Origin of the sequence: Eubacterium maltosivorans, assembly GCF_002441855.2 — a bacterium.
GTDB classification, from domain to species: domain Bacteria; phylum Bacillota; class Clostridia; order Eubacteriales; family Eubacteriaceae; genus Eubacterium; species Eubacterium maltosivorans.
On the sequence record NZ_CP029487.1, the window covers coordinates 3,624,401 to 3,682,071 of the forward strand.

General features: G+C 49.5%; 54 protein-coding genes (2 of these 54 running past the window's edge). 35 read left to right on the top strand and 19 right to left on the bottom strand.

Annotation, left to right across the window (positions count from 1 at the left end; all coding sequences use genetic code 11):
* Positions 1–700: the 5' portion of a C4-dicarboxylate transporter DcuC gene (gene dcuC / locus CPZ25_RS16745; RefSeq protein WP_074617987.1), read on the bottom strand. 674 nt of this gene lie to the left of the window's left edge; 700 of the gene's 1,374 nt are visible here — the first part of the coding sequence; it begins with the start codon at positions 698–700; the stop codon falls past the left edge of the window.
* A gap of 205 nt (positions 701–905) precedes the next feature.
* Between dcuC and CPZ25_RS16750 the strand changes: the two genes are divergently transcribed.
* Positions 906–1,403, top strand: a complete 498-nt coding sequence (locus tag CPZ25_RS16750) for a winged helix-turn-helix transcriptional regulator (protein ID WP_158577875.1) — start codon at positions 906–908, stop codon at positions 1,401–1,403.
* A 49-nt stretch (positions 1,404–1,452) separates the two neighbouring features.
* Here CPZ25_RS16750 and CPZ25_RS16755 read toward each other — a convergent pair whose 3' ends face one another.
* The 3 genes from CPZ25_RS16755 to CPZ25_RS16765 all read right to left on the bottom strand — a co-directional run bounded on the left by CPZ25_RS16755 (position 1,453) and on the right by CPZ25_RS16765 (position 5,243).
* The gene (locus CPZ25_RS16755) at positions 1,453–2,298 is read right to left on the bottom strand and encodes a 2-oxoacid:ferredoxin oxidoreductase subunit beta (RefSeq protein WP_096920129.1); all 846 of its coding nucleotides are present in this window, start codon (positions 2,296–2,298) and stop codon (positions 1,453–1,455) included.
* Positions 2,295–3,968: a 2-oxoacid:acceptor oxidoreductase subunit alpha gene (locus CPZ25_RS16760; protein WP_096920128.1), complete on the bottom strand. Its 1,674-nt coding sequence runs from the start codon at positions 3,966–3,968 to the stop codon at positions 2,295–2,297. The genes CPZ25_RS16755 and CPZ25_RS16760 overlap by 4 nt, the downstream gene beginning before the upstream one ends.
* Positions 3,969–4,328: 360 nt before the next feature.
* On the bottom strand, positions 4,329–5,243 hold the full coding sequence (locus CPZ25_RS16765; protein ID WP_083337163.1) for a DMT family transporter: 915 nt from the start codon (positions 5,241–5,243) through the stop codon (positions 4,329–4,331).
* A gap of 137 nt (positions 5,244–5,380) precedes the next feature.
* Between CPZ25_RS16765 and dnaX the strand changes: the two genes are divergently transcribed.
* The 7 genes from dnaX to CPZ25_RS16800 all read left to right on the top strand — a co-directional run bounded on the left by dnaX (position 5,381) and on the right by CPZ25_RS16800 (position 11,234).
* Entirely contained in the window at positions 5,381–7,078 is a 1,698-nt protein-coding gene (dnaX, locus tag CPZ25_RS16770) for a DNA polymerase III subunit gamma/tau (RefSeq protein WP_058695740.1), read from the top strand.
* Between the two features lie 144 nt (positions 7,079–7,222).
* A complete protein-coding gene (locus tag CPZ25_RS16775) occupies positions 7,223–7,555 on the top strand; it encodes a YbaB/EbfC family nucleoid-associated protein (protein WP_425284044.1) in 333 nt (110 codons plus the stop codon).
* Positions 7,556–7,583: 28 nt separating this feature from the next.
* On the top strand, positions 7,584–8,183 hold the full coding sequence (gene recR, locus CPZ25_RS16780) for a recombination mediator RecR (RefSeq protein ID WP_096920127.1): 600 nt from the start codon (positions 7,584–7,586) through the stop codon (positions 8,181–8,183).
* Between the two features lie 31 nt (positions 8,184–8,214).
* Positions 8,215–9,948 (top strand): phosphoenolpyruvate--protein phosphotransferase, encoded by a 1,734-nt coding sequence (ptsP, locus tag CPZ25_RS16785; protein WP_096920126.1) that lies wholly within the window; start codon positions 8,215–8,217, stop codon positions 9,946–9,948.
* Positions 9,949–9,967: 19 nt separating this feature from the next.
* Positions 9,968–10,234 (top strand): HPr family phosphocarrier protein, encoded by a 267-nt coding sequence (locus tag CPZ25_RS16790; protein WP_096920125.1) that lies wholly within the window; start codon positions 9,968–9,970, stop codon positions 10,232–10,234.
* 114 nt (positions 10,235–10,348) lie between these two features.
* Complete coding sequence (locus CPZ25_RS16795; protein ID WP_058695736.1) at positions 10,349–10,834, top strand: YtxH domain-containing protein; 486 nt, start codon at positions 10,349–10,351, stop codon at positions 10,832–10,834.
* Positions 10,835–10,850: 16 nt separating this feature from the next.
* Positions 10,851–11,234, top strand: coding sequence for a DUF948 domain-containing protein (locus CPZ25_RS16800; protein WP_058695735.1), 384 nt, complete (start codon positions 10,851–10,853; stop codon positions 11,232–11,234).
* Between the two features lie 54 nt (positions 11,235–11,288).
* Here the strand turns inward: CPZ25_RS16800 and CPZ25_RS16805 are convergent, their stop codons facing one another.
* The 3 genes from CPZ25_RS16805 to CPZ25_RS16815 are packed head-to-tail and all read right to left on the bottom strand — an operon-like array spanning position 11,289 to position 14,196.
* Entirely contained in the window at positions 11,289–12,020 is a 732-nt protein-coding gene (locus CPZ25_RS16805) for a LytR/AlgR family response regulator transcription factor (RefSeq protein WP_096920124.1), read from the bottom strand.
* 40 nt (positions 12,021–12,060) lie between these two features.
* A complete protein-coding gene (locus tag CPZ25_RS16810; RefSeq protein ID WP_096920123.1) occupies positions 12,061–13,422 on the bottom strand; it encodes an ATP-binding protein in 1,362 nt (453 codons plus the stop codon).
* A gap of 9 nt (positions 13,423–13,431) precedes the next feature.
* Positions 13,432–14,196, bottom strand: a complete 765-nt coding sequence (locus CPZ25_RS16815) for a hypothetical protein (RefSeq protein WP_096920122.1) — start codon at positions 14,194–14,196, stop codon at positions 13,432–13,434.
* A 269-nt stretch (positions 14,197–14,465) separates the two neighbouring features.
* On the opposite strand from CPZ25_RS16815, the gene CPZ25_RS16820 reads away from it, so the two are divergent.
* The 8 genes from CPZ25_RS16820 to trpS all read left to right on the top strand — a co-directional run bounded on the left by CPZ25_RS16820 (position 14,466) and on the right by trpS (position 22,022).
* Positions 14,466–14,882, top strand: coding sequence for a hypothetical protein (locus CPZ25_RS16820; RefSeq protein WP_096920121.1), 417 nt, complete (start codon positions 14,466–14,468; stop codon positions 14,880–14,882).
* Positions 14,883–15,215: 333 nt separating this feature from the next.
* Positions 15,216–15,527: an STAS domain-containing protein gene (locus tag CPZ25_RS16825; protein ID WP_058695730.1), complete on the top strand. Its 312-nt coding sequence runs from the start codon at positions 15,216–15,218 to the stop codon at positions 15,525–15,527.
* 2 nt (positions 15,528–15,529) lie between these two features.
* Positions 15,530–15,970: an ATP-binding protein gene (locus CPZ25_RS16830; RefSeq protein ID WP_074618002.1), complete on the top strand. Its 441-nt coding sequence runs from the start codon at positions 15,530–15,532 to the stop codon at positions 15,968–15,970.
* Between the two features lies 1 nt (position 15,971).
* Positions 15,972–16,724, top strand: coding sequence for a SigB/SigF/SigG family RNA polymerase sigma factor (locus CPZ25_RS16835; protein ID WP_058695728.1), 753 nt, complete (start codon positions 15,972–15,974; stop codon positions 16,722–16,724).
* 206 nt (positions 16,725–16,930) lie between these two features.
* Complete coding sequence (fusA, locus tag CPZ25_RS16840) at positions 16,931–19,015, top strand: elongation factor G (protein ID WP_058695727.1); 2,085 nt, start codon at positions 16,931–16,933, stop codon at positions 19,013–19,015.
* 561 nt (positions 19,016–19,576) lie between these two features.
* Positions 19,577–20,155 carry a xanthine phosphoribosyltransferase gene (locus CPZ25_RS16845; RefSeq protein ID WP_096920120.1) on the top strand — a complete coding sequence of 193 codons (579 nt, stop codon included), beginning with the start codon at positions 19,577–19,579 and terminating at the stop codon, positions 20,153–20,155.
* Between the two features lie 24 nt (positions 20,156–20,179).
* Entirely contained in the window at positions 20,180–20,989 is an 810-nt protein-coding gene (gene murI / locus CPZ25_RS16850; protein WP_096920119.1) for a glutamate racemase, read from the top strand.
* A gap of 28 nt (positions 20,990–21,017) precedes the next feature.
* Complete coding sequence (gene trpS / locus CPZ25_RS16855) at positions 21,018–22,022, top strand: tryptophan--tRNA ligase (RefSeq protein WP_096920118.1); 1,005 nt, start codon at positions 21,018–21,020, stop codon at positions 22,020–22,022.
* A gap of 164 nt (positions 22,023–22,186) precedes the next feature.
* Here the strand turns inward: trpS and CPZ25_RS16860 are convergent, their stop codons facing one another.
* From CPZ25_RS16860 to CPZ25_RS16880, 5 genes are all read right to left on the bottom strand, one after another.
* On the bottom strand, positions 22,187–22,756 hold the full coding sequence (locus CPZ25_RS16860) for a YcbK family protein (protein ID WP_096920117.1): 570 nt from the start codon (positions 22,754–22,756) through the stop codon (positions 22,187–22,189).
* 299 nt (positions 22,757–23,055) lie between these two features.
* On the bottom strand, positions 23,056–23,298 hold the full coding sequence (locus CPZ25_RS16865; protein WP_058695722.1) for a DUF2922 domain-containing protein: 243 nt from the start codon (positions 23,296–23,298) through the stop codon (positions 23,056–23,058).
* Positions 23,299–23,341: 43 nt separating this feature from the next.
* The gene (locus CPZ25_RS16870; RefSeq protein WP_058695721.1) at positions 23,342–23,566 is read right to left on the bottom strand and encodes a DUF1659 domain-containing protein; all 225 of its coding nucleotides are present in this window, start codon (positions 23,564–23,566) and stop codon (positions 23,342–23,344) included.
* 282 nt (positions 23,567–23,848) lie between these two features.
* The gene (locus tag CPZ25_RS16875) at positions 23,849–24,355 is read right to left on the bottom strand and encodes a sigma-70 family RNA polymerase sigma factor (protein ID WP_341473501.1); all 507 of its coding nucleotides are present in this window, start codon (positions 24,353–24,355) and stop codon (positions 23,849–23,851) included.
* A 73-nt stretch (positions 24,356–24,428) separates the two neighbouring features.
* Positions 24,429–24,647: a hypothetical protein gene (locus CPZ25_RS16880; RefSeq protein ID WP_074618440.1), complete on the bottom strand. Its 219-nt coding sequence runs from the start codon at positions 24,645–24,647 to the stop codon at positions 24,429–24,431.
* A 74-nt stretch (positions 24,648–24,721) separates the two neighbouring features.
* Here CPZ25_RS16880 and CPZ25_RS16885 point away from each other — a divergent pair, with 74 nt between their 5' ends.
* Positions 24,722–25,216 (top strand): hypothetical protein, encoded by a 495-nt coding sequence (locus tag CPZ25_RS16885; RefSeq protein WP_096920114.1) that lies wholly within the window; start codon positions 24,722–24,724, stop codon positions 25,214–25,216.
* On the opposite strand, the gene CPZ25_RS16890 is transcribed toward CPZ25_RS16885, so the two are convergent.
* On the bottom strand, positions 25,179–26,003 hold the full coding sequence (locus CPZ25_RS16890; protein ID WP_167495261.1) for a BRO family protein: 825 nt from the start codon (positions 26,001–26,003) through the stop codon (positions 25,179–25,181). The genes CPZ25_RS16885 and CPZ25_RS16890 overlap by 38 nt on opposite strands.
* A gap of 1 nt (position 26,004) precedes the next feature.
* Positions 26,005–26,457, bottom strand: coding sequence for a hypothetical protein (locus CPZ25_RS16895; protein WP_096920112.1), 453 nt, complete (start codon positions 26,455–26,457; stop codon positions 26,005–26,007).
* Between the two features lie 92 nt (positions 26,458–26,549).
* Between CPZ25_RS16895 and CPZ25_RS16900 the strand changes: the two genes are divergently transcribed.
* The 8 genes from CPZ25_RS16900 to CPZ25_RS16935 all read left to right on the top strand — a co-directional run bounded on the left by CPZ25_RS16900 (position 26,550) and on the right by CPZ25_RS16935 (position 38,353).
* Positions 26,550–26,777 (top strand): hypothetical protein, encoded by a 228-nt coding sequence (locus tag CPZ25_RS16900; RefSeq protein WP_096920111.1) that lies wholly within the window; start codon positions 26,550–26,552, stop codon positions 26,775–26,777.
* Positions 26,765–27,064, top strand: a complete 300-nt coding sequence (locus CPZ25_RS16905; protein ID WP_096920110.1) for a hypothetical protein — start codon at positions 26,765–26,767, stop codon at positions 27,062–27,064. The genes CPZ25_RS16900 and CPZ25_RS16905 overlap by 13 nt, the downstream gene beginning before the upstream one ends.
* Positions 27,065–27,361: 297 nt before the next feature.
* Positions 27,362–28,828: a helix-turn-helix domain-containing protein gene (locus CPZ25_RS16910; RefSeq protein ID WP_096920109.1), complete on the top strand. Its 1,467-nt coding sequence runs from the start codon at positions 27,362–27,364 to the stop codon at positions 28,826–28,828.
* Positions 28,815–30,251 (top strand): hypothetical protein, encoded by a 1,437-nt coding sequence (locus CPZ25_RS16915; RefSeq protein ID WP_096920108.1) that lies wholly within the window; start codon positions 28,815–28,817, stop codon positions 30,249–30,251. Before CPZ25_RS16910 ends, CPZ25_RS16915 begins: the two co-directional genes overlap by 14 nt.
* Before the next feature lie 500 nt (positions 30,252–30,751).
* Positions 30,752–31,843 carry a hypothetical protein gene (locus tag CPZ25_RS16920; RefSeq protein WP_096920107.1) on the top strand — a complete coding sequence of 364 codons (1,092 nt, stop codon included), beginning with the start codon at positions 30,752–30,754 and terminating at the stop codon, positions 31,841–31,843.
* Between the two features lie 97 nt (positions 31,844–31,940).
* Positions 31,941–37,127, top strand: coding sequence for an Ig-like domain-containing protein (locus CPZ25_RS16925; protein ID WP_096920106.1), 5,187 nt, complete (start codon positions 31,941–31,943; stop codon positions 37,125–37,127).
* Between the two features lie 102 nt (positions 37,128–37,229).
* Positions 37,230–37,646: a hypothetical protein gene (locus CPZ25_RS16930; RefSeq protein ID WP_096920105.1), complete on the top strand. Its 417-nt coding sequence runs from the start codon at positions 37,230–37,232 to the stop codon at positions 37,644–37,646.
* Positions 37,647–37,858: 212 nt separating this feature from the next.
* The gene (locus CPZ25_RS16935) at positions 37,859–38,353 is read left to right on the top strand and encodes a hypothetical protein (protein ID WP_096920104.1); all 495 of its coding nucleotides are present in this window, start codon (positions 37,859–37,861) and stop codon (positions 38,351–38,353) included.
* Between the two features lie 31 nt (positions 38,354–38,384).
* Here the strand turns inward: CPZ25_RS16935 and glpK are convergent, their stop codons facing one another.
* From glpK to CPZ25_RS16950, 3 genes are read right to left on the bottom strand one after another with little or no spacing between them, the layout of a single operon-like run.
* Positions 38,385–39,878, bottom strand: coding sequence for a glycerol kinase GlpK (gene glpK / locus CPZ25_RS16940; RefSeq protein WP_096920103.1), 1,494 nt, complete (start codon positions 39,876–39,878; stop codon positions 38,385–38,387).
* A gap of 11 nt (positions 39,879–39,889) precedes the next feature.
* Positions 39,890–41,425, bottom strand: coding sequence for an amidohydrolase (locus CPZ25_RS16945; RefSeq protein ID WP_096920102.1), 1,536 nt, complete (start codon positions 41,423–41,425; stop codon positions 39,890–39,892).
* Between the two features lie 4 nt (positions 41,426–41,429).
* Positions 41,430–42,005, bottom strand: coding sequence for a glycerol-3-phosphate responsive antiterminator (locus CPZ25_RS16950; protein ID WP_167495262.1), 576 nt, complete (start codon positions 42,003–42,005; stop codon positions 41,430–41,432).
* A gap of 257 nt (positions 42,006–42,262) precedes the next feature.
* Here CPZ25_RS16950 and relB point away from each other — a divergent pair, with 257 nt between their 5' ends.
* The 4 genes from relB (at position 42,263) to addA (ending at position 49,804) form a co-directional block, all read left to right on the top strand.
* A complete protein-coding gene (relB, locus tag CPZ25_RS16955; RefSeq protein WP_096920100.1) occupies positions 42,263–42,484 on the top strand; it encodes a type II toxin-antitoxin system RelB family antitoxin in 222 nt (73 codons plus the stop codon).
* Positions 42,477–42,752 (top strand): type II toxin-antitoxin system RelE family toxin, encoded by a 276-nt coding sequence (locus CPZ25_RS16960; RefSeq protein ID WP_058695706.1) that lies wholly within the window; start codon positions 42,477–42,479, stop codon positions 42,750–42,752. Before relB ends, CPZ25_RS16960 begins: the two co-directional genes overlap by 8 nt.
* Before the next feature lie 121 nt (positions 42,753–42,873).
* A complete protein-coding gene (locus CPZ25_RS16965; protein WP_096920099.1) occupies positions 42,874–46,245 on the top strand; it encodes a PD-(D/E)XK nuclease family protein in 3,372 nt (1,123 codons plus the stop codon).
* Positions 46,232–49,804 (top strand): helicase-exonuclease AddAB subunit AddA, encoded by a 3,573-nt coding sequence (gene addA, locus CPZ25_RS16970; protein ID WP_096920098.1) that lies wholly within the window; start codon positions 46,232–46,234, stop codon positions 49,802–49,804. Before CPZ25_RS16965 ends, addA begins: the two co-directional genes overlap by 14 nt.
* 349 nt (positions 49,805–50,153) lie before the next feature.
* On the opposite strand, the gene CPZ25_RS16975 is transcribed toward addA, so the two are convergent.
* Positions 50,154–50,672, bottom strand: coding sequence for a methyltransferase family protein (locus tag CPZ25_RS16975; protein ID WP_058695703.1), 519 nt, complete (start codon positions 50,670–50,672; stop codon positions 50,154–50,156).
* An 8-nt stretch (positions 50,673–50,680) separates the two neighbouring features.
* Positions 50,681–51,820, bottom strand: a complete 1,140-nt coding sequence (locus CPZ25_RS16980; protein WP_096920096.1) for an aldo/keto reductase — start codon at positions 51,818–51,820, stop codon at positions 50,681–50,683.
* A 138-nt stretch (positions 51,821–51,958) separates the two neighbouring features.
* On the opposite strand from CPZ25_RS16980, the gene CPZ25_RS16985 reads away from it, so the two are divergent.
* The 6 genes from CPZ25_RS16985 to CPZ25_RS17010 all read left to right on the top strand — a co-directional run.
* On the top strand, positions 51,959–52,873 hold the full coding sequence (locus CPZ25_RS16985) for a bifunctional enoyl-CoA hydratase/phosphate acetyltransferase (RefSeq protein ID WP_058695701.1): 915 nt from the start codon (positions 51,959–51,961) through the stop codon (positions 52,871–52,873).
* Between the two features lie 236 nt (positions 52,874–53,109).
* The gene (locus CPZ25_RS16990; protein ID WP_058695700.1) at positions 53,110–54,201 is read left to right on the top strand and encodes a metallophosphoesterase family protein; all 1,092 of its coding nucleotides are present in this window, start codon (positions 53,110–53,112) and stop codon (positions 54,199–54,201) included.
* Positions 54,198–56,597 carry an ATP-binding protein gene (locus CPZ25_RS16995; protein WP_096920095.1) on the top strand — a complete coding sequence of 800 codons (2,400 nt, stop codon included), beginning with the start codon at positions 54,198–54,200 and terminating at the stop codon, positions 56,595–56,597. The genes CPZ25_RS16990 and CPZ25_RS16995 overlap by 4 nt, the downstream gene beginning before the upstream one ends.
* Positions 56,598–56,709: 112 nt before the next feature.
* Positions 56,710–57,069 carry a hypothetical protein gene (locus CPZ25_RS17000; protein WP_058695698.1) on the top strand — a complete coding sequence of 120 codons (360 nt, stop codon included), beginning with the start codon at positions 56,710–56,712 and terminating at the stop codon, positions 57,067–57,069.
* Positions 57,059–57,475 (top strand): ATP-binding protein, encoded by a 417-nt coding sequence (locus CPZ25_RS17005; RefSeq protein ID WP_058695697.1) that lies wholly within the window; start codon positions 57,059–57,061, stop codon positions 57,473–57,475. Before CPZ25_RS17000 ends, CPZ25_RS17005 begins: the two co-directional genes overlap by 11 nt.
* A gap of 24 nt (positions 57,476–57,499) precedes the next feature.
* Positions 57,500–57,671 carry the beginning of a [Fe-Fe] hydrogenase large subunit C-terminal domain-containing protein gene (locus CPZ25_RS17010; RefSeq protein ID WP_058695696.1) on the top strand. Its footprint extends 1,187 nt past the window's final position, so only the first 172 of its 1,359 coding nucleotides appear in the window; it begins with the start codon at positions 57,500–57,502; its stop codon lies beyond the right edge, outside the window.

Genomic DNA, 57,671 nt, shown 5'->3' on the forward strand with positions numbered 1-57,671 from the left:
GCCGCTCAGCCAGATAGCCTGCTTTTTGATCCCATTTCCAGTTGACAACAGCACACAGTACAGCGGATAAGAGTATTGGAAGGGTTGAAACAGGTATCTGAATGCGAATAAAATATTCGGCAGCCGTCATGCCTGAATGGATTTCGGATAAACCGTAAATCGGCATGGGAGCGGCAGGACCAAGGTCCATGGCCCCGCCAAGTAAAATCGCCGCCGCTGCGGTAAGTTTACTGATACCGCAGGAGCGGAGGACCGGGAACAGGGTAATAATCAGTAAAACACTTAACCCTGTGTGAGATGGGATTGCAATTTCTAATAATGCGCCTAAAATAACAGTGCAGCCCACAATAACATAAGGATTTTTGATTTTTTGAAGAGGCTTGGAGCAGAGGCTGGTGAGCATTTCGGTTGCATGGATATGGTTCATATATCTTGTAAAGCCCATTAAAGGCAGTAATATCATACCTAAGCCGATATACTGAGAGCAGAAATATGATTTCATGAATTCGAAGATATCTAAAAACCAGTTACCGACAGATTCCTCCCCCATAATGCTTTGACCTGTGAGCAGTGACCAGAAAAAAAGAATGATAAACCCGAGAGCCAGTAAGCTCATGGGCGCATAAGCCTTTTTCATAATCATAAAAATCAGCAGGCCAATTGCCACAAAAGTGAGTAATACTTGAATAAAGCCGATCATTGTTTTCCTCGTTAAGAAATTATTTCAGCGCTGATCTATTTCTAATTTAACATGATGTAAAGGGTGCGTCAATCATGCAGTTTTTTATGAGTAAATAGAAAAAAACAAATAGACTAAGAAAAATAGGAGCATCGATTCAAAGTATTTGCTAAAGGGTAGAAAATCGGATATACTCTTTATTGTAAGCAGAAAAGGCGGAATGAAAATGAGTGAAAAAGTTTTAGAAATTGAAAAGATTAATGAAAAACTAACAGAGCGAAACGGCTTTATGGCGAATTGCCAGCGCTTGATTGATACTGAGGATGACGAAACGTTTTTATCGGTTTTTAGTACGATTCCGGATTTTCCAGTGGGCTACGCTTCGGCTGAAAAAGCCATGGCGTTGATCAGCGGTAAATGGAAATACACCATTCTTCGCCGTATTTTTATACGCCGCCGCATGCGTTACTCCGAGTTGAAAAAATCACTGGAGGCCGACGGCATTACGGATAATATGCTTTCATCATCTTTAAAAGAGATGGTTCAGGCAGGGTTGCTCACCAAGACAATCTATGCCGAGGTGCCGCCCAGAGTGGAGTATTCGATCACAGCAAAGGCGATTGAACTGTACAGGATTATTCTCAGGCTGGCAATGTGGTATATTACTTATGAGAAAAAAGAGCTTCAGGAATTACTGGAGGCAGCTGAGACAAAAGACCTGTGATAAAAACCCCCGGGACGTCGCTTTTCGTTACGTCCCGGGGGTTTTATGATCACACAAACGCGTTCATCAGCGCGGTGATACCTTCTAAATTTGTCTCTCTGTCTGCCAGCACGGGGCCGGTGGACAGTACAGGATGGGTTTCGGCAAAGGTGGGGCGGTTATTTTCATAGAAAACGCCGATGGGAATCCGGTCGCTTTGGCGCATTGCCAGCTCCAGGGCAGCCATGCGGTCGTCTGTGGGGTGGCTTACGTCCAAAATATCCACATGCTCTTTATAGTATTTAAAGGTATTGACCTTATTGAAGCTGACGCAGGGCTGGAGAATATCCAAAAGTGCGTAGCCCTTGTGACGGATGGCACGCTTCATCATTTCGGCCAGATGCTCTTTATTGCCGCTGAAGCTGCGTGCCACAAAGGTAGCGCCCGCGGTCAAGGCAATGGCCAGCGGATTAAAAGGAGTGTTCAGGTTGCATACTTTGTTGACACTGTGCTCGGTACAGGCGTCTGTGGTGGGGGAAATCTGCCCCTTGGTCAGACCGTAGATGCGGTTATCATGGACAAAGTGGGTGATATCCACATTGCGGCGGACAGCGTGGAGAAAGTGGTTGCCGCCCTCGCCGTAGGAGTCGCCGTCGCCAGTGTCGATGATGATGGTCAGATCGTCATTGGCCATTTTTGCCGCCTGCGCTGCGGGGAGGGAGCGGCCGTGCAGCCCGCAGAAGGCATTGGCGTTCAGGTACTGTGGCGTCTTGGCGGCCTGTCCGATGCCGGCGGCCAGAAGCACCTGGTCATTGGGCAGCTCCAGGTCTTCCAGGACGCTTTTTAAGGTGTCAAGAATCATAAAGTTGCCGCAGCCGGGGCACCAGGCGGTTTCGTGCTTGATATAGGTACTCATTTGTTTTCTCCCTTCATGACAGCGTCGGCAATCTCCTCGCCGGAGAGCTGGCGTCCGTCGTATTTTAATACAGAAGCGTCACAGTGCAGAAGAGCCTTTTCACGGAGAAGGGCAGCCAACTGGCCAGTGGCGTTCTGTTCCACGTTGATGATTGTTTCTGCCTGCTTTGCAAAGCCGCGCAGCACCTGAAGCGGCAGCGGGAAAACATCGCCGAAAACCAAGGCGCCATAGCTGCCGGGGCTCTTGACGTTGAGGATTTCCACGGCTTCCTTTAGCGGCCCCCACATGGAGCCAAAACCGATGAGCAGGGTCTTAAACTCCTTATCGCCCAGAAAATCAGGCTCTTTAAGCTCATAGCGCAGGGCGGCCATTTTACGTGCACGTTTTTCCACCATGGCGTCGCGCATTTCGGCGGATTCGGTGATGTAGCCCATTTCATCATGCTCGTCACTGTCGGTGGTGACAATGGCCTTTGTTTTGCCAGGGATAAGCCGCGGCGAGATACCGCTTTCGGTGATCTGGTAGCGGCGGTAATCCTCGGGTGCGCCAGTCAGGGGAGAGCCTGCAGGCTCTATCTCCAGTGTGTTTATATCAAAGGGGAGGATGGTGGCTGTAGCATCGGCCAGGTACTGGTCGCTCAACAAAATCACAGGCATCTGGTATTTTTCGGCCAGGTTAAAAGCACGTACGGTCTGGTAAAAGGCGTCCTCCTGGTTTTTGACGGCGATAACCATATGCGGAAAATCACCGGCGCCGGCGGCAATGGCGAAGCGCAGGTCGGCCTGCTCAGTGCGGGTTGGCAGCCCTGTGGCGGGGCCGGGACGCTGAATATCGCCGATGACCAGCGGGATTTCGGCAATGCCGCAGAAGCCGACCGCTTCGGTCATTAGCGCGAAGCCGCCGCCTACGGAGGCAGTCATGGCGCGCGCGCCGGCGTAAGAAGCGCCGATGGCCATGTTTACAGCTGCGATCTCATCCTCTGCCTGTTCCACCACCACGCCGGTGGTCGGACTGGTGTCGGCGAGATAGTTAAGAATGGAAGTAGAGGGAGACATGGGATAAGCCGAATAGAACCGGAGGCCTGCGGCCAGAGCGCCCAGTGAGATGGCGTCATTGCCGCTTAGCAGCAGGTAATCGCTGTAGCTTGAGGGAAGGTGCTGGTAGCGCGCTTCCATACTGTCGTAGCCGAACAGGAGCCCTTGTCGGTTCATTTCCAGAAAAGCGGGCTTGATGGAGGCCGCGAGTACGGCCTCGGCGGATTCCAGCGTTTCGCCAAAAAGCTTGAGCACTGCGCCCATGGCGATAACGCCGGCAACCTTTGGATTGCCCAGCTCGCCGGATTTTTTGCGCATATCAATTTTTAATGCGTGGGGATGATCGGTTTTCAGGCCGATATCACAGAGAATAAAACCGCCGTCTGCCAGCTCGTCCTGGTGTCTGCGGATGGTCTCTTCATCCATGGCAATAATGCCATTTACTTTAAGGGAATGTGAGGTGATGGGCTCTGGGCCGAAGCGGACCAGAGTGAAATTGTGGCCGCCTCTTATACGGGACATGAAATCACGGGCCGAAAAGACGAAATAGCCGGACTTTTTCAGAACTTTTTCGAGCACAGCCACCATGGTGTCAATGCCGTCACCGGCTGCGCCGCCAACCAATAAATTATACATGAAAATTTTCCTTTCTGGATACTCATAGAATACGATACTTATACCCAAAAAAGAGAAAAGAAAAAGCCTGCAAAATTAATCGCAGGCTTTCAGATTGTCGACAAAGTCGTTCATGAGCTGAAAAGTAAAAGTCTGAAGCAATACAAATGGAGAATTGAGAATGGAAAATGCCGGTGCGCTTTCACCGGGGGCTCAAGCGATTCAGATGGCGGCCTTTGGCCATGTCAAATCAAAATGCGTCAGCATTTTGCTCCTGTAATTCTCCATTCTCCATTCTGCATTTTCCATTAAAAGCTTGCTTTTTAACGCTTTGTCTCTTGATATTAAAGTTTATCTACAGTCTGAAAAACCTGTTGAGTATTAATCACAGGCTTTTTCGGTGATCTCCTCCTCAGGCGCCTTTTTGCGCAGGAAGGAGAGCTTGGTTTCTGAGACAATGATGGCAATGAAAATCAGGACAAAGCCAATGATCAGCTTGGGTGTCAGGGCTTCGCCGTAAAAGATGACGGAGAACAGGACGCCGAAAACGGATTCCAGGCTCAGAATAATGGCCGCGGCAGAGGGGTGGGTGTATTTCTGCCCAACGTTCTGGAGCAGCAGCGCCACAGCGGTGGCAAAGACAGCCAAAAACAGCAGGCCAAGGACGCTGTCAAGGGTCCATACCGCAGGCAGAGATTCGGTGGTAAAGCCGACGATCCAGGCAAAGATGGCCGCGTAGCCAAACTGAAGAATGGTGATGAGGATGGGGTCACGGTCACGGCCCAGCTTGGCGACAGCCACCATATGCGCCGCAAAGCAAAGCCCGCCCAGCAGGGTAAAGGCGTCGCCAAAGCCAATGGTAAGGCCTTCGGTCAGTGAGACCAGGCCAATGCCCACAATGCAGATGACAGCGGCCAGGTAGTTGTAAATATCCGGCTTGGATTTATCCACTGCCCAGAATAAAAAGGGCACGATAATACAGTAAATGGCGGTTAAAAAGGCGTTTTTCCCCGGAGTGGTATCGGTGATACCGATGGTCTGGAGGCTGTAGGCGGCAAAGAGGCAGAAGCCGATCACCGCGCCGCTTATAAAATAGCCTTTGTCCAGAAGCTTAAGCTTTTTGCGGAAAATAACCGCCAGCAGAATACAGCCGATGGTAAACCGGAAGCCCAGCAGCATGTGAGGTGTAAAAATATCCACAGTATTTTTAACCACAAAGAAGGAGCTCCCCCAGATGATGGCAGCGCCGAACAGTGCGCATTTTGCCAGAAGTTTCATTTTTTTTGAGTGTTCCATAGCATTTCCCTTCGCGTATATTTATACAGATAATCTTTAATATTATACATGATAATTTCGGACAAGTAAAGGGAGGGCCTATACAAAAAACACGCGTTATATTATAATAAGGTTAAGAAAAAACAGAGGAGAAGATCATGGCATATTTAGCGTTATACAGACGGTACCGCCCGCAGGATTTCGACAGTGTTGTGGGACAGGAATACGTTACGCGCATTTTAAAAAATCAAATATTATCGGGCCGTGTGGGGCATGCCTATTTGTTCTCTGGAATCCGGGGAACGGGTAAGACATCCATCGCCAAGATATTTGCCCGGGCCATCAACTGTGAGCACAACGAGGACGGCAATCCCTGCAATGCCTGCGACACCTGCCTGAATATTGAGAAACCGGGCGTAATGGACATTATCGAAATTGACGGTGCGTCCAACCGCGGGGTTGATGAAATACGGGAAATTCGTGAAAAAGTGAAATATCCACCCACAATGGGTAAGTATAAGGTATACATCATCGATGAAGTGCACATGCTCACAAAGGAAGCCTTTAACGCGCTGTTAAAAACCCTTGAGGAGCCGCCGGAGCACATTGTCTTTATTTTGGCCACCACGGAGCCGGGAAAGCTCCCGATGACGATTTTGTCCAGGTGCCAGCGCTTTGACATCAAGCCGATTTCAAAGGAGCTGATCGCCGGGCAGATTGCGCACATTCTGGAGGATATCGGCGTGTCCATGGACCGGGAGGCCATTGATTTTATCGCCTACCGGGGGGACAGCTCCATGCGCGACGCGCTGAGCCTACTGGATCAGGTCATTGATATTCGTGAGGCGGATAAAACCATCACCTATGAGGATGTTCTGGCCTTTATGGGCATGGTGGATGAAGATCAGATCGCCGGGCTGGTGCAGGCGATGCTGGCCGGCGACAAGGGCGGCGTACTGCTGAAATTTAAGGCGATGCGCGACGCCGGGCGCGACAGTGGGCTGGTGTTTGGACAGCTGATCGACTATCTGCGCAAGGTACTCATCGTTAAAACCACCGGCGCTGCCAGCCAGGAAATACTGGGCGTTACCGAGAGCGCCTGCCAGTCTCTGGCGGCCATGGGGCAGGATGTGCCCGATGCGCGCTTTTACAGCATGATTGATTTCCTGATTGAAGAAAAGAACAAGCTGCGCTACAGCGGGCTGGCCGCTGTCATTGTGGAGATGGCGCTTCTGAAGCTCTGCGACCCGGACAGCCTGGTCAAAACAGTGGTGCAGGAGCAGCCGGAAAGACCGGCCGGGCGGCCAGCGGGCCAGGGAATGCCGGCCAGACAGGCGCAGGCAGCGCCAAAACGTCCGGATAACGCGGTGAAAAACCGTGCGCAGGAAATACAGGCAGCGGCCCGGAAACCGGCAGATGCCTCCGCCGCGCAGGTGTCGGCGGCGCCGTCAGGCTCAGCTGCGGACATGGCGGCAGCACCGGCGCCTCCAGCTGAGGTGGGAGCCGCTGAGGGGGGCGTCAACACCGATAACCTGTACACAGGACTGGTACGGAGCTGTCAGAAGCAGAAGCAAATGCTGGTCAGGCCGCTGATGAGCTGCAAGCTGGCCCACAAAGGGGACAAAAAGCTGGCGCTCCGGTTTACAGCGGACAAGGAAGGCCAGGCGGCAATGGGCATGCTAAAGCTGCCGGCCATGTTTGAGTTTGTGAAGAAAACCTTGTGCGAGCTGGGAGGAGACCAGTACGTGCTGGATCTTGAGCTTGTGGAGAAAAACTATGATGAAATGTCGATCCTTGAAAAGACAAAAACCATTATCAACGACGACCGTGTGGAGGTCGTGGAGGTAAAAGGATAGGCGCGATTCAGAAATTATGTAAAATATCTTTCTGCTTTTATTAAATGTAAAAATTTATATGGAAATATTAAAATTTAATGATATAATATTTTGGTCTAAAACGATAAAAATTTTTAGGAGGTAAAAATGGGTCGTGGTAGAAGAATGCCCGGGGGAATGCCAGGAGGCATGCCGGGAAACAAGAATAATATGATGAAACAAATCCAGAAAATGCAGGACGAAATGTTAAAAGCCCAGGCAGAGCTGGAGGAGAAAGAAGTGGAAGCCACCGCTGGCGGCGGCGCGGTTAAAGTGACTGTCTCAGGAAAGAAGATGATTACATCTGTAAAAATAGATCCTGATGTTATAGATGAAGACGATGTTGAAATGCTGGAAGACCTGATCATGGCAGCCTGCAACGAAGCGCTGTCAAAGGTAGAAGAGATGACCGAAAGCCAGATGGGCAAACTTACCGGCGGCATTCCAGGGTTGTTTTAAGCTTAAGCAGCAGAATATGAGGTGAACTATGGGTTTTTATCCAAAGGCCATTGAGAGATTAGTTACTGAGCTTGGAAAGCTTCCGGGTATTGGAGAAAAAACCGCTCAAAGGCTGGCCTTTCATCTGATCGATGCTCCGGCAGAAGAGATTGAAGGTCTGTCAAACGCCTTGTTAAACGTAAAAGATAAAATTAAGCTGTGTCCGGAGTGCTTCAGCATCACCGACGGCGACCGCTGCGACGTGTGCGCAGACCCCAACCGGAACCGCAAGGTGATCTGCGTGGTGCAGAGCACAAAGGATATTTTCGCCATTGAAAAGACCAGAGAGTACAACGGCCTTTACCATGTGCTGCACGGCGTTATTTCGCCCCTTGAGGGCATTGGGCCACAGGACATCAAGGCAAAGGAGCTGCTTCTGCGCATTGGCGAAAATGATATTGAGGAAGTCATCATGGCCACAAACCCCACCCCTGAGGGCGAGGCGACAGCCATGTATCTGGGCAACCTCATCAGTCCTCTGGGCGTTAAGGTTACCCGCCTGGCCAAGGGCATTCCCATCGGTGCCGATGTGGAATATATTGACGAAATCACACTGATAAAAGCATTTGAAGGTAGAAATACGATTTAGAGAATCTTTATAGAAAGTGGAGGATATTTTCATGTTAAAAGAAGGAATTATTGCGTCCCCTGGTATTGCCATTGCAAAGGCATTTGTATATGACAAGGTTGAAGTGGAAGTCACCGAGAAAAAGGTTGACGATCCAGCGGCCGAGGTTGCCCGCCTTCAGGCTGCCCTTGAAAAAAGTAAGGAGCAGATTTTAAAGATTAAAGAAAAAGCGGCCCGGGACCTGGGCGAGGAAGAAGCAGAAATCTTTGAAGCCCACGCCATGGTTCTGGATGACCCTGAATTTGTGGACAGCATCACAGCTGAGATCAACACAAATGGCGTCAATGCTGAGTTTGCGGTTAAAACCGTTACCGACCGCTTTTTTGAAATGTTTGACATGATGGACGATCCTTATTTCAGCGCCCGCGCCGCGGATATCCGTGATGTGGGAACCCGCGTGCTTAACAATGTCATGGGGGTTGAAAATGTGGATATCTCCTGTCTGGATGAAGACACCATTATCGTAGCCGACGACCTGGCCCCCTCCGATACCGCTCAGATGGATAAGGCGCGGGTCAAGGGCTTTGCCACCAATATCGGCAGCCGTACCTCCCACACGGCCATCATGGCGAGAAGCCTGGAAATTCCGGCTGTTCTGGGCCTTGGCGATATTACCGCCGCAGTTAAAAACGGCGACATGGTTGTGGTTGACGGCTTAAAGGGACAGGCTGTGATTAACCCGACCGATGACGAGCTGGCCGCTTATAAAAAACAGCAGGAAGACTACCAGGCGTACATCAGGGAGCTGGCAGAGCTCAGGGAGCTGGAAGCTGTCACCACCGACGGACACAAGGTAGAGTTGGTCGGCAATATCGGCTCTCCGAACGATACCGACGGCGTGCACAAAAACGGCGGCCGCGGTGTTGGCCTGTACCGTACCGAGTTCTTATACATGAACAGCGACACCATGCCGGATGAAGAAAAACAGTACGAGGCTTACAAGGCTGTGATCGAATCCTTTAACGGCGACCCGGTCATCATCCGTACACTGGATATCGGCGGAGACAAAAAGCTGCCGTACCTGCCTCTGGAAGAAGAAATGAATCCGTTTTTGGGCTTCCGCGCCATCCGTCTGTGCTTCCGCGAAGTGGACATGTTTAAGACGCAGCTGAGAGCAATCCTGAGAGCCTCTGCTTTCGGGAACGCGCTGATCATGTTCCCGATGATCTCCGGCGTATCGGAAGTGCGTCAGGCTAAGGGAATTCTGGCGGAATGTATGAAAGAGCTGGACGAAAAGGGACAGGCCTATGACAAAAATATTCGTGTGGGTGTGATGATCGAAATCCCATCGGCTGCAGTGACCTCCGACATTATTGCAAAGGAAGTGGATTTTTTCAGCATCGGTACCAATGACCTTTGCCAGTATACCCTGGCGGTAGACCGCATGAACCAGGAGGTTTCTTACCTGTACAATCCGCTGCATCCGGCGATTCTGCGTCTGGTCAAGACAGTAATCGACGCTTCCCATGCGCGTGAAGGCCTGTTTACCGGTATGTGCGGCGAAATGGCCGGCGACCCGATGGCAACCCTGATCCTTCTGGGACTGGGAATGGATGAGTTCTCCATGAGCGCTTCCTCCATTCCGCAGGTTAAAAAGATTATCCGCAGTGTCAGCTATGAAGACGCAAGGGCCATTGCAGAAAAAGCCCTGAACCTGGAAACTGGCGAAGAAGTCAAAGAAATGGTTCAGGCAAAGATCGCAGAATTAGGAATTAAAATCGTTTAGTAAGGTGGTGAATTTAAAAATGGTCAATAAGGTCGTAACCATTACCAACGCCACCGGCCTGCATGCAAGACCGGCATCCATGTTTGTACAGACCGCTGGAAAGTACAGATCAAAAATTGAAGTGGTCAAGGGCGATGCGCGCTTAAATGCCAAGAGCATTATGGGGATTATGTCCGGCGGCATCGCACAGGGGACCACGGTCACCATCGAAGCCGACGGCGAGGACGAACAGGAAGCTCTGGAAGCGCTGGTTGCGCTGGTGCAAAGTAATTTTGGTGAAAAGTAACTAAAAAAAGTAAAGAAATTTTCAATAATACCTCAAAGGGCTGTTCAATTTAAGCTTTTTGGGGTATTATTATATTACTATCAAAAACGATTTAAAACCAGGAGGACAAAGAATATGAGTTGTAACAAAGGTTATTTTGTAGGCGGATTGTTCGTTGGAACAATCATTGGTGGTGCTTTAGGTATTCTGCTTGCCCCAAGCTCCGGCGAAGAAACACGCCGTAAGATTAAAGACGGCGCGCAGGACACTTTCGGTGACGCGTATGATCAGGCTGTGGAATACGGTGAAAATCTCAAGGAACAGCTGCAGGACATGACCGATTCTGTAACCGATAAGGTAAACCAATACAAAAACCAGATTGAAAATAAAATTCAGGAAATCCAGGATGAAGTGAACCAGGACATCGAAGAATTAAACGAAGAACTGGAAGCACTTCAGAAGGAAGACGGCGAAGCCGTTGCCGACGCGGCCAAAGACACCGTCGATGCCGCCAAGGATGCAGCGGACGACGCTAAGGACGTAGCGGCCGACGCGGCTGACAAGGCTTCTGACACCATCGACAGTGTTAAAAACGCCGCCAAAGACGTTGTAAAGAACTAGGACTGGTATCCGTTAAATGATGACTGTAAGTTTTAGTATCTGGGAGTTGGCGGTCCTGATTATTGCCATTGCCTTTGTATTTGGGACGGTTTATCTGATTAAGGTTTTTAAAAACCTGGGTTCGACCCTGGAAACCACAGCCAAGCTGATGGATGAAAACCGCGCGCAGATCCACAACATCATGGACAATGTGGACAGCATTACGCAGAATGCCGACGATATGACAAACAAGGCAAACGATATGCTGGGCGGCGTAGAGGATTCCGTCAACCATCTTAAATCCGATGTGGTAGACCCGTTGGTCGGCGCTTTTGCCAAAATCGCCAAGGTGATGCAGGTCATCAGCAAGGGTGAGGCACGCGTGGCGAATAAGAAGGAAAAAAAGATTAAAAAAGTTTGATGTAATAAAAAGAGAACCCCGGGATGTACCAAAATGTTACATCCCGGGGTTTTTTTAGCCTTTGAGCCGGTTGAGCTTTTTAAATTGATAACTTCGGTAATAATCCTGAATTTCATTGTAAATGGAGCGGGCGATGGACACGCGTTCGCCATTACTCATGATAAACTCCTTATTTTCCATAAAGTTGACCTCATCCAGGTTGACCATGCAGTTGCGGTAACAGCAGATAAAATTGGAGTAGGGCAGGAGCAGCTTGGAAAAATCTTTAAAGGCCATATAAGTCTTGACAGTTCCCGCTTTGGTATAAATATAAATATAATGGTTGGAGTAGTCGGTATAAATGATGTTGCGGATTAAGATTTTAATGTTGGTGCGGCTCTGCCTGACTTCGATATAATGAGCTTTTTCAACCGCCAGAGAATTGCAGCGCTGCATGGTTTCTTCAAAGGTGCCGTAGTCGTAAGGCTTGACAAGATAGTCAGACGCGTGCACTTTATAACCCGCCAGCGCATGGGTGTGCTCAGTGCTTATGGTTGAAAAAATCAGAATGCAGTTCTTATCGGTTTCCCGTATTTTTTGTGCCAGCTCAATGCCGTTCATATCGTCTATATAAATATCCACAAAAATAAGATCGTAAACTTGTGGGATAAAGCACGCCAGAAAGTCACTGGCTTTTTCAAAACTTTTAATATTTGCGAATGTTTCGTTTTTGTCGCAATACTGCTTCAGATAATCGCAGAGAAGCAGGCTGTCCTCTTTTAAATCGTCGATAATTGCAATGTTCAAATTGTTGTCTCCTCCTGTTGTGTTAAGATGCTATGCCATATCACAGGCTGTCTCCTGAGGTCTGCTGGCTGTTTTCCAGTTCCAGCAGGATCAGAACCTTATAGGTGTTCTTTTCAATTTCTCTGCTGAGCGTGCCGTTATATTTTTTTACGATGCTGTCAATGGATAAAAGCCCGATTCCGCCCTCCTGGGCAGCATTTGTGCTACGCTTGGATGAAAGGAAGTTTCCATTTTTATCGTATTGGATTTCGTGGTCAAAGCTGTTTTCAACCATTATGCAAAAATCTCTTTTGCTTGTAAAGCTGGCGGTGACATGGATAAAACGCGCGCCGTCCTGCTGGCGCTCACAGGCTTCGACCGCGTTTTCAATCAGGTTGCCGAGCACAACACATAGATCATTTTCGGAATCGGAGAGAGTATCTGGAATCAGCAGGGTACTGGAAACCTCGGCGCCGCACAGTCTTGCGCGTTCAAAAAAATGGCAGGCGATGGCGTTGATGGCGCAGTTGTCACAGAGAATAACATTTTCATCAGGCGCAGCCTCACGCGTAATCTTTCTCAGGTATCCCAGTGCGCCGTCGGTATCGTTTTTTTCCAGATAGCCCTCCAGCCCCATCAGATGGTGGCGCATATCGTGGCGGAGCTTGGAGGTGGCTTCGATATCCCTCTTAATGCGCTGGTACTGGTCCTTTTCCTTTTCCACAAGGAGGGATGCCAGCTCAAGCTGTGCGTGATCTCTGGTCAGCTGAATGATCTCAAGGGCCATCCGGATCACCAGGATATTGACCGCGAAGATACCGATGACCCAGGCGACGGAAACCAGAATGCTAAGCTGTGTGAGCTCTTCCGGAAAGGCCTGTCTTTGGAAAACCTTCATGGTGGTGACGAGATAGAAAGCAAAGGGGACGCCCCAGAGGTAGTTCCAGAATACAGCAGGCATACCGGAGGCGGCATCCATGAGCCGCTTGACAAAGCGATGCACAAAGAAAACCATGAGCGGCAGAGTCACTGCCAGCACAAACGCGTAGCATAAAAGAAAACGGCTGCTGGCCTCAATGTATGTGAAAGGCGCGGGCAAGGCGCCTGCGAGAATATTGCTGAAAAAAGAAACAATATGTACATAGCTCTCAAGTACGAAAAAGGCAAAAGCCGTTTCATAAACAGAGGAATGAAAAATCAGATGGTAGTAGATGAAGATCAGCGCGATCAGCAGCGGTTCTGAAAACAGTACTGTGGCGTGGAGGATGGTAACGATCTTGTCCAGAATAATGCTGATGGCCACTGCCGCCACCGTCAGCAGAATTTCTCTTTTGTCGGACAGCCGCAGCTTTTTGTTAAACACGTTAAAGCCCAGGCCTGCCATGACGGCAAAGGGAAGGGCGATATTATAAAATAAGTACATAAATACCTCTTAGGATTTTGTTTTGTTCGAGTCTGTCAGGCGGTCTATTTTCTGAGCCAGAGCCTGGTAATCATAAATCCCTGTTGACTGCGCCACCTTGAACAGAGCGCGTTTGTCAAGAACGCGCTCTGCGCTGTGAAGGCGGTATCGCTCACTCTCGGCCAGGCTGTGTACAGGCCGCGCCAGCTTTTGGTAGAGCCTCATAATGTAATGATCCCGCGGCGCCTCATAGTCAAAGCAATCCGGCAGTACTGTCCATAGCGGCTCAGAGCTGCATCCGGCAATGATGCGGGTAACCGCTTCGCGGTTGTCGATAACCGGCACCATGCGAAGCTCACCCGGCATTTCCAGACGGATGAAGTACTGGTGGTTAAAACGCACCAGGCAGTTCTTTTTCAGATGGGGCAGCTCATGACCGACCAGTCCGGTCGACATGCAGAAGATGCGCAGCATGCTAGGGCTGGGGCTTTGGATATAGGGCGAATCCAGCAAAAAACAGCGGCGGTCCTCATCATAGAGCTTTGCCAGTGCGCTGGCGTCCACCATGCGGGTGTTTTTACTCAGCTTTGTGCGGCTTTGGAGCCACGGCGCGACGTGTGACCTCGCCGCCGTAAGGGTGTCACACCCGTAATTTTCAGCGACCCACCTGATAAAGCTGACACAGTGGAGCCGGTAGGTGCGGTAGGTATTGCTTGTGCCCTGAGGGGCTAGCCGCTTTTTTAAAACATGTTCAGTTTCACTTATGAGTGCTTCAAAGTTTTCAGATTGATTCATTTGATTTTGATTTACTCCATTCTCTATAAAAAGTATACGTTAGCCTTGAATTGAGTTCAATCCAGATAACGGTAAAATAAATAATATTTCGGTAAAAACAGGTGATATCCGTAAAAAATAGACGATTTTAGCAGGAAGAAGTCCTTTTTTCGAGCTGGTAAAGAGATATTTTATCTTTACCATTGTGGGAAAAACATTACTGTTATATGCGTTGAGGAAAAGGAATTGAATTGTTATAATAAAATTATAATTACAAAGGAGGAATCGTTTTGGAAGGGAAAAAGTATTTGAAATTTGCGGGCATTATTTTAGTGATTATTGGCGTCGCACAGCTTCTGTTGGCCTGTCTTGCCTTTGCAGGCGGCGGGATCGCAGCTTTAGACATTGAAGCAGGAGCAGGCAATGATCTAATGGTTTCTGGGGCAGTCGCTGTCATTGGTGGTATTATGCTGGTAATTAACGCTGTTTTTAATCTTATTTTTGGCATTATGGCCGTTAGAAACTGCGAAAACGCTGGTAAGGCCAAGGCTTTGCGCATCATGGGCGTGATACTGATCGTTTTATCGGTCGTCTCTCTAATCACTCATTTTAGCAGTGGTCTGGCAGCAGTAATCAGCTGCATTATTGATCTTATTATCAGTATTATTTATTTTGCAGGGGCTCAGAAGAATTTAAAAACCTTATAAAAAACGATAACCCAATATCGCACTTGGGATAATAAAGTTATCCCACCCAGAAACTGAAGGCGGCGCGCTTTCAGTTTCTTTTATATTGTCAATGCTTCAGCAAAAGGTTCCCCCTCACACAGCCTTTCTCACAAATTTAAGGCTTTTCTGTTAAAATAAACCAATGTACTGCAGCCTGTGCTTTGAAATTGAGCTTCTCCTTTTAAAAAAAGAATTATTTTTGATTTTTGAGTTTAAAAGGTGAGAAATTTGGGTATAATAGTCTCAGTGATGTTGAATGAATGCATTTTGGGGCTGCCAGGCAGCCGAACCATGTTCGTTGAGGAGGATATAATGTTTGAAATAAGTGAATTGAAAAATGGCCGGGAAGGTGTACGTGTAACAGGAGAAGTTGATATCTATACTGCCACGCAGTTTAAGGAACCCATCGAAAAATTGATCGAAGCCAATACAAAAGAGATTTTTCTGGATTTAACGGACCTGTCTTACATTGACAGCACAGGGATTGGTATCCTGATTGAGCTGCGCAAGGGCAGCATGAGCAGAGACCTGAACATGACGCTGATCAACCCGCAGAAAAATGTTGTTAAGCTGTTACAGCTGACCGGTGTCGATCAAATTTTTAGTATTGTGGAGGAAAATTAGCAATGAGTGATATGAGTTGCAGTACATGCAGAAGTTTGCAGGGAGAAACAGTTCACATTAGCCTGCCGAGTCTTCCGCAGTTTGTCAGCCTTGCGCGCTTGACGGTTGCATCGGTCGGAAATATCGTTGGTTTTTCGATTGATGTGGTAGAAGACCTGAAGGTAGCGGTTTCTGAGGCCTGCACAAATGCCCTGCGTCATGGCTGCTCAAGCGAACAGTCTTATGACCTGTATTATCAGCTTGATCAGGACAAGCTCACCATCCGTGTCGAAGACAATGGTGAGGGCTATGAGCCTGAAAGCGTGAGTGAACCGGAACTGCCCGGCAATCAGGCCGGCGGCTTTGGCCTGTTTATTATCAAATCGTTGATGGATGAGGTAGAAATCGTCAGTAATAAAGGAATGGGTACCAGTATCACGATGGTGAAATACCTGAGGACATAAGATGGAATATCCAAATCAAATGACAAAACAGGAATCAAAAGAACTGTTTATCGAATATAAGAAAACAGGCGATAAGGAAATTCGTGATCGCCTTATCGAGAATTTCCTGTATATTCCTAAATTACTGGTCAAAAAATATGCTTACCGCAGCAACGATGTGGAAGATATTTATCAAGTTGCCTGTTTGGGACTTATGTACGCGGTCGAACGCTACGATCCCGACAGAGGCTTTGAGTTTGACACCTTTGCATCACCCACCATCATCGGCGAAATTAAAAAATATTATCGTGACAAACAGTGGATTATCCGGGTTCCAAGGAGAATTCAGGAGCTTAACCGCGAAATCAACCGGGCGAAGACGACCTTAGAGCACAAGCTCATGAAAACGCCCACGATTTCTGAGATTGCGGACTATCTGGAGGTGACCGAGGAAGCTGTGATTGAAGCAATGGAAGGCAATAATGTCTTCTATCCAAAATCCTTATCAACAGAATTTGAAAGCAATGCAGACGGACAGGAAGCAACGCTCTTAGATTTGATCGGCGAAGAAGATGAGCGGATCGAAAACATCGGAAATGTTGAGGATCTCCGCCAGCGCCTGGAAAGCCTGAACCCAGTCGAGCGGATGATCATCGAGGAGCGTTATTATAACGGAAAGACCCAGAAGGAGGTGGCCGCCATTATCGGTAAATCACAAATGACGGTATCCCGTCTGGAAAAGAAGGTTATGGAGAAGCTGAGAGTCGGACTGTAATCTTAAGAAAAACAAGGCAGAAAGGGGATTTCGATCCCCTTTAAAAATTTTTTGTAATTCTTTACAAGTTTTAGTGGATAATTTCTGCAAAATATTATAAAATAGTAACATGCAACAAACCAAACGCATTTTCGGGGAAATAACCTTTTAAAATAATGATTTCGAGAAAATGCAATCATTTAAGAATCTAGCAAGGGGGAAGAAGCATGAAAACGTATCCAACCAAAAACATCCGAAATATCCTTTTATTAGGGCATGGGGGAAGCGGCAAGACAACATTGACAGAGGCGCTGGCTTTTAACGGCGGTGCCATTGACCGAATGGGCAGAGTTGATGAAGGGAACACCTTATCCGATTTTGATCCGGAAGAAAAGAGAAGAATGTTCTCAATTTCTTCATCCATTATTCCAGTAGAATATGGCGGACACAAGATTAATATCATCGATGTACCCGGTTATTTTGATTTTATCGGGGACGCCTACGCAGCACTGAGAGTCGCAGATGCGGTTGTTATCGTAGTCGATGCTTTAGCCGGCGTACAGGTAGGTACAGAAAAAGCCATTGAGCTTTTGTCAAAGGTTGACGTACCCGCTTTCATTGTGGTCAACAAAATGGACCGCGAAAACGCGACCTTTGCCAAGGTAATGGATAACCTGAAGGAAGCCTTTGGCAATAAGGTCATTCCTTTTGAATTACCCATGGGCGAAGGCGAGGACATGCGCGGCGTCGTCAACATTGTTGATATGACCGGAAGCGAAAGAAAGGACAACCGCTGCTTTGACGTGGAAGTACCTGAAGATATGAAGGAAGAGCTGGAACCTTTCCGTGAAATGATCATGGAATCCGTTGCCCAGACCAGTGAAGACCTGATGGAAAAATACTTTGACGGCGAAGAGCTGACCGAAGACGAAATCCACCATGGCATCCGCACCGGCGTGCTGGACGGCGACCTGATCCCGGTTCTGTGTACCTCCGCAGTACAGAATATCGGCGTAGAAACCCTGGAAAATATGATCATTGCCTATCTGCCGTCACCAAAGGACGCCAAACCTGTTATGGGCAAGGATCCAAGAGACGGAAAAGAAGTCGAACGTGCCTGCGGCGCCAGCGAGAGCTTCTCCGCACTGGTCTTTAAGACCATCGTCGACCCGTTTGTCGGCAAGCTGTCCATCTTTAAGGTAATGTCTGGCGTACTTGAAGCCACAACGGAGGTCTATAACGCCACCAAGGAAGCAAAAGAAAAGACCAACCACATCTATGTGCTGCGCGGCAACAAGCAGATCGAAATCGAAGCCTTACTGGCAGGCGATATCGGCGCTTTCTCCAAGCTAGGCGTTACCGTCACCGGAGACACCCTGTGCGATCCGAAAGACCCCATCGTCTATGACAAGATCGAATTCCCGAAACCGGTGATCTCAATGGCCATTGAACCAAAAACCAAAGCGGACATCGACAAGCTGTCCACGGGCCTCCACCGTCTGATCGAGGAAGACCCGACCATGAGCTTTAACCGCAATAATGAAACCAAACAGACACTGCTTTCAGGCCTTGGCGAAATGCACCTGGAAGTGATCTCCAATAAATTACAGCAGAAATTCGGCGTCGGCGTAAACCTTGAGCCCATGAAGGTGCCATACCGTGAAACCATCCGTAAATCTGCCAGCGCCCAGGGCCGTCATAAGAAACAGTCCGGCGGCAGCGGCCAGTTCGGTGACGTATGGGTAACCTTTGAACCAGGCGATACCCCGAATGATGATTTTGTCTTTATCGACAAGGTTGTGGGCGGCGCTGTGCCGAGAAACTTTATTCCGGCGGTCGAAAAAGGCCTTCAGGACTGTATGGTGGAAGGCGTGCTGGCCGGCTATCCGGTTACCGGCGTAAAGGCCACCCTGTACGATGGCTCCTACCATGCTGTCGACTCAGATGAAATGTCCTTTAAGATGGCGGCCACTCTGGCATACCGCAAAGGGATGAAAGAAGCCTCACCGGTTCTGCTCGAACCCATCTATAAGCTGACCATCACCGTGCCCGAAGAATACATGGGCGATATCATGGGCGACCTCAATAAGAAACGCGGCCGCATCATGGGGATGGAACCCATCGAAGGCGGAAAACAGGTCATCACCGCAGAAGCGCCGCTGGCAGAATTGTTTAAATATGCCACCGAGCTCCGCTCCATGACCCAGGCCAGAGGCGAATTCGAAATGGAATATGTCCGCTACGAAGAAGCCCCAGCCATGATCTCCGACAAAGTCGTAGCCGAAGCCCAAGCAGCGAAAGAGAAGAAGTGACGCTGAGTCCAATTTCTGAAAGAAATTGGTAAGGAGCGGAGCGTTAGCGTGCGACTGGCAACGAAGCAAATGCAAATTTTGAAGAAAATATCCAAAGCAAAACAGAGGTTTCTGAAAAATTTGCAAGCTGAGTCCAATTTCTGAAAGAAATTGGTAAGGAGCAAAGCGTGAGCGTGCGACTGGCAACGAAGCTAACGCAGATGATGAGGAAATCATCCGGTGAGGATGATAAGATTTCCGAAGAATCTGTGATCATTTGAAAATATAGAGGCGGTACTGGTAGGCAGTGCCGCTTTTTTTAGTTGAAAGTTGATAGTGGATAGTTGGTAGTTATAGAGCGCTTTTGCTGAGGCAAAAGCGATTAAAAAAACGGCCGCAGGCCGTTTTCCAATCAAATCTGCCCCTGGCAGATTTGTACCACAACTATCCACTATCAATTGTCAACTCTCAACTCTCAACTTTTGCCTGCCTTATTGTCAAGTGTGGCAAAGATTGATATAATATATAAATATGCAAAAAGTTTGTAAAAAGATTTGTTAATCGAGAAAGAGAAAAGGGTAAATGGAATTATTAAAGAATAAAATTTTGAACGATGGGCACGCGCTTGGAAAAGATATATTAAAAGTGGATTCATTTCTCAACCATCAGCTGGATATCCGGCTTTTCGAAGCCATGGGCGAGGAATTTGCGCGACGCTTTAAAGATGTCGAAGTCACTAAAATTCTGACCATCGAAACCTCCGGTATCGCCATTGCCGCTGTGGCAGCCAAATATTTTGACTACTGCCCTGTGGTATTCGGCAAAAAAAATGCGTCCTTAAATCTGGATAAGGACATTTATACCAGTGAGGTTTACTCTTTTACCAAGCAGCAGACCTACCAGATCATGGTTTCAAAAAAATATCTGAATCCCGAAGATAAGGTTCTGATCATTGATGATTTTCTGGCCAACGGCAAAGCCGTTGAAGCCCTGGAGGAAATTGTGAAGCAGTCCGGCGCCCAGCTGATGGGTGTGGGCATCGCCATTGAAAAAGGCTTCCAGAACGGTGGAAAAGAAATCCGCGCGTCCGGTATCCGGCTGGAATCACTGGCCATTGTCGATGAAATGTATGAGGATGGCACCATTATCTTTCGTGATTAATACGTATATTGAAGGGATAAGCTTATGGGAAACAGCAGTCCGATTGGTTTAATCGACTCAGGAATCGGCGGTTTTACCGTCCTGCGGGAGCTGCAGCGGCAGCTGCCCAGAGAAAACATCGTCTATCTGGGCGATGCCAAACGCATGCCCTACGGAGAACGGAAAAATGAGGAAATTATCGCCTTTGGTAACAGCGATATCCGTTTTCTGGAGAATAGGGGCGTCAAGGCCATTCTTCTGGCCTGCAATACCCTTTCCTCACTCATTGGCAGCCTCACCGCAAAGGTGCCCTTATTCAGCATTGTGGAGGCCGGGTGCCTGGCCACCATCGACCGTCAGAAGGAAGGATCGGTAGGGCTCATCGCCACCACCGCCACCGTCAAAAACGGTACCTATGAGCATATTCTGTCCAGACACACGCAGGCGATCAGCTACATTACCCAGGGGACCCGTACCCTTGCCAATGTGATCAATAACCACCCGGGCGAGCTGGTGCTGCTGCGCCGGAATATTAAAGAGGCCATCGACCCCATCTTTGAAAGAGAGCGGGTCAGTGCGCTGCTTCTGGGCTGTACCCATTTTCCCATTGTCCGTAAAACCATTGAGGAAATGTACCCCTGCCTGAGCATCATCGACCCGGCCGACAAGCAGATCACCCTGCTGAAGGCGTATCTGGAGAAGAACAACGCCTTTAACGAAAGCCAGTACGACGGCGTGACGCATATCTGCGCTACCGGCGGGGACCGGGACTATACCATCTTTGAGAATATGATCGAGCAGCTGGCCCTTGGCTGCAACGAGCTGACCCTGGAACAGCTGGACATTGACGAATAAAACATTTAATCCATTAGGAGGAGCATCTATGGAAACACCCGAAAAAAAAATTGTGTACAGCGGTATACAGCCATCAGGAACCTTTACCATCGGTAATTATTTTGGCGCCATGAAAAACTGGGTGCCCATGCAGGAGGCCTATGACTGCCTGTACTGCGTGGTCGACCTGCACGCCATCACCGTGCCGCAGGTTCCGGCGGATTTAAGACGCCGCACCTATGAATCCCTGGCCATTTTGATGGCTGTGGGCATCGACCCGGATAAATCGATTCTTTATGTGCAGTCCCATGTGCCGGCTCATACCGAGCTGACCTGGATACTCAACTGCTTCAGCTACATGGGCGAGCTGAGCCGTATGACCCAGTATAAGGATAAATCCAAAAAACAGGGCAACAACATCCGCGTCGGCCTTTTCGACTATCCGGTTCTGATGGCTGCTGACATTTTATTATACCAGTCCGATCTGGTACCTGTCGGCAATGACCAGAAACAGCATGTCGAGCTGGCAAGAGACATCGCCGCCCGTTTTAACCAGCAGTTCAGCCCCACCTTTAAGCTGCCGGAGCCCTATTTTGGCGAAACTGGCGCGCGCATCATGAGCCTGCAGGAACCCAGCAAGAAAATGTCCAAATCCGATGAGAACATCAACGGCTTTGTCTCGCTGTTAGACGATCCCGATACGGTTATCCGCAAGTTTAAGCGCGCGGTCACCGATTCCGATACCGAAGTCCGCCACGACCGGGAAAACAAGCCTGGCGTCTCCAATCTCATGGAAATCTACAACTGCACCACTGGCCGCAGCCTTGAAGAAATCCAGAAGGAGTTTGAGGGCAAAGGCTATGGCGATTTCAAGCTGGCAGTTGGCGAGAGCGTAGCGGAGGCTTTGCGCCCCATCCAGACGGAATACAAGCGTCTGCTGGCCGACAAGGGCTATCTGGAAAGCGTCATGAAGCAAAACGCCGAGAGAGCCTCAAAAATCGCGTACAAAACCCTCATGAAGGTCCGTAAAAAGACTGGGTTTATCAATCTGTAAAATAAAAAAACAAAAAATAAAAACAACACTACCCCCGAGTTTTGACCGACGAAAGGGTAGTGAAGTCCATCATACGAGGCAACCGCCTTGCTGCGATTACGCTTCTACCCATATTATACCCCGCTGTGCCTGAAAATTCAAGCACAGCGGTTTTCTTTTTAAGCTTACTCCCAAAGCTCCACATGGGCGTATCCCTCATCGTAGTGGGGCAGCACGCCCAGCCCCAGGCTTTCTGCCGTCTCGGCAAGGGTGGGCACCGAAACGCCCGGGCAGTAGAGGTCTGCGGCGTGTCCGCTCAGATGCCAGGAACAGGGGATACCGCCGACCTCGGCGTTTCGCCTGGGGCAGCGCACCCCAGAGGTGATAATGACCGGACGGTCCAGCACGCAGCGCAGGGCCTCGATGCGCTCGAGCAGGGCGGGGGACATCTGCGCCGGCCACCCGTCGCAATAGCCCGCACAATCACAAGCGTATTCCGACATCAGGAAGTGCCCGGAGACCTGGGGCTCCCGGTTTTCCGGCGCGTGGGGGATGATGGTTTCCGGGGGACCACCGGGGGTTTGCGCCTGCGTGTCTGGCTCAGGCGGCGCTTCTGCTGTGGGCGGAGAGGCCGTCTGCTCTGGCGATGTTTCCAGCAGGCCCTTTGCTTTGGGAAGGGGCAGGGAAGCGGCAAAAATCAGGCTGACGCCAAAGACGAAAAGGATCAGCACCCCGCCTGTTTTTTTATAACGCATATCAAGACTCCTTTCAGACTGTCTAAAAGTTATAAGACAGCGGCAAAATTAAAGTGAGAGGCGATTTAGTTGAAAGTTGAAAGTGGATAGTTGATAGTTGTCGTACGCTTTCGCCTGTGGCTCAAGCCATTAATATGCGGCCAAGGCCGCATCCAATCAAATTCGCATGGCGAATTTGTACCTGAACTTTCCACTTTCCACTATCAACTTTCAACTGGACAGGCTTCTCTTTAAGGCTTTGCCTGTTCATGATTTCCTTTGCCGACAGTCTTAAAGCGGCCCAAAGGGCCGCTTGAAAACTACGCTTGCGCATCTGCGACGGGGACTTCGGTTTTGGTGGTTTCCACCTTCACCGCCCCGGCGAGTTTGACGAGCCCTACGCCGTCGGGAAGAAAAATAGCTTGAGCCAGAATGGCCTCGGCGCCGGTTTTGATCTCGGCGTCGGTAATATCGTTTCTGTAATCGGGAATGGTCATGTTGTGGGTTTTGCCGTCTGCCCGTTCATAGCTGAGAACGAGATCCTTACTGTTTGTTGCTGCCATTTACAGCACCTCCTTATTTTTAATTGAGTTTGCCAAGTGCGGGTTACACTTCCATGAGTTCTTCAGAAGTGACCTTTTGTTTGCGCTCCATAATGGGCTCCTGCATGGCCGCGATGGCCTTGGCAGTAGCGAAAAACGCCTCGTCGGTGACGTCCTCGCGCACATCGCCGTAGGTCTTTGTCTTTTTCACAATTTTTCCCTCGCCGTTATCACCATAATTCAGCGTGGTTTTCATATCGACGCCAGTAATCTGTTTTTCAATTGCCATTTTTGGACTCCTTTCATTTGTGGGATACCTACATAATGCGAAAAAAAGCAAAAACCGTTCACCAGAGGATCAAAAAAGTCGAAATGTAGTTGAAAAGTTAAAGAAAAAGGGGGTGGGTAATGGAGAATTGAGAATGGAAAATGGAGAATTAAAAGAACACTTTTGCGCCTGCAAAAGCGATTAAAACGGCGGCCTTTGGCCGCAAATTCAATCAAAATGCGCAGCATTTTTTTCCTCTAATTCTCAATTCTGCATTCTCAATTCTCAATTGAAAGAAAGGCGTTAAAGCCTTTCTTTCAGCGCCGCCAGTCCCCGCCGGTGCCAGGTGCTCACCGTATTGGGGCTGATGCCCTGTTGTCTGGCGATTTCGGCCAGGGACAGGCCTTTAAAATAGTGGGCCTCGATGATGCTCCGGTACTTTTGGGGCAAAGCTTTCACCAGTGGGGCCAGGCGGCTGAGTTCCTCCTGCCGGATGAGGGTATCAGCGGTCGGGGGCGCGGTATCGGCGATGCAGTCGGCCAGAGTACCGGCATCCTGAGCGCTGGATACAGGCATGTCCAGGCTGAGGGGCGGCTCTGGCGCGGCGCCTTTGTAAAAACGGCCCCTTTCCAGAAAGCAGTAGTTGACCTTCATCTGGACATATTTGCTGAAATAGACGCCGCTTTCCGCATCAAAGCTGCGGATGGCCGAAAGCACGGCCAGGCAGCCGTCCTGATAGGCGTCCTCATAATACGAAGGCGGGATCAGGCGTTTCATGGACGAGAGCACCAGCGCCCGAAAGCGCAGCAGAACAGCCTCCTCGGCTCAGCGCTCACCCTCCTGAGCGCGCTTTAACAGGTGGTTGAGCTCGGTGTATTTTTCTTTATTCATGGTCACACTCACTTTCATCAATGCACGCGTCCTCCAGATAAATGCCGTCGAAATGGCCGGTGATAGCCTCCCGAAACGCGTTGTAGGCATCCTCGGCCTCCTCGGGCGTGCGCGCCCAGACGTCTTTGTCCACCAGGGCGGCTGCCTGAATGTTAAACAGACGGCGGCCCGGTATCAGTCCGGGTCCTTTACCGTATCGATTTTGGGTCATAAAGCACCTCCAGGATTACTTTAAAAAGAAATGTATATTATTTAAGTTATTAATAAAGGGAGACAAATCTGGGGTTGATTCGGCCTCCCTTTTGGGATTTTATCAAAAATACTGGCCAGAAATGTCCGCCCGGCTGTTTATTTATCCACAGCTTGTGGATAATCCACATAGTCGTAGACCAGCAGGCGCTGGCCGCCAAGGCTCTGCCTTGTGACCGGGGCCAGGTTTTCGGCAAAGGGGATCAGGGTGTAGATGCCCCGGCTGTTTTTGACAGCAGGCTGGTAGCGCAGGCGGCCGGCAGCCTCCAGCTGTGCCCGGGCGCGGCTGAGGGAGCGGTAGCTGACGCCGAGATCCCGCTCGAGCTGGTGGGGGCTGATGACAAATTCTGCCCTCCATCTTCACTCGCCCCCAAGGGTGGGCACCGCGCAGGCATTGTTGCGGTACATCAGGTAGTGCCAGAGCATATGGGCCGCTGCCGGCACTGGGTGATCCCGATGCCAGCCGTAAAATTCCTTTACCTCCTGAATGTAATTAATGGGCGGCCTCCTTTCCTGAAAACAGGCTCATGAAATGCACCTGCCCGGCGCCGGTGACGCGGGGCACATGCAGCACCAGGGGGCGGCGGTTCGGGATGCGTCTGCCCTGGGCGTCCTTTGGCCAGATGACCCGGACGCACAGCTCGATGAGGCCGTTGGCCCGGGCCATGGGATGGTTCAGACTGCCGGGCTGCACGCTGAGATACCCCAGCTGACGCAGCTTTTCCATGAGAATTTCACGGCTCATGCCCTGGTATCCCGCGGTTTTTAAAAGGTCGGCCATGCCATACATGCTGATGGTGCGGCTGTCGCCGATGACCGCGTCGGCAAAGAGGGCTTTGGGCTCGGCCAGGGCCAGCTGCTTTTCCAGGGCCTGCTTTTCGGAAAGGACAGCCCGCAGGGAGCAGAGAAGCCTTTCGCAGGCGTCCGGGTCCTTTTCGACCTGAGACAGCACCGACGGGTCCATGTAAGCGCCGTATTTGCGCACACTGGGCAGAATCTGGCTGGTCACGTAGTGCTTGAAGCGCCCAGCGGCAGGCAGGCGGCTGCCAAAGACCAGGGCGTAGAGCCCTGACTCGTTGACCACGGTGGTGCGCTGGTAACGCCCGTTGGGGTCCAGGACGTAACGTTTGGTGACATCCTGGGGCGCCACATGGCGTTTGGCGGCCATGCGGGCATTGGAGTGCCCCAGCAGGGCGCAGAGATCATTGAGGACAAAGTAAACGGTGCCGTCCTGAGCGTCGTACAGCGCGCGGAAGCGCTGGCCGCCAAAAATCTGGGGCAGGCAGACAGGGGTGTAGCGGTTCTGTGATCGGGTCATTTTAATCCACCTCCCTGGCGTTGTTGATGAGCATGGGGGCGATGCGGAGCAGCCAGCCGCCATAGGCGCTCTGCTGATCCTCCGATAGATGGACGGCCGCGTCGATGAGTTTTTTCACGCCCTCCTGATCGATAAAAGCCCGCAGCTGATGGCATTTGAGATTGTCGGGCTGCAGTACCGCCCTCAGGCTTACCGCGTTTCGGCCCAGCAGCCTGCGCACACGGTGCCTTGGCATGGTAAGCCCCAGCAGCCGCTCCACGTCCCGCACGCTGTATAAGACGCCCTCCGGCGTGGCGAGCAGCAGTACGGGCGGAATGCCAGTGCCGATGATCTGGTAGCTCCGGTCCTCCATCGCCGCGCGCCCCGCGGCGCTGTTGAGCACGGTCTCCAGCTCGGCGATGCGTTTTTCAATGGTCAGTTGGGTGGTCATGATTTTTTTCGTGTGGTTTAACATTTTAAATTTCCTTTCGGAACACCGGTGTTCTGTTCGTTTTTTTAAGCTTGATGCCATTGTAAACCGCCTTTTGGAAAAAGGCAAAAGGGCTTATGGTCCTAAAAAAGGGGTGGAAAGATAAAAAATGGACGGGTTTTTGGGTGAAAAAGTATCAGGATGGGTGGAAAAAGAGAGGGCGTGGGGGGATGAGGGAAAAAATCAAGGGAAATGAAAAAATTAATTCTCATTTGCCAGAAAGCCAGAATCATATTACAAAAAAGTTGAAAGTTGATAGTGGAAAGTGGAAAGTTCAGGAGCAAATCAGCCCTTGGCCGATTTGATTAGACGCGGCCTTTGGCCGCATATTAACCGCTTGAGCCAGGGCGAAAGTGTTCCGACATTCTCCATTTTCCATTTTCAATTCTCCATTGATATCGCTTCACATTTTGGCTTTGCAGCTTGTGAGCGATTTTTTCGACACGCTGAAGGAGGGAACGAAAAGTTACCCCCTGCAGGCAGTCGAAAAAGGATATTGACAAGAGATAAAGCGTTAAAAGAGGCCTTTCAGTTGAAAGTTGATAGTGGAAAGTCGAAAGTTCAGGAGCAAATCAGCCCTTGGCCGATTTGATTAGACGCGGCCTTTGGCCGCAACCAACCGCTTGAGCCACGGGCGAAAGCGTACCGCAATTATCAACTATCCACTATCAACCATCCGCTATCCACTCAAAAAGCTTTAAGCTTTAGCGGTGCGTCTCATGAACAGCTTTGCCGACACGCTGAAAGAGGTAACGAAAAGTTACCGCCTGGTATCTTTGTTTTTTGGCAAGGAAAGCATTGATATAAATCATATGTCATCGCTAAAATGATTGAATTGATATCTACAATAAAGTATAATAAAGTTATTACACGAAGGGGAGAAGTGAAAATGTCACTGTTTAGCGAAAAATTAAAACTGTATATCGAAGTCAGCCACCAGACCATCTACCAGTTATCAAAGAAGGCAGAAGTCAACCGGACGGTGATCCATAAAACCATCTCCGGCGAGCGGGTGCCCGGGGACGATTTTCTGGAAAAGCTCTACGGGGCGCTCATGCTCTCGCCCGAGGAAAAAAGAGAGATGCGCCGCCTGGCCGAGCGGGCGCGGGTGGGGGAGAAAGTTTACAGACGGCGTGAGGGCGTAGGCAAGCTGATCCTGAGCTTAAGCTACCGTCCGATCTTAAACGATGTCTTTACATTTAACGCAGATAAAGCAGTGATGAAAACACAGGGCGATAATAAAGCCATGCAGATTCTACACAGCCGGGAAGCCGTCATTGAGCAGGTGATCAGTCTTTTAAGCGAAGCCTTTATCCGCAGCGAAAAGTCAGAGATTCAGCTGTATCTGCCCTTTTCGGAAAAAGAAATATACGAAGCCGCCTATGGCTTTTATATGAGCATCGAGAAAGCAATTCTCTTTAAAAATTTAGTCGCCATCGAGAAGGATTATAAGGATGACGCCGCCTGTCTGAGAAATCTGGACAGCCTGTCCTATGTGTTAAATTTCGCCTTAAATGATCGAAAGGGTTATGAGCCATACTATTTTTATACGGGTGAAGCGCAAAATAAAACAGACAGCATTGCCATGCCCTATTTTTTGCAGGTCAATGACGTCATCATTACCTTTGACAATGCGGTTCGCTCAGCCTTTGTTTATGACGAGAAAGAAACCGTCGATTTTTTCAAAGAAAAGATTGCCCGATTGTTTGAAAACTCAGAACCTTTTGTAAAGCGGCTGGATACAGTCTTGGAAATGTACGGACTTGCCAGTGGCCGGATGAATGAGCTGATTATCGAGCCATTACCCTGTATGGGAAAATATATGACCGACGAGCGCATTGAATCCCTGGTGAGAAAGGAGTGCCCTGTGCGGGATGAGGCCATCAAAATGGCGCGGGATTTTTATTCAACATTGCGGGCGAAAGACTGCTGGCCGGCATCCTTTTTTTCATTTGAGGCCATTGAAACATTTATGAAAAATGGCATTATGCCCACATTGCCACAGGATATTGTGAGACCCATGACCATGGAGGAACGTTGTGAGATCATAAAAGAAATCATAAAGGACAGCACCTCAGAAAAAGAACCCTATATCGCCATTAATACCCATAAATTAAAAACGCCGGTGAATGTAGAAATCATTAAAACCAGTAAAAACGAAATTGTTTTCAGGCGTTTTAATGACGAGGGCAATGAACAGAAAACCCTGTTTCTCTGCGAGGCCAGCATGGTGGACGCCTTTTTAGATTTTATGAAAATACTGCGTTCAAGCGAGTTTGTCTACAGTAAAAATGAGATGATTCAAAAATTGCAGGAATATGTTCAAAAAGGAGACACGGAAAATGTCACTGTTTAGCGAAAAATTAAAACTGTATATCGAAGTCAGCCACCAGACCATCTACCAGTTATCAAAGAAGGCGGAAGTTAACCGGACGGTGATTCATAAAACCATCTCTGGCGAGCGGGTGCCCGGGGACGATTTTCTGGAAAAGCTCTACGGGGTGCTCATGCTCTCGCCCGAGGAAAAAAGAGAGATGCGCCGCCTGGCCGAGCGGGCGCGGGTGGGGGAGAAAGTTTATAGACGGCGTGAAAAAGTAAAAGCGGTGATTGAAGCCCTGAACGACAACCCGCTTTTTAACCCGGCCTACGGCTTTGAAAACCGGGCTTTTGCCGCGGTTTCCAAAACAAAAACCGGCCTGCAGATTATACAGGGGAGAAAAAGCATTGAAGCACAGGTCATGGCGCTTTTGGGCGATGTTTTTTATAACGCCCAAAAGCCAGAGCTTTCAATCTTCATCCCTTTTCAGGAAAAGTACCTCTATGAGCTGCTCTATAATTTTTACATGACCTGTGATAAGGAAACACGTATTTTAAACCTAATCGCCATCGAAAAAGACTATAAAGATGACCGCGCCTGCCTGCGGAACCTGGAAATCTTATCCTCAGCCCTTCTTTTCAGCCTAACCGAAAAGAAGGGCTACCGGCCCTATTATTACTATATGAACGGTGATAACCACTACGAGGAAGGCGTATCCATGCCCTATTTCATTAAAACTGAAAAACAGGTTATGACTTTCTCACCAGATTTTGAAACGGCCTTTGTGTATGACGGTGAGGACAGCTACGGATATTTTTCGGATAAGATTGATCAGTTTTATCAAAAGGCGGAGATGCTGACCGTGTACGGCGAATCCGTTCCGGAGATGTTTGGGTGGAGCTTTATCAGTGCTTATCAGGAAATCATCGAGCCAGCGCCATGCATGGGAGAACTGTTTACCGATGAAAGAATTGATCGCTTTTTAAGAAAAGACATTCCCATGCGCGATGCGCTTTATGCCATTGGATGTGATTTTTATCGTCATGTGAGAGAAGATCTGGGAATGCCGCTTTCAATGTTCTCCTTTGATGGGTTAATTGAGTTTATGAACAGCGGCATTTTACCCACCCTGCCCAAATATGTGACCCGGCAGCTGAGCGTGGAAGAACGCCGGGAAATGCTTGAAGAGATCATCAAAAACGCGAAATCAGCGGCAAAGCCCTATATCGCCATTAACCGTAAAGCCTTCAAAGTGCCGGTGGATCTGGAGATCATCAAGGTGAGCGATCAGGAAATCGCCATACGCCGTTTTAACGAGCGCGGCGATGAGCTGACGACAATCTTTATTCATGAACCCGGACTGGTGGACGCCTTTACCGATTTTATGGATTACCTGAAAACCAGCGATATGGTTTATGATCAAAAAACCATGGTGGACATGATGGAAGGGCTACTGGGGTAAGAAAAGACGCCTGGCTGGTAAAGTTTTTTAATAAGGGATTGCTTTTAAAGACTTTAGGCAGTATAATAAAGCTTAAGGAAAATTAAATAAAAAAGTGCGGCATCCGGCATTGTGCGGCAACACAATACCGGCTTGCGCAGGTGCATCACCACCACACACAACGGCCTTTCCGGGCACGTACCGCATTACTTATTATAGGCTATTTGCGCTCCAAAAACAAGTGGAGCGGCCTATTTTAGTAGGCTTATTTTGTGTTAGCATTTTCAAGCTTGATGAATATTCAAAGCTGTGTCGTGGTGAGCAACCCTGCACGGCTTTTTTGTTTGTTTTCCTTTTGTAAATTTAGACAGAAGGGAGAAATAATTATTTTTTGTAAAAAAATATGCTTGTTTTTGTTAAAAAGAGGGTGACACACTTTGGTGCACATATTGAGAAATTTAGGAAATCAAGTACAATGGAGAAGTACATAAGATTTTCGCGGAAAGGAAAATGAAAGAAAAATGAAAAAAGTAAAGTTGATTTTTTTGATGGTCGCAGGACTGCTGCTGTTGGCTGCCAGCCCGGCACTGGCTGAGGAACAGGGGACAACTGTCCGGGTTGGGAAGTCAAATCAAGGTGAAATCTTGATTAATTCAGCGGCTGATGCTCAAAGCTATAAAGATGTTATTGTCAATGACAGTAAAGACGGAAAATATTTTATTGGGGTAAAAACTTATGATCCAAATTGGGAATTTAATGGAATTATTTGTGTGGATTCGTATGGAAGACAAATTCAAGGTACTTGGGAAAGAGAATCGGCTGATTCAGATAACGGACCGGGTCCAAATGTAGATGGATTTGATGTAAACGCGCAAATTATTTCAATACCATCTGGCTTAAATGTAGATGTTTATCCTGTTTTTGTTAACCGGAAGGATGTTAGCAATTGGCAAACCTCTAGAGCAATCAATTTGCCAGCAAGACAAGTGGAAGAACCTGAGCCAGAATTTAAGATTCAGGTAAAAAGCAATCCTCATGGAGAAACGTTAATCAGTTATCAATCAGGAATCTCAGAATATTACATTGATTTTTATAATGAAGTATATAATATTAATGAAGATGGCGAATATGCACTTGGTGTAAAGCCGGATGAAGGATGGGCTTTTGATTCGTTTGTCTGTTTAGATGCTGAAGGAAATGAAGTGAAAGAAGCGAAAGTAGTGGAGCTTTCGAGTATGGAACATCCTGGGTATGGACCGGATATTGAAGGGTTTGAACATCATGCTAAATGGATATATATTCCCGCTGGTATAAATGCAACGGTATATCCGGTTTATAAAAATTTAGAAACCGGAGAACTGGTCTATAGCGATGAAACACCCGTCGATCCCGTCGATCCGGTCGACCCGATTGACCCCGTGGATCCTGTGAAGCCAGAACCAACTGTCACCCCGGCTGGTAATGAGGAAACCCAAACTCAGATTACCACCAAAACCGAAAGCACAAACCCCAAAACCGGCATTCAGGAAGAAATGCTGTGGGGCGCGGTCGCCGCTCTCACGGTCGCCGCTCTGGTTGTGGTCGCGAGAAAACAGCTGGTTCGTAAAAAATAGTAAAGATTGGATGATGATTCAGGGCTTTGCCGAAACGGTTTATGAAAGTTTCGTTTTGGCAAAGTCCTAATATTTATCGTGAAAAAGGAAAAAATAAATGAAAACGTTAGAGAAAATTTTTTCAGTATTCCTTGCTTTGCAGCTTTGCTTTACAGCACTGCCGATTCAAGCTTTTGCAAAAACAGCCGAAGAAGCAAACATCGAACAAAGTACCGAAGCCCCTGTTTTAAACGAAGCAGAGGCTTTAAAAGAAAATTCGGAAGCGGACAACCCCAGTACTGACAAGCAGCCAAAAGATACAGAAAGCGCTTTAACAGAAGCTGTGATTGCTGAGAGCGGCGGTGAAGTGCAAAGGAAGGAACATGATGAGCCTACGGAGAGCGCTGAGCCCCGGACATCAAATCTGCGTATGGCAGAAGGTGAGCTGCAAACAGCCGGCGGCGACGGCAGTATCGAAAATCCATATCAGATAGCAACCGCTGAGCAGCTTGACAGCCTTCGCTATGACACGGAAAGTCATTATTATATCCAAACGCAGGACATTGATTTATCAGGCTATGACAGCTGGATGCCGATTGGAAACGGCGACAGCCCGTTTAAGGGGAGTTATGATGGGAACGGCTGCGTCATCGATAATATGAAAATAATGATCGAAAGCTGTATCACAGTTTATCCGAATTCAGATCCTTATCCCCCAACGCTGCACGTGTATGCGGGATTATTTGGAAATATATATAATGCTTATGGTAATAATGATAATTATTTGAAAAATATTGAGGTGATGAACTGCAATATTACAGGTGCAATTCCAGGAAAAAATGATCCCGAAGACTATTTGCTATACCATACCGCCATCGGCGGAATTGTTGGAGAGGGAGATCAAACAAGACTGATAAATTGTCATGTATCGGGTGCTATGGTCATTGATGTCGGAGATACCGATTCCGACAACAGTATTGGAGGCATTGCGGGTCAGGCGAAATCAGCAGAAAGCTGTACCAATGATGTCAATATATCCGTTGACAGTGACCGGATAACCAGTATCGACCCGGACAGTCAATGGGCTGATGTTGCAGGCATTATTGGCTTGACTCGTTATTCTTATGCCTCTAATAAAACAATAGATTGCCTCAACAATGGTAAAATTTCAAGCAAAGTGGCGGGAAATCTTGCGGGGATAAGCGGGGATACAAGAGCGCCAAACCAGATTTTAGGCTGTACAAACAACGGCGCTTTAGATGGTGTTAATACAAATATCGGCGGCATTGTCGCCAGTTGCACAGCCTATACGAATTCTGAGGTTGGTTTTATTAGCAGTTGTATCAATAAGGCCAATATAACAGGAAAACTTGGCGATTTAAGCCGATCACCAAGTGTCGGTGGAATTGTTGGATATAATGTTAATCATAATGTGATAGATTGTAAGAACGCCTGTAAAAAGATCGAATATCCGCCAGAAGAAAAGGTTTATTTAGGAAGAATTATTGGAGATGCAAATCCTCTCGAATTTAAAAACAATATGGCATTAAACACAATGACCATTAATGGTAAAGTGCCAACCGAAGATATTGGCCCGGATAAAAGAAACGGCCAGTCCGCAACCTTAGCTGAAATGGGCTTACCGGATGAATCACTGGAAATTACAAAGATTGTGTTCTCGTCAGATTATAAAGCAATGAGGGCAGGCGAAAGCTCTAAAATTCTACCTTCCTTTGAGCCAGAAGGCGCTGTGGATGCTTTGAATTGGACAACGTCAAATACAGAGATTGCGACAGTAGACGCTTCAGGTCTTGTAAAAGCAGCGAAAGCCGGGACAGCGATGATTACAGCGACAGATGAAACAGGCCAGCATTCTGCCAGTATGACGATCATTGTTGAAGGCACATCAGACGATTCAGCAATTTCAGGGCATCAACCGGGAAAGACTTTTACAAAAAATGAAACAATTGATGGCGATCAGATGCTGATTAATAACAGCTCCAACCCTATGAGAGTCTCAAGCGGGGTCTCTGTTACAGTCCGAGGAGATATGAAAATTGGCAATAATGGCGCTTTGGTTATCGAAACCGGAGGCCGTTTATATATTGAAGGTGGCGATCTGGAGGTTTATGATAATGGCAGTGTCACGGTTAATGGCGGTGAGCTGTTAGTTTTCAGGGACATCAGTATTCGTAAAAACGCGATTTATAAAACGGTTAACAGCCAGAAGGATAAAGCGGTTGTAAAGGCTGGGCGAGATTTTAAAATGGAATCCTATAAAGATTCCTCTAAACTTGAGGGGGATTTATATGTAGGGCGCAATTTCACACAGAAAAAAGGCAGTTGGTTTGATTTGTTTGCCCGGAAAAGCAATTCTAATTTCACACCTTCTGCTGCGCATCGTTTGATTTTATACAAGAGTGAATTCAGCGATGGCAGACAGAGCATTGATTTTGAAAAAAATACGGAATCCTATTTATCAAATTTAGCGGTTGATTCTGAAATTCTCGATCGTTTTAAAATCAATAAAGCCATTAACGGAAATCTGGAAAAGATGACCTTGGATAAAACTTACGTTCTGCCATTGATTAAATCCAGCTTAAATTTGACACAGTCGGTTTATAAAAGCGCGCTTATTAAGCTTGTTAATTCTACAAATCAAACGCTGTTTAATCATAATTTTACAAATAAGCTGACAAAACAACAGCGCGATGATGTGATCAATATCGCTAAAATTTGGATGATGTCAGAACCTGCTACAGCGGTAAGCCTTAATATTCAGGGGGTTTCATATACAAACCGTACAAATACATGTGCGATTAATATTGGTGGGAAAAAGATATATCTAAAGGCACAGGAAGGCCAATACGGGGTTGGAAAGGCTTCTTTTGGTATGGTGAGCTATGAGATAGACGGTGAAAAAGGAACACTGTGTACGGGCGCGAACTATGATATGCCGCAGTTTAAAAAAGATATAGCCGTTTTTGCTGAAAATGAAAAGAGAGCAATCGTTAAGACGCTTCTTGGAATAGAAACAGATGAAATCAGCTTCAGCAGCAATATTGTTGATAAAATGACCGATTATTTTGTTAAACTATATGCGGGAAAAAAGATTGAATGGATTGAACATACTAAGGAAAACCAGATTAAAGCAGTTAAGAAGAGTACAGCACAGTCCTATAAAACGGGTGATGCTTTTGAAAAGGCTGCCGCTTTCGAGGCGCAGCATATTGAAGAATCTCTAAGCAAAGAAGAAACCGTGATTGAAGGAAATAAATTTTCTGATAAAAACGTGTCCTTCGAGGATGCTAACCTTGAAAGGGCAGTTAAGCAAGTGACTGGAAAGACCACCTTAACAGTATCCGATATAGAAAAAATTGAGTCCTTAGCGTTGGACAATAAAGGAATAAAAAGTCTTAAAGGGTTGGAAAACGCAAAAAATTTACGCATTCTTCAGCTCTCTGGCAACGAAGTGACAGACCTTTCACCAATATCCGGTTTAAAAGAACTTCGTGTATTGGATATTCGAGCAAATCTTGTGGGGGATTTAATGGCGGTTCAGTCACTGAAAAATCTCGTCTGTCTTTTAGCTTCGTATACAGGATGTGAAGATGCCAGTTCATTAGCGGAGCTAACCCAATTAGAAACCCTGGACGTATCTTCCAACTATTTGAAGGATTTGTCCTTTTTAGCAAAACTATCAAAAATAAAAAATTTAAAAATAAGTGAAAATGCGTTTAATCATTCAGATATCAGCGTTTTAGGTGAGCTGTATAACTTGGAAATTTTGCAGGCTGACAACAGTGGATTGACCGGTTCCTTGAAGCTTGATCAATCCACCCGTTTAAATCATATGGAGATCTCTTATAATTCTCTGGATCATCTGGAATTGAGTGAATGTCCGTTGAAAATTCTGAACATAGGAAATAATCAAATAACGGATTTGACAGGAATCACAAAAGCAATAGATCTGGAAGCGCTGAATGCAGAAAACAATCAACTAAGCAGTATCGCGGGAATTGAGAGATGCCCACAATTGAAGATATTAAATATTGGTGGAAATTTTATAAAAGAAATTAATGAGCTTATGGCTTTGACTAATATGGAATATTTAAACTGTAGTCAACAAGAGATTGAAAATTATTTGCCTATTTCTGCTTTTAAGCAGCTTAAAAGTCTTAATATCTCTGAAACAATACCATCAAATTTAGACTTTATAAAAAATTATACGTTGCTCGAAGAATTGGAAATAGCAGAGTGCGGACTGCGAAATGAAATGCTTGGTTCTATCGCAGAACTTAAGAATTTGAAATACTTGAATGTAGCTGGGAACAGTTTAGACAATTTGACAATTTTTGCAAATATGGTTTTACTTGAAGATTTGAATGTAAAAAATAATAACATTGAGCGTCTGTCAGGCATCGAAGCCATCGCAAAAAACTTGAAAAGTATTAATATTAGTGAAAATCCGATACAGGACACAGAGGAAAACAGCAAGGTTATAAACCATTTAGAAGGCGCTGGCGTTATTATTGATAAAGAAATGCTTGAATTAGAGGGACTGGAAATTAATGATCGAGAACTTTTAATGAAAGTGGGAGAAAAAGCGTGTTTGAAAATGACCACTTATCCACTTGAAGGGACTGCTTTAACGTTTAAATGGACAAGTGATAACGAAAATGTGGCGACTGTTGATAATAACGGAAATGTATTGGCGGTGTCCGAAGGCAGCGCAGAAATCACAGTAATGGATGAAAAGAGTCAAATTTCGGATAAATGCAGGATTACAGTAAGTGAATCGGAAATTCAGATTGTAAACATTGAAAAAATTGAATTGAATATAAAAGAAGCCAATTTAAAAACAAGTGAAGCGGTTCAACTAACAGCCACCATCACCCCAGAAAACGCCACCAACAAAAACGTGAGCTGGACAAGCAGCGATGAAAAAGTAGCGACGGTTAAAGGCGGCGTGGTCACCGCTGTAGGTGAAGGAAAAGCCACCATCACCGTCACCACAGAGGACGGCAATAAAACCGCTGAATGTACCGTAACCGTCACGAAAAAAGAAGAACCAACGCCGGTAGAACCAACAACGCCGACGGTGGAACCAGAAAATAACAATCCGTCTGGTAATAATGGCACAAAGACAGATACGACGGTTCAGACAGCGGCCAAAAACAACAGCTCAAATCCGAGCACATCCTTGACGAATCAGGAAAAAATCAGCACCCTGCTGGTAATGTGCACGGTCACAGCACTCTGTGCTCTGGCAATTTTCAGCATTAAGCGCAAACAAACCAAATAACCCATCGGGATACTAAGTCATTCCACCCGGAAACTGAAGGCTGCGCGCCTTCAGTTTCTTTTTTTACCGTTAATACTTTAACAATGCAAAGGAGTAAAGAACATGAAGCAAAAACTAAGCTATGAAGTGTGCGCGGCCATTCTGGAAAGGCCGATTGCCTGTTACGAGGAGGTGGAGGGCTATCCGCAGAGCCGGGTGCGCGTCACCTTTACGGACGGCGGTCAGCTTTTCTTTGACGGCCATCTGGAAAGCTTTTATGAAATGATTTTAACCCACCTGATGGTCAGTGTTCCGCACTGCAAGCGGATGGCCCGGGAGGTCCTGGCCCTTGAAAATGAAACCAAAATCATGCTGCCGATTGTCATCCGGCCCAGTCTGTCGTTCATGGTATTTGAGCGGAAAGAGGGTCCGTTGTTTGTCAACCGGTTTTCAATCAATGAAAGAGCCGGAAAGCGGCTGTTTCGACCGCCAGATCAGCTACCACGGCGGCGCGGTCATTGCTGTGCCCTACAGGGATAAAACCATACGAAACCGCATGCGGGAAGCCCGGCAGGTGGAGCTTGAATGGCTGAAGCGGAACGGGCTGTGAGTAAGAAAGGTCCGAACATTGGCGGTATCCTGTATGAAAACCGTAAATAAGGCGCTATTATGGTAAAATCAAAACAGCTGTATTGATTTGGGCGTTTTTCTATTATAGAATGAATAAAAATGGCTGAAAGAAGGAAAAAATCATGGGGAGAAAACAGGGCCTCCTGGCTGCCGTTGTGCTGCTTTTCATCATTATTCTGGGCGGCTGCGGCGGCAGTACAACGGTACAGAGTGATTTGGAGAAGACTGCGGAGCGTTTTAACGCCGCGGTGGCAGACACGCATAAGACCTATACCTTAAACACCGGCGGTGCGGTCCGGTTCAGCGGTATGATGGCTGTGGAGGGACAGAAAACCGGCCGCGGTATCTATGACGATTGTCTGAGAATAACCATGGCGTGTGAGCTGGCCCAGGCCCGGGCTTTCTTTGATCAGGCGGAGATCACCGCAGTGGGCGGGGATGGACGGGACTACGGCGACAGCACCTTTTTCGTCAACGGTGATGAGAGGGAGTGCGCGCTGACCATTGAATGTCCCACCGGAGAAAACGTGGAGTACATTGTCATTGGTCCGTTCAAACCAAATTTTGATGGCGATAAGAGCAAAATTATTTTTGAGAGAACAAATGCCGGGACGTAGCCTTTCGTTACATCCCGGCATTTTTTGCTGTTTATCGTTTCAGCCAGCCGCCCGCGCGTTCAATGGCGCGGTTCCAGTTAAAGCAGCGTTCTTCGCGTTCTTCGTCTGAGATCGCAGGCTCAAAGCTGCGGTCGATTTTCCAGAATTTGGAAATTTCCTCGATGGAATCCCAATAGCCAACCGCCAGTCCGGCGGAGTAGGCAGCGCCGAGGCAAGTGGTTTCTGTAATGACGGGCCGTTCAACGGGAATCCCCAAAATGTCGGCCTGGAACTGAAGCATAAAATCGCTTTTGGCGCCGCCGCCGTCGGCTCGGAGCTTTTTAAGCGGAATGCCGGCTTTGCGCTCCATGACCTTAAAGGCGTCTCTCACCTGAAAAGCCATGGATTCCAGGGCGGCTCTGGCGATGTGGTGCTTGGTGGTGCCGCGGGATATGCCGATGATGGTGCCTCTGGCGTAGGAATCGAAATAAGGTGCGCCCAAGCCCACAAAAGCCGGGACAAAGTAGACGCCGGCTGTGTCGTTCACCTGTCTGGCAAGCATCTCGGCTTCGCCGCTCTTTTCAATAATGTTGAGGCCGTCCCGCAGCCACTGGATTGCGGCGCCAGAGACATCTACCAGGCCCTCCAGCCCATAGTCAACCTTTCCGCCAATGGACCACAGCACAGGGGAGAAAATCCCGTCCGATGGCGGGATGTACTCGTCGCCGGTATTCATCAGAATAAAGGAGCCGGTGCCATAGGTGTTTTTAGCCATGCCCTTTTCAAAGCAGGCCTGGCCCAGCGTCGCGCCCTGCTGGTCGCCGATGAGCCCGGCGATGGGGATTTCAACGCCGTCAAACAGCGCTGGATCGGTGGCGGTATAGATTTCGCTGGTGCTGCGGATTTCCGGAAGAATGCTTCGTGGGATTTCCAGTTCGTTCAGGATGCCTTCGTCATAATCAAGGGTTCTGGCGTTTTGAAGCAGGGTGACCGCGCTGTTTGACGGATCGGTCACATGCACCCTGCCGCCAGACAGCTTCCAGGTAAGCCAGGAATCAATGGTTCCGTAAATAAGCCGGCCTTCGTCCACACCCTTGCGGATTTCAGGGTTATTCTTCAGCTGCCAGTGGATTTTGGTGGCGGAGTCGTTGGGGATGATGGTGACGCCTGTGCGGTCTTCAATGGCCGGCCCATCTTTTTCGATCAGGGCCTCACAGATCGGCAGGGTGCGCCGGTCCTGCCAGACAATGGCGCGGTCTGCGGGGATTCCAGTGTTCTTATCCCAGAATACAGTGGTCTCACGCTGGTTGGTAATGCCGATGCCCGCGATGTTTTCGGGCTTGAGGTGCGCCTCTGAAATGGCCTGCCGCATCATTTTCAGGGTGATTTCATAAATTTCCATGGCGTCATGCTCTACCCAGCCAGGCTGTGGAAAATACTGAGTGAATTCGCTGTAGGCTGAGGAAATAATATTGACATCCTGGTCAAAAATGATGGCGCGTGTGCCGGTGGTTCCCTGGTCAATACCTAAAATATACTTTTTCATGATCGTCTCCTTTATTTTTGATAAACAATTTTTCCGTTTTTAATGGTCATACAGACCTCGAGATCCTTGAGCTTATCAGAGGCTGTGGTGTAAGGGTCTCCAGACAGAATAGTGAGATCTCCCAGCTTTCCGGGTGTGATACTGCCCTTTTGGTCTTCCTCAAAGGCACAGTAGGCGGCATCAAGGGTGAACATCCGCAGTGCGCTCTGGATATCCACACTGTTTTCGGAATAGGACTGGTTGACAGCCGCGTGGAGGCCTAAGACAGGGTCCATGGGGGTGACGCCAGAATCGGAGCCGCCCCCCACGGGAATGCCGGCTTTCACAAAAGCGGAAAGCGGATAGCCCCGGCGCTCGCGATCATCTCCAAGGCGAAGGTTATAGACGCTGCCAGGGCCGCCCCGCAGATAGGTAAAGGAAGGCTGGGTTGAGATTACAACGCCAAGCCGGGCGGCGCGCTCGATATCGCGGGCGTCTGGAAATCCAAAATGCTCGATGCGGAAGCGGTGGCCTGTGCATGGGTACAGCGCCAGCGATTTTTCCAGGCAGTCCAGCACAAAGGTGACGGCGCGCTGGCCAATGGCGTGAAAACCGGCCTGAAGGTGGTTTTTATGGGCGTTTGTGATGTGGTTGACCACAAAATCCTCAGTAAAATAGATTTCGCCACAGGTATCCGGGGCGTCGGTATAAGGCTGCATGAAGGCCGCGGTTCGGGAGCCGATGGAGCCGTCCAGCAAAAGGTCGGTTCCGACAACCGGCAGATGGTGGTCCAGAATATTCTGGATGTTTTCGGTATCCCAGTAGAGGCGGATATCGAGGGGAAAGTGGCGCTGGTTTTCAAGAAAAACAGGAATATCTTTATCCGAAAACATATCGCCGCCCTCCATGGCGTGAATGGTGGTGATCCCCATTTTGACCGCCTCTGAGGCTGTGTGGTTTAGCATATCCGCCCGCTGGGCATCGGTCATTTTCTCATAGAAATAGGAGCGGGCTTTGCCGTTAGCTTTGTCGTGCAGCCGTCCGGTAACGTGGCCAGATGCGTCTTTTACCAGGCCGTGTTCGGTTCCGTCAAAACCAATTTCGTTAAAGGCCAGGGTATTGACCAGTGTGTAGTGCAGTCCGCGGTCCACAATGTAGACGCCGCGGTCTGGGACAACCGCGTCAATTTCGGCTGCGGTCGGCGGCCGTTTCTCAGCCAGGCGGGATTCATCGAGCCGGGTGCAGTAAACCCACCCGGAAGCCCCGTCCTCTGAGGCTTCCCGGATTTTATCAAACACGTCGGCGATGGAAGCACAGTCGTACAGGTCGATGCCGATGGCGTTGAGGCCAGTGCCCATGACGTGCACATGGCAGTCGTGGAGCCCGGGTACGGCGGTTTTTCCTTTTAAGTCAACGCAGTTAATATGCCGCTCTCCAGCCAGTCGCCTGACATCCTCGGAACGGCCGGCGGCGGTAATCTTACCATTTTTAATGAGAACCGCCTCACAGAAGGGGCGGTGCGTATCCATGGTAATGATGTTTCCACAGGTAAGAGCCAGATCATTCATTTTTTTAGTCCTCCTTTTGTTGGTTATGCCACAGTGCTTTTTCACTGGTGGTAACGCCTTCCAGACCAGCCTTTAAGAGCAGGTTCAGCTCTCCGGCGCTGGCGCAGAGTCCTCCGCCGAGCAGAGGACAGCCGGTTTCTGATTTTATCTTTCTGATAATGCGCTCCGGCAGAGAAGAAGGCATTAGCAGAGCAAAATCGGGTGTGTTTTCATTTACCGCGCGCACCGCGCTGGCGACTGCGCTGCTGTCAATGATAAAAAGCCCTAAAACAGCCAGCATTTTTTCATTTTGTATGGTGCTGATACAGTGAAGCCTGGTTGTGTTTACAGCGTCGACACCGATGTTTGCAAGGTAACGGATACCGCTACGGTCTGGGCTCAGGCCGTTTATGGAATCATGATGCACAATAATTTTTTTGTGCTTTTCATGAACGCGGCGCACGATATTGGGCAATGTGTTGATATCGCCAAGTTTTACCATGACCCAGGGATCCGCGTAGCTGTCCAGAAAGGCCACGAGGTCGGCAGTATTGGAAATAGCCGGAATAACAGCTGGCAGGGGTGTTTGCAGGTTTGACAATTTTAGCTCCTCCATAAAATGAATACAAAAAATCCGCATCACACCCTGCCTCTCTTGAGCAAGGCTGCAACACGGATTTATCTCATCTGCACAATCCTAATGTATTCTTTTTCTCATTGTATCGGATTTTTTAAACGATGTCAACTTATTTCGAAACGGACTGCCACAGAATGGCGTTTTGGGTTAAAAGGCTTAAGTTATCTTGATAAAGATCATCGATCGTAATACAATGTATTACAAGAAAGGGGTGAAGCACAATGGCAGTATCCGTAAGATTAAATAAAGAGGATGAGGCGTTGATTCGAAACTATGCGCAGATGAAGAACCTGTCGGTTTCCGAGGCCATTCGTCAGGCGGTCATGGAAAAGATTGAGGACGAGTTTGATTTAAAGGTTTATTATGAGGCCATGGCGGAATATAAAGAAAATCCGGTGACCTACACCTTGGACGAAGTGGAAAGAGAGCTGGAAATTGGCTGAGAAATATCATGTCGTTTTAACTGAAAAGGCGAAAAAAAGCCTGAAAAAGCTTGACAGACATACTGCGCTTTTAATTACAGGCTGGTTAAGAAAAAATCTTGAAGGCTGCGCCAACCCCTATCAGTACGGCAAGAGTCTCAGCGCGAACCGAAGCGGGCAGTGGCGTTACCGTATCGGCGATTACCGCCTGGTCTGCGAGATTTCAGAGCAGACCATCACCATTCTTGTTTTAAATGTGGGACACCGGAAAGAAATTTGTAAGCATTAGAAAATAGAACGGACTCCCGGGGGCGTAACGAAAAGTTAGCTCCCGGGATTTTTTAGGATATCCCTAATCTTAAAATGGTATAATAAGGCCACCTGTAAAATTGACTGCGCGGAGGTGCAAAGTGCGAATTAGAGTGATTATCGGCCGTGAAGGCCGTCTGCATATCAATAAAAGTGACTATATTTATGAGGAGATCGGCGCCCGGCTGCAGCGGGGCAGGAGCAAAATGTACCTGCTGGTGCCGGAGCAGTTTACCCTGGGAGCGGAGCGGGAGCTCATGGCCTACAACCGCCTGCCGGGGCTTCTGGGCGCGGATGTGCTCAGCTTTAAGCGTCTGGAATACCGGATTCTCAGCGAGGTGGGCGGCATTGCCAAAACTTTTGTGGATGAACATGGTAAGCAGATGCTTTTGCAGAAGAGCATTCGAGAGGTACAGAAGGACCTGACGGTTTACGGAAAAAGCGCGGGCAGGCTGGGCTTTTTGGAAAATATCTGCGCGTTTATCAGCGAACTCAAGCAGAGTGAGATCACGCCAGAGGCTCTGGAGGCAGCTGAGGCCGAGGTAGGAGAAGGCCGGATTCTCAGCCAGAAGCTGAAGGATATCCGGAAAATCTACAGCGCCTACGCAGCGCTTTTGTCCCATGACCGGATTGATGATGATGACCGGGCAAAGCTTCTGTGCGCCCAGATCCCAAAATCCGATTATCTGGAGCGTTCTCTGATCTGGATCGACGGATTCCACACATTCTCTGGTCAGGATTTCCGGATCATCGAGGCCTTGGCAGCCAAGGCAGACTGTGTGACCATGACGCTGACCCTGGACCCGGATAAGAACGCGCCGGACGCGTCGGCCTTTTACGTGCCGGGCGAGACGCTGAAGCGGATCGAGAAAATGGCCATCGATCTGGGCTTTGAAGCGGAGATCGTTAACCTGGAAACAACAGTGCGGCCAGCGGTTTCAGGATTGGACCATCTGGAGCGCAATCTCTTTGCACTGCGGCCGGCTCCCTATGGGCAGAAGCCAGATGATCTGGCGGTGGTTCAGTGTAAAAATATCTGGAACGAGGTGGAAAAGGGCGCTCAGAAAATCGTTGCGCTGGTGCGTGAGCGGGGCTTCCGCTATCAGGACATTGTGGTGCTGGCAGGTGATATGGAAACCTACGGCGGCTCCATCAAACGGGCCTTTTCGGAGTATGGCATCCCCTTTTTCATGGACGATGTTAAGAAGGTCACCGAGAACAACTTTCTGGAGGCTGTGCTGGCAGCCCTTGAGAGCAACAGAAGCCACTATGCCTACGAGGATATTTTTACCTTTGTCAAAACCGGGTTTGCGCCCATTACGCCAGAGGAGGCTCAGGAGCTTGAGAATTATGTGATCGAGTTTGGCATCCGCGGTAGCGCCTGGGAAAAGCCCTTTGAGCGCCCAAGCGCAGATGAGGCGGTGTCGTTGGAAGCGCTGAACGCGAGCCGCGAGCGGCTCATGGCGCCCTTTATGGCCCTGCGCAAAAGCCTGAGAAAAGCCAGAACCTATGCGGATAAAACAAAAAGCCTGGTGCGTTTTTTAGAGGATATCAAGGCGCCTGAGACCATTGACGGCCTGAGTGAGGCGCTGCGTGAGCGGGGCGATTTTGACAGCATGGGCCTGTACAACCAGATCTGGAACATCCTCATGGAGGTGTTTGACCAGATCAACAGCACTATGGGCGGTGAAAGCACCACCCTGGAAGAGTACATTTCTGTACTGAGCGGGGGATTCCAGTCCTACACCGTGGGAGTGATTCCCAGCCGCCAGGATGTGGTCAATATCACAGACCTGATGCGAAGCCGCCATTCCCAGATGAAAGCCCTGCTGGTCTTTGGCATGAACGAGGGTGTTATTCCGGGGAACAGCCCATCCTTTAACCTTTTATCGGAGCGTGAACGGGACCAGCTGCGAAAACGGGAGATGGAGCTCCAGAACAACAGCGATTTCAGGCGGGCCCAGGAGGATTTTCTGCTCTACAGCCTCTTCGCGGCGCCGAGCGATTATCTGTACCTGTCCTATGCCATGGCCGACGCCGAGGGCGGCACCATTCCGGTATCTCCGCTAATTCCCAGGATACAGGCCGTTTTTCCAAAGCTGACCATCGAAAGCGCGCTGGAAGACACGCTCTCAAAGGAATGGGAAGCCGTGGCAACCCCGGGGGGAACCATGGGCAGCCTCATCGACCATCTGCGTGAGCTGCGCTACGGAAAGGGACCGGCCATGCCTGAGGAGACAAAGCGTCTCTGGCAGACTGTCGGTAAATGGTACGATCAGGACGCTCATTATCACACAGCCTTCCGGCAGATACAGGAGGCCTTGGATTACGAGGGCGTCGACGACCATCTGAGCCAGGGGCAGGCCATCCGGCTTTTTGAGCCGCCCATTCAGGCCAGCGTGTCGCGTCTGGAGCTCTATCGGAAATGCCCATTCTCCCACTATGTGGAATATGGCCTGAGGCCAGTGCCCAGACAGGCGTACGAGGTGGAGCCGCCAGACATTGGCACTGTGCTCCATCAGCTCATTGATGCGGTCTATAAGGAGGCCGAGCGTGAGCAGGTTTCCGTCAGGGACCTGAGTCAGGAAAAGACCGATGCCATGGTGGACGCCATTCTGGACGAAACCCTGCCACAGGTAAGACATCAGGTGTTTAACAGCACGGGCCAGTACCAGTACCTTGGCCGCAAGCTGCGCCGGGTAAGCAAGCGCACCGTCCGCGTGCTGGTGGATCATATGCGCCGCGGGGACTTTGACTTTAAATACAGCGAGCGGCAGTTCAGCCAGATTTTAGAGCTGCCGAGCTTTGATGAGACCGTCAAAGTGCGCGGTGTGATTGACCGCATCGATGTTTATGAGCGCGAGGGCGATACCTTTGTGAAGGTCATCGACTACAAATCCGGCAACAAGTCTCTGAATCTGGCAGAGATTTATTACGGCCTGTCGCTCCAGCTGGCCGTCTACATGGAGGCCGGGCTTGAGATTCTGGAGGGCGATAACCTGATACCGGGCGGCACCTTCTATTTTCACGTGGACGATCCCATGCTCCAGGTAGATAAGCTGGATCCGGAAACGCTGACCGCGGCGCTCAACGATTCTTTTAAGCTTAATGGCATCTATCTGGATGATCCCCGTTTTACCAAAGCTATGGACGCAGAGGCCGATAAAGATTCGGAGGTCATTAGCCTGAAGGCCCGCAACTCCAGGCTGAGCCGGGATGAGTTTGAGGATCTGCTCAGCTATGTGAAGCGTGTGATCATCGAGATGACCGAAAAAATACTGGGCGGCGATATCGCGGTCCGCCCCTATAAAAAGGGAAAGGAAACCGGCTGTGAGTATTGCCCTTACAAGGGGATCTGCCAGTTTGACGAAAGCATCGGCAAGGCGTCCTACGACGTATTGCGCACCAGTATTCCGCGGGATGAATTTATCCAAAAAATAAAGGAAGGAGGCAAAGACAATGAAATGGACTGAGGATCAGCTGAGAGCCATTGAGACCAGAAAGAAAAACCTGCTGGTATCGGCGGCGGCCGGTTCGGGAAAAACCGCGCTGCTCATTGAGCGTATCCGCCGTATTGTGGTGGAGGAAAAGACCAGCGTGGACGCCCTGCTGGTACTCACCTTTACAAGATCGGCGGCGGCGGAAATGAAGGAGCGGCTGAGCGCCGCCCTCATGGCAGAGCTTGAGAGGGAGGACGTGGATTCGGATTTTGTCATCGCGCAGATCAGCCGTCTGGGCGCTGCCTCCATCTCCACCCTCCATGCCTTCTGCAGCCGTCTGGTGAAGGACTACTTTCAGGAGGGCGGCATCGACCCCGAATTTAAGCTGGGCAACGAGACCGAGCTGTCCATCATGGTTCAGGAGGCTCTGGAAACCCTTTTTGAGGAAAAGTACCAGGAGATACCAGAGGATGGCGAGACGCCTTTCAGCCGTCTGGTGGATATGTTTACCAGCAACCGCGATGACCGGGAGCTCAAGAGCCTGGTGGAAAATTTCCACTATTTTCTCGTGACACAGCCAGATTCTGAAAAATGGTGTGCCCGCGCCCTGTCCTATTTTGGGATGGACGCCAGGGACTTTTGGAAAAGCCCCTGGGGGCGGGAGCTGGACAGCCTGATCCGCACGGATATGGAGGGAGCCTACGAGCTGCTGGAAAGCGCATATGCCCTGTGCAGGGATTATGAGGGCTTTGAGAAAACCGCCGCCCAGCTTCAGGAGGACTTCTTCGCTGTGGGTCTTGCCATCGACGCGCTGGAGGAGGGCTACGACGATTTCAGAAAGGCCCTTTCCGGCATCCGCTTTGCCCGCTACAGCGGCAATAAAAAGGCCGACGCCGAGACCAGCGACCACATCAAGGATCTGAGAAACGAGGCCAAGGGCATTATTCAGGGACTGCAGAAGCGGCTGAATCTCGACCTTTCAGAGGCACTCGCTCAGCTTTCAGAAATGCAGGGACCCATGGAGGATCTGGTGGCGCTGACCCGGGATTTCCAGAAAAAGTATCAGCTTAAAAAGGCCGAAAAAAACCTGCTGGATTTCAACGACCTTGAGCAGAGCACTCTGCGTATTTTACAGAATCCCGCCATCGCAGCCGAGGTGCGCGAGCAGTACGAGTACGTGTTTCTGGATGAGTATCAGGATACTAACGATATGCAGGAGGCCATCATCCGGCGGATCGTCCGGGAGGACAACTACTTTATGGTTGGGGACGTCAAACAGAGTATTTACCGTTTCCGTCTGGCCGACCCCACGATTTTCATCGGCAAATATCACCGCTTTGGCCAGGAGACCGACGCGCTCAACGACCTCATTACCCTGAGCCAGAATTTCAGAAGCTGCCAGGGCGTGGTGGACGGCGTCAACACCGTGTTCGAGGCCATTATGAGCCCAGAGCTGGGCGAGATCGAGTACGACGAACGGGCACGGCTTTACAAAGGACTGGATAACGATGGGCCCTATGTCAAAACCCAGGTGCACGTCATCGAAAATAAAACCGATGAGGATACCGACCCCATGGTGGGCGAGATGCCCGCAGTAGAGCTGGAAGCCAGGTTTATTGCAAGGGAAATACAGAGCCGGGTAGGCAAGCCCATTTTCGATACCAAAACCGGCCAGGAACGCCTGCTTCAGTACCGCGATATCGGCGTGCTCATGCGCTCAGTGGCCGGACGGGGCGACGTCTATGCCAAAATCTTTTCAGAGCTGGGGATTCCCGCCTATTTTGACGGCGGTGAACAGTATTACGAATCCATGGAAATCGGTGTGGTCATGAACCTTTTAGACCTCATCGACAACCACCATCAGGACCTGCCGCTGCTCAGCGTGATGACCTCACCCATCGGCGGTTTTAACACCGAAGCGTGCACAGAGATCCGCCTGTTTCAAAAAGAGGGAAGCTACTACGCCGCGGCGGAAAAATACCGGGACGCGCGTGAGGACGCGCTGGCCGCTAAGCTGAAAGCCTTCTATAAAAGGCTGGATGCCTGGCAGTGGGATTCCCGGGTGATGGACATCGAGGATTTTTTGTGGAAGCTGTACCTGGACACAGGCTACTACCATTTTGTGGGCGCTCTGCCTGGCGGCGAGCAGCGGCAGAGCAATCTGCGGGTGCTTTTAAAGCGCGCCGGAGACTATAAGCGCTCCACGCTGCGCGGTTTGTTCTATTTTATCCGTTTTATCGAGCGTATGAAAAAGCACAAGTACGATATGTCGCCGCCGGGAGTGCTCAGTGAGAGTGAGAACGTGGTGCGCATCATGACCATCCACAAAAGCAAGGGGCTGGAGTTTCCGGTGGTTTTCCTGTCCGGTACCGGCAAGCTGTTCAACAAGCGCACCCGGAACCGGGATATCCTGTTTCACAAGGATCTGGGGATCTGCCCGGATTATGTTAATCTGGCGCTGCGTGCAAAAATGCCCACTCTGGCCAAGAACATCTGTCTTGAGAAAAACGAGCTGGAAACCCTGTCCGAGGAAATGCGCCTGCTCTATGTGGCCATGACCCGCGCCCGTGAAAGCCTGGTGGTGGTGGGCATGGTCAAAAATCTGGAATCTAAGCTGGCCGCCTGGTCAGGCCCCGGTGATCTGTACCATCTCAAGAAAGCAGGCGGGCTTTTGGACTGGATCATGCAGGCGCTTTTAAGAAACAGCGCGCCGGAAATCCTAGAGGAGGAAAAACGGCGGCGCCTGAGTCTGCCAAGCTACGATGTCTATTTTTATACGGCTGAGCAGAGTCTGAAGCACCATGTCTCGGAGGATACGGTCGGGGAGCTGATCGAGGAGGCGCAGGCACCCCCGGAGGCCATGTGGCAGGAGGTCTGCCGCCGTCTGAGCTACCGTTATCCCTTTGAAAAGCAGCAGGAGCTGCCGGGTAAGATGACCGTCACCGAGGTTAAACGGCTGAGAACACAGGCCGAGGCTCTGGGCGTGCCGGAAATCCCCGAACGTGTGGCGCTGCCGTCCTTTATGATGGCAGACGCCCGGGAAATTACCGGAGCAGAAAAGGGGACAGCGCTGCATTTTATGATGCAGAACCTGCCGCTTCATAAACTCCGCGCTGTGGCGATGGATACCGAGGCTTTTGAAAGACTGCTTGAGGAGGAGCGGCAGCGGCTCATCGATGAAGAACTGCTGTTGCCTGAGCTGGCTGAGACCATTGATCTTGAGATCATCCGCGGGTTTTTCCAATCTGAGCTTGGAAGGCGTATGCTGGCTGCTGACCGCGTGCGGCGGGAGGTGCCCTTCAACTATCAGTACGACCCCAGGAAGGTTCTGCCAGACTGGCAGAACGCCGAAGCGCCGCTGGTGGTGCAGGGGATGATCGACTGCTGCTTTGAGGAAAACGGAAAATGGATTCTGTTAGATTACAAGACCGACCGCTATTTTGGTGAAGCCGGCCGGCAGCGGCTCATCGACCAGTACCGTCTCCAGATCAATTTCTACGCCGAAGCCCTGGCAAACCTGACGGGTATGCCCGTTGCCGAGCGTATCCTCTGCCTGGTGGCCATAGGAGAGCAGATAAAGGTAGACCGGTAAAGGACAGGGCGTCATGAAACGTTACGTCCTCAAAATGTTAAAGAAGCGGCGCAGTCCGAGACTGGCCTTTTATCCAGATAAAAAAAAGTCCCAGGCGCTGCGGCAAACGGCCAGGAATCGTGCCACTTTTAAGGGAAACGCCGGCCACTGGAGAGATCAGACGCCTGCTTTATTGAAGAAGATACAGGTGTAAAGGCAGTGCCCGCTGTCGCTTTTTTTCTTCCTTAGGTAAAAGGCTTCGTCTCTTGAATTTTCTGACCTGTTAAAGGGAGTAACGAAAGGTTACGTCCTCAAAAAACTCAACCCGTATCGCTGCGATACGGGTTGAGTTTTTATTGGTCCTCAGAACTTAAAGATAACGCCGGACTTTTTTCATATACTGGCGGTACGTGTCTCCAAACTGCGTGAGGCACCAGCGCTCCTCTGAACGGATGATTGAATGGGCAGAACCCTGGAAAACAATGACAAAGCCAAGCAGCAGCCAGGACTGGGTGAGCAGCGCGCAGCCCAGAAAAAAGATGAAATACGCCACATACATGGGATTGCGCGACAGCCGGTAAAGTCCGTTCTGATTAACGCCGCTTTCCGACGGGGACGCAAAATTGACCATTGACACAGCCAGCAGGAGGGTCCCGGCAGAGTAGACCGCCGCGCCGGCATAAAACAATGCTGCCGGCGTGAACTTAATTTTCAAAAAGAACAGGTAAAGAAAAATGGCCGCGTTAGTGATCTGGTAAATCCAATAGGCTGGTTTTTCCTTCTTTAAAAGCGGCGCAAAATGGGCGGCGCGGGCTACTGCCCCTTTATCCAGCAGGGCCAAAAGCCCGAATCGGATGAGGAAAAAGGGCATCAACAATAAAAATCCCATATTATCTGCTAATCCTCATCCATCAGAAAAGCATGGGCTTCCCTCAAAAGCGCCCGGATCTCAAGGCTCTGAGGGCAGTGCTCCTCACACTGGCCGCAGTCTGTGCAGTGGTCGGCCTTGAGTTTGTTCTTGACATTGGTTCGGTATTTCTTCCGGGAGGCTGCCACATCGCCGTACATAAAGGCTTCATTATAATATTTGAAAATCGACGGGATCGGGATGATCTGGGGGCAGCCGTTACAGTAGCGGCATCCTGTGCAGTCTGCCTTCATACGGCCTCTGTAAAAGCTTCGGAGCCTTTCAATCATCTCCTTTTCGTCCTCTGTCAGGCAGCCAGGGGTGTATTTTTCGGCGGCGGCGATGTTTTCCCGCACCTGGCTGAGGTTTGACATTCCGCTGAGCACACAGGTGATCTCGGGCATATTGTACAAATATTTAAACCCGAGCTCCGGCGGGGTAAGGGCAGTGTCAAAGCCCTGCCAGAGGTCTGCCAGATCGCCTTCTGGCTTTGCCGCCAGCTGGCCGCCACGCAGGGGCTCCATGATCATGACCCCCATGCCGCGTTCGTGGGCGGCTTTCAGGCCGGCAAGCCCCGCCTGAAAGCTTTCGTCCATGTAATTGAGCTGGATCTGGACAAAATCAAAGGGATAAGCGTCCAAAATCGGTTCGAATTCAGCGCTGAGATCGTGGAAGGAGAAGCCGAGATAGCGCACCTTTCCAGAGGCCTTTGCCCGATCCATAAAGTCGATGATCCCCAGCTCCAGAAGCTTTTTGAACCGGTAACCATCCAGAGCGTGGAGCAGGTAGAAATCAATATGGTCGGTTTGAAGCCGTCTGAGCTGCTCCTCCAGATAGTTGTCGGCGTCGGCCGGGTCATGGCACTGCCAGCATGGGAGCTTAGTGGCAAGCTGCACCTTGTCCCGCTGCTTTGTCTCAGCCAGAAATTTTCCTAAAAAAGGCTCGCTGGCCTGTTTGTGGTAGGGCCAGGCTGTGTCAAAATAATTGACGCCCGCGTCGATGGCGGCCTGAAGGCATTGGCCCGCTTCCTTTTCGTCGATCAGCTTTTCGTTGTCGTATTGAATGGGAAAACGCATGGCGCCAAAGCCCAGCTGAGAGAGTTCGAGGTCTTTAAATGGACGGTATTGCATATTTCGCTCCTTTTTTTTATTCTTTTTGAATCTTTTTTTACTTTTTTGCTTAAAAATGGGTATAGATTACATTATAACATGACTCTTCAATTTTTACATCGAAAGACATTACAGATAGAATGAAAGCGAGGTTTTACAATGTACCGTTTTGATGAAATAAAGGATCGGCTGACCGAAATGGCCAGAGTACGTAAAAAGGTGGTTGCGGTTGCGGCCGCAGGTGATAAAGTGGTTCTGGAGACCATAAAGATCATGAACGAGCACGGCTTTGGTCGGGCGATTTTGGTGGGGGACGCTGATAAGATCAAGCAATATGCCAAGGAGGTTGGCTGTGATCTCAGCGAAAACACCATTGTGGACGAAAAGGATGAGAAGCGCGCCGCGGCGCTGGCAGTGGCCAGGGTAAGAGACGGCGAGGCCGATATCCTGATGAAGGGGCTCCTTCAGACCAAAACCTATTTGCAGGCGATTCTGAACCGTGATCATGGGCTGCGGACCGGCAAGCTTTTAAACGCGGTAACTGCCTTTGAAGCGCCGCACCTGGACCGGATGATTCTGGCAACAGACTGTGGCATGATCGTTGCGCCGAGCCTGAAGGATAAAATCGAGATGATCGGCAATGCCACAAGACTGGCAAACGCGCTGGGCTGCCGCCATCCGAAGGTATCCTGTGTGAGCGCGGTGGAAACCGTTAACGACAATATGCCTGACGGCATCGACGCGGCTATTCTGTCAAAAATGAATGAGCGCGGCCAGATCAAGGGCTGTGTGATTGACGGCCCCCTGTCCATGGACCTTTCGATTTCCGAGCATTCAGTCAGGCATAAGGGCGTTATCAGCCCGGTGGCAGGACAGGCGGATATCCTGCTCATGCCCAATTTGCAGGCAGGTAATATTTTCTGGAAAACCATGACCTACATGGCCGGCGCCCAGAGCGGCGCGGTGATCATGGGAACCGCCAAACCGGCGGTGCTCACCTCCAGAGCTGACTCCGCCGACGCGAAAGTCAACTCCATGGCCCTGGCAATGATGCTGGGAACGCTGTACGACTAAGTAGCCCTTTCTGAGTCTCCCTGACCGGGAGACTTTTTTAAATTTAAAATAAAGCGCTGGCGGCGCCAGCGGCCAATCTAAGGAAAAGGCGCAGAAATTTGCCTTTAAAGCCGCTTTATTTTATAATAGTACAAGAATAACATCGGAAACCTGGGCGATTTTGAACTTTTTCGTTTTCAATTGCCTTGTATCATGGTATAATTTAAGAACAAATATTCGCATTGGAGGCAACTTAGATGAAGGTATCTTTCATACATACAGGTGATTTGCACATGGGCCGCCAGTTCCATTTTAACCGGCGTGGAGACATATACGGGAAAAATAAACGGCTGGACCTCTGGGAGACCTTTGAAAAAATACTCAATACCGCAGAAAAGAACCAGATCGACCTGCTGCTGATCGCCGGGGATCTTTTCGACTCCGATGAAGTGGACATGATGGAAATTGAGCGGGTGGCGGAAAAGTTCTCACGCCTCACCACCACCCGGGTGGTTATCTGCGCGGGCAATCATGACTGTTACAGCAGTCTGTCCCTTTTCGGCCTGGTGGACTGGCCAGACAACGTGACCCTGTTTAAAACCGGCAAACTGGAATCCGTCTATTTTCCAGACCTTAAAACCGAGGTCTATGGCATGTCCTGGGTCAAAAAAGCCTATACCGACCTGCCCTTTCCGCGGGGGATCGCCGTTAATCCGGAGTGCAATAATATTCTGATGCTTCACGGCGACGCCTACAGCAGGCAGACCGATTACCTGCCCATCGACGTATCGGATTTTTCCAATTTTGATTATGTGGCCCTGGGCCATATCCACAAGCCAGAGTATCTGACTGAGACCGCCGCCTACTGCGGCAGCCCGGAAGGACTGAGTTTTGGCGAGAGCGGTGATCACGGCGTCATCGTCGGCAAGATCGACACGCACAAATGTGTCAGTGAGTTTGTACCCATCCAGAAGCGCCGCTACGTGGATCTGGAAGTTGAGGTAACACCCGAGATGAGCTTTGATACGATCAAGGACCGGATTCTCGCCTGTGATACAGAGGAAAACCGGATGAAGAACTACTACCGGGTTACCCTGAAAGGCTATGTGGACCCGGAGGTTTCTGTGGACTGGCTTAAGGATGAATTACAGCCGTCCTTTTACTATTTTGAACTGAACGACAAGGAGCTCGAAATCGATCTGGATATTGACCTGCTGCTCAAGGAAAACAGGGACAATATGATCGGTAAATTCATACAGGAGATGCTTCTTGAGGAAGCGTCTCCCATCACTAAAAAAGCCCTGTACTACGGTTTGGAAGGGATATTAAAGGAAAAGGTAATTCTATGAAAATAAAAACGCTGATACTGACATCTTTTGGAAAATTTAAGGACCGGGTCATTGAGGTTGACGATGGGTTTAACCTGGTCTATGGTGAAAACGAAGCTGGAAAATCCACGGTGCAGCACTTTATTGAAGGGATGCTGTTCGGGTTTTACAAGCCCTACCGCAAAAAGCGGACCTACTCCGAGGAGTTCGAGCGCTTTAAGCCATGGGGCAGTGACACCTACTGCGGCGCCATGGTCATGGAGCAGGACGACGGCCGGGAAATCCGGATTGAGCGCGACTTTCTGAAAAAGCAGGACGGGGTTAAAATTTATGACAACGTCACCGGGGAGGACATCACCGCCCTTTATCCCTACGATAACGTCACCCGGCAGAATCTGCCGCTGGGCGATCTGAAGATTAACTCTGTGGTGTATAATAACACCGTGAACATCAAGCAGATGGCCTCCGCCTCCGATGCCGACCTGGCAAAGGAAGTGAACGACCGCCTCATTGAGCTGGGAACCGCCCAGAAGGAGGAGATCTCGCTCAACCGCGTCATGGGCTATCTGGAAAATAAGAAAAAATCCATCGGAAACTATGGCCAGAGCAAATCCAACTACGGTATGGCCGTGCGGGAGCTTAAGGATCTGGAGCGGGCACTGGACGAGGGCGAGCGTGTCTACAATGTGATTCAGAAAAACCAGAAGCGTATCCAGCAGTATAAGAAAAAAATCGAGGCAGCCCAGAGCAAATGCCGGAACCAGTCCGAAAAAACACAGGCCAAGACCCGCGAGGAGCTTAAAAACATGCGTGAAAAGGTCCGTGAGATCAGAAGCGAGGGTGAGGCGCTCAGCAGCCGCCTGGCAGAGCTTGAAAAATACGAGGACTTTGACACCCGCACCTACGGGCGGCTTAAAATCTTGCAGAGCAATCTGGAAGGGGCCGGGGAGCGCATCAAGACGCTGTCCCGCGAAATTGAAGCGCTTGAGAGCAAATGTCAGGATATTACCGGCCGCTGCAACCGCATTAAGCGCAGCCTGAAGGGGCTGAGCCGCAACGAGGTGCAGATGGATTATCAGAAGTACCAGTACGCGCTGGAAAACCCCAGCGTGATCGAGCGGGAGCAGGAGCATATTGAAGTGCAGGTCTCTACCCTGAACCGGGTATCCAACGGCATGCTCATTCTGCTCATGGTGCTGGGCGCCATTCTGGTGCTGGTCACCGCCATTAATCCGGGGAACTTTCTCACCGGCGCAGTGCTGGTATTTGTGAACTTCCTGGGCTGGTTTTTGGGACTGGGCGGCGCGGCTCTGATGATCTACAAAATGAAATCACCGGGCGGTCTGGAGCCTGAAACTGCGGAGGACATGCAGGAGGAATACGATGAGGTGCCGCTGAGTGCTGTGGAAGCCATTTTGCAGAAATACGGCAAAAATACTCCGGAAGAATATGAAGCTTTTGTGCGTAAGGCCGAGGAAATTTTTAACCGTCTTGACAAGCTGACCATGGATGAAAATGTGTTCCTCACACAGGTTGAGAACAAGAAAAAAGAGCTGGAAGAGGTTCTCGACAACCAGGCAAGCTTTGAAATGGAGCTGAGCGAAGAGCTGGAAGAGGCCGGTGTGGAAAACATCGAAGCCTACAACGAGGGCTGCCAGTATAAAAGTGAGCTTGAAAAGGTCCGGGCAGAGCTTGCGGCCAATAAGCGCCTTTACGATGAGCTGGGCGGCGGCAATATGATTAAGGTTGACCCCGACGCCGGTGAGGAGGACAATCCTGTTATCATGGTGGCGCCGGACGGTGAAAAGATCCGCGCCCGCGAAGCGCTGCTGGCCTTTAACCAGGAGGTTTCCAGGCTTCAGGGTGAAAACAGCATGCTCATCAGCAGTGTGAGCAATCCGGTGGAAACCCGGGAAAAAATCGAAACCCTTAAAAATCAGATCAGTGAATATGAAGAAGACCTCCGGGCCTGCGATATGGCGCTGGATATCTTCGGCCGGCTCTCCAAGGAAACGCATTATGACTGCGCGCCGGTGCTCAATGATAAAATCGGCGATGTGCTGCACAGCATCACCCGTAAATATAAGGAAGTTAAAATTGATGACAAGCTTCAGGTGAGGGTTGTGAGCCCGGAAAACGGCGATCTTCTGGATATTGAGAAGCTGAGCGGCGGCACCATCGACCAGATTTACTTTGCGCTGCGCTTTGGCGTGGGCAATGTGCTTGAATTTGACAAATCCCTGCCCTTTGTGCTGGACGACCCGTTTGTGCAGTATGATCTGGCGAGAAAAACCGAAGCGGTACGCTTTCTCTGGAATATCAGCCAGGGACAGCAGGTTCTGCTGTTTACCTGCAGCGGCGATGAAAAACGGATTCTGGACCATAATGAGCTGAGCTACAGCGGCATTATTTTATGACGCCAGGGCCAAAGGGGCGTGTGTTTTACGTCTGTGTGAAAAACATGCCCCTGAGCCCCAAAGGCATCACACGACCAAATATCTTTAAGTAATTTTTGAGGGGAGAACAAAAATGAAGTTACAGGAAGTCAAGGAACTACTGAACGCACGGGTTTTAACAGGAGAAGAGCATCTGGATGAGGATGTGTACGTAGCCTGCGGCTGCGACCTCATGAGCGATGTGCTTCGGTACGCCAAGGAGGATGGCATACTGCTCACCGGGCTTGTGAACAAGCAGGTTTTTAATACCGTGGACATGGCAAACATGCACAGCATTGTTTTTGTCAGAAGCAAGGTGCCGGGTGAGGAGCTGCTGGAAATGGCCGAGGACATTGACATGCTGATCATGACCACCGATTACCCGCTGTTTGAATCCTGCGGAATCTTATACCACAACGGACTTAAGGGGGCAATACCGAAAAATGAGCTATGAATTGGTATTTGATGTAGAAAAGGGAGATTTTGAAAAGGCCGGTGAGGCTTCACGCAAAATAAAGCGGAGCCTCCAGCAGCTCGGCATCAGCAGCAAGGTGATCCGCCATATCGCCATTGCCGGATATGAGGGCGAGATGAATATCGCCATCCATTCCGACGGCGGGCAGATCATTTTAGAGGTGGATGAAAACGCTGTAACCCTGCGTCTGGAGGATGTGGGGCCAGGGATTCCCAATGTGGATCTGGCGATGACCGAGGGATGGTCAACCGCCAGTGACAAGGTCCGTGAAATGGGCTTTGGCGCAGGGATGGGGCTGCCGAATATGGAAAAAAATGCAGATGACTTTGAGATACATTCAAAGGTAGGAGAAGGAACAAAAATAAAGATGTATTTCAAATTGTAAAATCTGGGGGATGAGGTGAAACTGATGGATAAATTAATGCATTCGGTGTATCTGGATAAAGACAAGTGCCTGGGGTGCACAACCTGTCTGAGATCCTGTCCGACCGGCGCTATCCGCGTGCGGGAGGGCAAGGCCAAGATCATCGAGTCAAAGTGCATTGACTGTGGCGAGTGTATCCGGGTCTGCCCGCACCACG

Bases quoted from the DNA above. Each gene is read 5' to 3' on its own strand.
- CPZ25_RS16750 (WP_158577875.1), top strand. From the start codon at position 906: ATGAGTGAAAAAGTTTTAGAAATTGAAAAGATTAATGAAAAACTAACA.
- CPZ25_RS16755 (WP_096920129.1), bottom strand. From the start codon at position 2,298: ATGAGTACCTATATCAAGCACGAAACCGCCTGGTGCCCCGGCTGCGGC.
- CPZ25_RS16760 (WP_096920128.1), bottom strand. From the start codon at position 3,968: ATGTATAATTTATTGGTTGGCGGCGCAGCCGGTGACGGCATTGACACC.
- CPZ25_RS16765 (WP_083337163.1), bottom strand. From the start codon at position 5,243: ATGGAACACTCAAAAAAAATGAAACTTCTGGCAAAATGCGCACTGTTC.
- dnaX (WP_058695740.1), top strand. From the start codon at position 5,381: ATGGCATATTTAGCGTTATACAGACGGTACCGCCCGCAGGATTTCGAC.
- CPZ25_RS16775 (WP_425284044.1), top strand. From the start codon at position 7,223: ATGCCCGGGGGAATGCCAGGAGGCATGCCGGGAAACAAGAATAATATG.
- recR (WP_096920127.1), top strand. From the start codon at position 7,584: ATGGGTTTTTATCCAAAGGCCATTGAGAGATTAGTTACTGAGCTTGGA.
- ptsP (WP_096920126.1), top strand. From the start codon at position 8,215: ATGTTAAAAGAAGGAATTATTGCGTCCCCTGGTATTGCCATTGCAAAG.
- CPZ25_RS16790 (WP_096920125.1), top strand. From the start codon at position 9,968: ATGGTCAATAAGGTCGTAACCATTACCAACGCCACCGGCCTGCATGCA.
- CPZ25_RS16795 (WP_058695736.1), top strand. From the start codon at position 10,349: ATGAGTTGTAACAAAGGTTATTTTGTAGGCGGATTGTTCGTTGGAACA.
- CPZ25_RS16800 (WP_058695735.1), top strand. From the start codon at position 10,851: ATGATGACTGTAAGTTTTAGTATCTGGGAGTTGGCGGTCCTGATTATT.
- CPZ25_RS16810 (WP_096920123.1), bottom strand. From the start codon at position 13,422: ATGTACTTATTTTATAATATCGCCCTTCCCTTTGCCGTCATGGCAGGC.
- CPZ25_RS16815 (WP_096920122.1), bottom strand. From the start codon at position 14,196: ATGAATCAATCTGAAAACTTTGAAGCACTCATAAGTGAAACTGAACAT.
- CPZ25_RS16825 (WP_058695730.1), top strand. From the start codon at position 15,216: ATGTTTGAAATAAGTGAATTGAAAAATGGCCGGGAAGGTGTACGTGTA.
- CPZ25_RS16830 (WP_074618002.1), top strand. From the start codon at position 15,530: ATGAGTGATATGAGTTGCAGTACATGCAGAAGTTTGCAGGGAGAAACA.
- CPZ25_RS16835 (WP_058695728.1), top strand. From the start codon at position 15,972: ATGGAATATCCAAATCAAATGACAAAACAGGAATCAAAAGAACTGTTT.
- fusA (WP_058695727.1), top strand. From the start codon at position 16,931: ATGAAAACGTATCCAACCAAAAACATCCGAAATATCCTTTTATTAGGG.
- CPZ25_RS16845 (WP_096920120.1), top strand. From the start codon at position 19,577: ATGGAATTATTAAAGAATAAAATTTTGAACGATGGGCACGCGCTTGGA.
- murI (WP_096920119.1), top strand. From the start codon at position 20,180: ATGGGAAACAGCAGTCCGATTGGTTTAATCGACTCAGGAATCGGCGGT.
- trpS (WP_096920118.1), top strand. From the start codon at position 21,018: ATGGAAACACCCGAAAAAAAAATTGTGTACAGCGGTATACAGCCATCA.
- CPZ25_RS16860 (WP_096920117.1), bottom strand. From the start codon at position 22,756: ATGCGTTATAAAAAAACAGGCGGGGTGCTGATCCTTTTCGTCTTTGGC.
- CPZ25_RS16865 (WP_058695722.1), bottom strand. From the start codon at position 23,298: ATGGCAGCAACAAACAGTAAGGATCTCGTTCTCAGCTATGAACGGGCA.
- CPZ25_RS16870 (WP_058695721.1), bottom strand. From the start codon at position 23,566: ATGGCAATTGAAAAACAGATTACTGGCGTCGATATGAAAACCACGCTG.
- CPZ25_RS16880 (WP_074618440.1), bottom strand. From the start codon at position 24,647: ATGACCCAAAATCGATACGGTAAAGGACCCGGACTGATACCGGGCCGC.
- CPZ25_RS16890 (WP_167495261.1), bottom strand. From the start codon at position 26,003: ATGACCCGATCACAGAACCGCTACACCCCTGTCTGCCTGCCCCAGATT.
- CPZ25_RS16895 (WP_096920112.1), bottom strand. From the start codon at position 26,457: ATGTTAAACCACACGAAAAAAATCATGACCACCCAACTGACCATTGAA.
- CPZ25_RS16900 (WP_096920111.1), top strand. From the start codon at position 26,550: ATGGTCCTAAAAAAGGGGTGGAAAGATAAAAAATGGACGGGTTTTTGG.
- CPZ25_RS16910 (WP_096920109.1), top strand. From the start codon at position 27,362: ATGTCACTGTTTAGCGAAAAATTAAAACTGTATATCGAAGTCAGCCAC.
- CPZ25_RS16915 (WP_096920108.1), top strand. From the start codon at position 28,815: ATGTCACTGTTTAGCGAAAAATTAAAACTGTATATCGAAGTCAGCCAC.
- CPZ25_RS16920 (WP_096920107.1), top strand. From the start codon at position 30,752: ATGAAAAAAGTAAAGTTGATTTTTTTGATGGTCGCAGGACTGCTGCTG.
- CPZ25_RS16925 (WP_096920106.1), top strand. From the start codon at position 31,941: ATGAAAACGTTAGAGAAAATTTTTTCAGTATTCCTTGCTTTGCAGCTT.
- CPZ25_RS16930 (WP_096920105.1), top strand. From the start codon at position 37,230: ATGAAGCAAAAACTAAGCTATGAAGTGTGCGCGGCCATTCTGGAAAGG.
- CPZ25_RS16935 (WP_096920104.1), top strand. From the start codon at position 37,859: ATGGGGAGAAAACAGGGCCTCCTGGCTGCCGTTGTGCTGCTTTTCATC.
- glpK (WP_096920103.1), bottom strand. From the start codon at position 39,878: ATGAAAAAGTATATTTTAGGTATTGACCAGGGAACCACCGGCACACGC.
- CPZ25_RS16945 (WP_096920102.1), bottom strand. From the start codon at position 41,425: ATGAATGATCTGGCTCTTACCTGTGGAAACATCATTACCATGGATACG.
- relB (WP_096920100.1), top strand. From the start codon at position 42,263: ATGGCAGTATCCGTAAGATTAAATAAAGAGGATGAGGCGTTGATTCGA.
- addA (WP_096920098.1), top strand. From the start codon at position 46,232: ATGAAATGGACTGAGGATCAGCTGAGAGCCATTGAGACCAGAAAGAAA.
- CPZ25_RS16975 (WP_058695703.1), bottom strand. From the start codon at position 50,672: ATGGGATTTTTATTGTTGATGCCCTTTTTCCTCATCCGATTCGGGCTT.
- CPZ25_RS16980 (WP_096920096.1), bottom strand. From the start codon at position 51,820: ATGCAATACCGTCCATTTAAAGACCTCGAACTCTCTCAGCTGGGCTTT.
- CPZ25_RS16985 (WP_058695701.1), top strand. From the start codon at position 51,959: ATGTACCGTTTTGATGAAATAAAGGATCGGCTGACCGAAATGGCCAGA.
- CPZ25_RS16990 (WP_058695700.1), top strand. From the start codon at position 53,110: ATGAAGGTATCTTTCATACATACAGGTGATTTGCACATGGGCCGCCAG.
- CPZ25_RS16995 (WP_096920095.1), top strand. From the start codon at position 54,198: ATGAAAATAAAAACGCTGATACTGACATCTTTTGGAAAATTTAAGGAC.
- CPZ25_RS17000 (WP_058695698.1), top strand. From the start codon at position 56,710: ATGAAGTTACAGGAAGTCAAGGAACTACTGAACGCACGGGTTTTAACA.
- CPZ25_RS17005 (WP_058695697.1), top strand. From the start codon at position 57,059: ATGAGCTATGAATTGGTATTTGATGTAGAAAAGGGAGATTTTGAAAAG.